This is a genomic window from Gemmatimonadaceae bacterium (assembly GCA_035606695.1).
In the GTDB taxonomy this organism is placed as follows: Bacteria; Gemmatimonadota; Gemmatimonadetes; order Gemmatimonadales; family Gemmatimonadaceae; genus JAQBQB01.
This window is the reverse complement of record DATNEW010000031.1, coordinates 173,014-230,684: the sequence shown is the minus strand read 5'-3', so window position 1 is coordinate 230,684 and position 57,671 is coordinate 173,014. Positions and strand designations below refer to the sequence as shown.

The following is a 57,671-nucleotide window of genomic DNA, read 5'->3' as shown; positions in this document are numbered from 1 at the left end:
GACGACCCCCGATGTGTATCCGCTGTCGCTCAACGCGCTGACGGCCGCGTGCAATCAGTTGTCGAATCGCGACCCCGTCATGTCGCTGACCGAAATAGACGTGCGCAACGCGGTCAATGCGCTGCGGCAGGAGGGTCTGGTTCGGGCCATTCAACCCGCAGGCTCGAAGGTCATGAAGTTTCAGCATCTGCTCACCGACAAGCTGAATCTCGACGATCGCGAACGAGCGGTGCTCGGTGTGCTCATGCTCCGCGGCCCGCAAACGTTGGGCGAGATTCGCACGCGCACGTCGCGCCTCGCGGAATTCCCTGCGCTCTCCGACGTTGAATCGACGCTGACCGAGTTGTCGAAGCGAGACCTTGTCGCGGAGATGGCGCGCCGGCCGGGCCAGAAAGAGACGCGCTTCGTTCAGTTGCTCGGCGGACCGCCCGCGGAATCAGCAGCCGATGCAAGCGAAGACGACCTGCACGCCGAGCACGCCGAACATGCCGAACATGCCGGCGGCGATGAGGCCCGCCGCCCGGATCGCGTGGCCGCGCTCGAGGCGAGCGTGGATGAATTGCGCCGCGAGCTCGACGAGCTGCGTTCGCGCTTCGAGCATTTTCAGAGGCAGTTCGGCTGAGGGCAGCCGGCCGGCCCATTACAGCGCTCGATACAACGCCTCGAGCGTGATGCCGCTGCTGACGCGATACTCGCGGCGGCGCGGTGCCTCATTCGGATCGACACCCAACGCCACGAGGAGCGCATCGACCGCTTCCACGCGAACGTGCGGCACGAAGACGTACTGCTCGCGCATGTCCGCGATGTGGAAGATGACGACGCGAATGGGTCCGTCCTCGGACTCCGCGAAGTTGCGAAGTGTCGACGAAAATGACGTGGGGTCCGCGACGGCGTACGCGGCACCCTGATCCACCCCCACCAGCGTGGTCGACCGCCAGTGCCGCTCGCCGTTCCGATCGAGGATGTCGGTGAGAAGACCGTCCTGCGTGGACGACGTGAGCACGGTCGGAAGGCCGCCGTCGTTGTTCGAGCAGTCGTGATCCCACACCCATTCGAGCCCGCTCATCTCGAGCGTGTTCACGAATCCCCACACGTCGTCGACCGAGCGCCGCGCCGGTACGATATCGCGCACTTCGATGCACAGCACCCCGAAGTCGCGCTCGAACAGCGTCGCGCCATTGTCGGCGGCGAAATGGCGAATGTGATGATTGCGGTCGGTCATCCAGACAAGTATCGGCGACCGCGCCGCAAAGATTAGCGCGGCGCCGAGCCGATCGTTCCCAGGAGTTGCATCGCGGTCCTGTAGAGGCGGCCGCGCACCTCGGCGCGCTCGGCCATGCGCGTCACATAGCGCACCGTGATCTCGACGCCGCCCGGCACCGGCTTGAGATGCACGCCCGGCGTTGCTGTTAGAGAAGTATAATGCGGCGCTCGCCGCGAGCCCTTCCACTCCGCCTCGGCCTGCTGCGCGCTTTGCGACGTTGCAGCCTCGACCTCGGTTTGCAGCGACTCGGCAACCGCATACGGGTCGCGACTCTCCGGGACGACGATCTGGACCTCGTCCCACATCCACTGGCCCGTCGTCGAGAAATTGAAATAGTGGCCTTCGATCGCGAATCCGTTGGCGAAGGTCACGCGGCGTCCCGTCGGATACCCGGATCCGCTCCAGTCGCCAGTCTCGAGCAGCACGGTGTGAAACATCCCGAGCTCCACGACCTCGCCGGTGACGCCGTTGATCTCGACCAGGTCGCCAATCCGGATGCCGTCGCGGCCCATGAGCACGAACCAGCCGACGAAACCGACGATGAAATCCTTGAGCGCCACCGTGAGCCCCGCGCCGGCCAAGCCGAGGAAGGTGCCCAGGTTGTTGGGCGGCCCGAAGATGACGAGGAGGATGAGGAGAATGCCGATGATTTGCAGCGTCACGCGGGCGACCATGTGCAGGGTCTGCGCACGCCGGCGGTCGATGCTGAGCCGTCCCGTAACACGGTCGGTCCATCCCGCAAGCAGCACGACACCAAGGAAAATGGCGATCAGCGCGACGACGCCGCGCAGCATGCGATTGACCACGACGCGCTGCTGTCCATCGACGACCGTCATCCAATTCGTGTACGTGTCGGACAGTTGGTGCTGATTGTCGACGCGCTGGTCGAGCGTCGTCAGCGATTGTTCGGTCAACGCCTGCGCGCGCGTGGCGGCGACGAGCGCGGTCGTCGAGTCGTGGCTCAGCGCGCGCGCGGATGAGTCGCGCAATCGGCTGGCGGCGCGCGCTCTCATGCGATCGTGCCGCGCCCTGAGCGCGGCGGCGAGTGAGTCGGCTTGCTCCTTCGCGTGCGCGAGCGAGGACTTCTTGTCGTCGAGCGCCTGCCATGCGGCAAGGCGATGCACCAGCCCCGGCGAATCGGACGTTGGCGTCACGACGACGCGCAGGCTGTCGCTGCTCTTCGATGCCGCTTCGTGCTGCGCCATCATCGCCTGCATTCGCGCCTGCGGATCGCCGCCGACGCGAATGAGATCCTGCTGCGCGTCGTCGACCTCGTCCTGATCGAGCGTCGCCATGGCTTTCGCCAGCTCGAGGCGATCGGCCAACGGTTGCGCCTGCGCGGCCGATGCCTTCGCCGCCTCGGCCGTGAGACGAGTGACCTCCGCTTTGTCGGCGGCGAGCGCATTCCGCGCTTTCGTGAGCCGAGCGTCGATCTGCCGCGCCTCGGGTGTGTTGGCGCGGGGGCGCGCGGCGGCCTGGCGTACCGCCTGCGCGAACGCGAGGTCGATCTCCTGATCGGCCAGGCGCAGCGCGCTCTGGGCGCTGGATCGCTCTTCGGGCGCCGTCGGCAGGCGCAACAGCTGTTCGACGGTTATTAGAGAAGTCTGATCGACGTCGCCGGACACGGCCGGCGGAACGCGCCGGGCGCCGGGCGTCCCGGCACTCGGGCGCGGCCGCGTGTAGTACACGCCGTAGCCGGCCAGCGCCAGGAGAACGACGAGCAGCACGACCGCGCCGCTCTGCTTCCGATGCGAAAGATCCATAAAGATCCATATCGTCTATCGCGCGAAGCTAAGCCGGGTCCCCGCCGCACGAAAGTGAACCGACCCAAACGTTCTGCACCGTCCCGTTGTCCAATCGTCCATGCGCAATCTCCGCCTCGCTTTCCGGACGCTGTTCAAGACGCCCTTCGTCACGATCGTCGCCGTCCTTTCGCTCGCGTTGGGCATTGGCGCGAACGCGGCCATCTACTCGTTGTTCAACGAGCTCCTGCTGGCCCCGCTCCCGGTGCCGCATCCGGAACGCCTCGTCAATCTGGGTGGCAACGACCCGACGCCGGGCTCGCATCAGTGCGGCCTGGCCGGGAACTGCCAGTGGGTGTTCAGCTACAAGATGTTCCGCGATCTCGAGGCGCAGCCGGGTCCGTTCAGCGGCCTCGCGGGGCACGTCATCACCAGCGGAAACGTCAGCTATCGCGGCAACACCTCGAGCGCATCCGGTGAGCTCGTCTCCGGCTCGTACTTCCCCGTGCTCGGCGTCAGACCCGCGATTGGCCGTCTGTTCAGTGTCGACGACGACAAGACGATCGGCGGCCACCCCATCGTGGTCCTCAGCCACGAGTATTGGTCGACCCAACTTGGCGGCGATCCCGCGGTGGTCGGCCAGATCCTCGACGTCAACGGCCAAAAGCTAACCATCATCGGCGTTGCCGCCGCGGGATTTCAGGGCACCACGCTGGGCAACAAGCCGGACTTCTACGCGCCGCTCACCATGCGCGGCGCATTGAGTCCCGGGTTCAACGCGTTCGACAAACGCCGGCAGTACTGGGTCTATGTCTTCGGCCGCCTCAACCCCGGCGTGACGATCGAACAGGCCGGCGCGCGCGAGAACGTCCTCTATCACAGTATCATCAACAACGTCGAGCTGCCGCTGCAGAAGGGAGTCAGCCAGAAGGTGCTCGACCGATTCAAGGTGAAAAAGCTCGAGCTCAGCGACGGCCGCCGCGGCCTGAGCACGTTGGACGCCCAAACGCGTACGCCGCTGATGCTGCTGTTCGGAATCACGCTGTTCGTGCTCACGATCGCGTGCGCCAACATCGCGAACCTGCTGCTCGCGCGCGCCGCGAGTCGATCGCTGGAGATGGCCGTTCGGCTCTCGTTGGGCGCGACCCGCAGGCAGCTCCTCGCGCAGCTGCTCACCGAATCCGTCGTGCTCGCCGCACTCGGTGGAGTGGCGGGGCTGGCCGTGGCGTGGGGGACGCTGCACGCCATCGTGTTGCTGCTCCCCAACGACGTGTCGTCGGCGCTTTCGTTCACGCTGAGCCCCACCGCGATCGGGTTCGCCGCGTTGCTGGCGATGCTCACCGGATTGCTGTTCGGCCTCTTCCCCGCGCTGCACAGCACGCGGCCCAACCTCGTCTCGGCGCTGCGCGACGGATCGGGCAAGACGTCGGCAACGCGCAGTGCGACGCGGTTCCGGACGTCGCTCGTCACGGCGCAGATCGCGCTGTCGATGGCGCTGCTGGTCTCGGCCGGGCTCTTCATCAAGAGTCTCACGAATGTGAGCCGCGTGAGCCTGGGGCTCGACGTGAACAATCTCGTGACGTTTCGCGTCTCGCCGGTCCTGAACGGCTACTCGGGCGTCCGCTCGCAGCAGGTGTTCGCGCGCATTGAATCCGAGGTGAGCTCCATCCCGGGCGTCCGTGGTATTGTCGCCGCGCGCGTCCAGGTGATCGGCGGCAACAACTGGGACAACGGCATGAACGTTCAGGGCTTCGCGAAGACGCTCGACACCGACGTCGATGCCTACTTCAACGAGGTGAGCCCGGAATTTTTTCACACGATGGGCATTCCGCTCGTCGCGGGACGTGAGTTCACGACGGGCGACGCCGTCGGTGCGCCGCGCGTGGCAATCGTGAACGAGGCGTTCACGAAAAAGTTCAAGCTTGGCAACGACGCGGTCGGCAAGATGGTCGGCGAGGGCGACAGTCTCACGCACGTGATCGTCGGCGTCGTCAAGGATTCGCGCTACAGCGGCGTGAAGCAGGACATGCGTCCGGTGTATTACGTCGCCTACAAGCAGGATACGACCGCCGGGTCGATGAGCTTCTACGTGAGAAGCTCGCTGCCGTCCGCGACGTTGATGCCCGAAATTCGCGCGGCCGTGGCGAAGGTCGACCGCAACCTGCCCGTGACGGGCCTCAAGACGATGCCCCAGCAGATCAAGGACAACGTGTATCTCGATCGGATGATCAGCACGTTGTCGGCGGGCTTCGCGGCGCTCGCGACGCTGCTTGCCGCGATCGGATTGTACGGCGTGCTCGCGTATTCCGTCGTGCAACGCACCAAGGAGATCGGCGTGCGCATGGCGCTCGGCGCGGACTCATCGAAGATCCTGTCGATGGTGCTGCGCAGCGTCGCGATCATGACCGCTGTGGGCGCGACGATCGGTGCCGCGGCCGCATGGGGAATTGGACGAGGCGCGCAGTCGTTGTTGTTCGGCGTGCAGGGCCGCGATCCGTTCGTGATGGTTGGCGCGGCCGTCGTGCTCGCGATTGCCGCGGTGCTCGCCGGAGCGATCCCGGCCGCGCGCGCGGCGCGAGTGGATCCCGTTCAGGCGCTGCGGTACGAGTAGATCAACCTGGATCAGCGCCCCGCCAGAAACGCCGAGATGCGTGAGTTGAGGAAGTCGCGATCCTGCGGGTTGGCGCCGGCGCCCGCGGGATGGCCCCACAGCGACGGAATCGGCACGAGCTTGACCGTCGACATGAACTGCGATTCGTAGCGCGCATCGCCGACCGGGAAATACAAATCGGTCTCGGAGGGCATGTAGAGAAACGGCACCTTGATCGATCTGAGCGCCGCCTCGACACTGCCGTTGAAGCCCGGCGTCATGCCGACGTCGTGCTTCTCCCAGGTGCGGCATTGGAGAATCAGATCGTTGGCGTCCGCGCCGGGAATGAAGTTGCGAAAGCGCGCCATGTATTGCTCGAGCGTCGTGCCGGCCGGCACCGTGGTCTTCCACAATTCTCTGCGCCACCATTCCTGCGAGTAGAGCCACGGTGCCCACACCATGCCGAACGCCTCGAGGCCTTTCTTCGGCTGCTCGGTGTAGTCGCCGTTGTTGAATGTCGGATCGGTCTCGATCGCCGCGATCTGACTTTCCAATCTCATGATGCCGTGCCCGTACGTCTTCGCGGTGCCCGACGTCGCGACGACGCGATCCTCGAACGCGGGGTAGCTCACGGCCCACTGAAACGCCTGCTGCGCGCCCATCGAGAAGCCGATCACCGCGCGCAGATGCGTGACGTGCAGATCCTCGGCGAGTAATCGATGGACCGCCTCGACGTTGTCGCGGATCGTCATCACCGGAAAGCGCGGCCCGTGATACGGCTCGGGCGTGTTGCTTGGACTCGACGAGTGGCCGTTGCCGAAGAGCTCCGTCGCGACCAGAAACATCGTCGCGGTGTCGAGCGCGCGACCCGGCCCGATCAACCACTCGTAGCCGTGATGGTTGGCCATGTAGTGTGACGGCAGCAGCACGACGTTGTCGCGCGCGGCATTCAGATGGCCGTACGTGCCGTAGACGACGATCGCTTTCGGCAGCGTGACGCCGCTTTCGGTATGAAAGTTCGCAATCGCGAATTCGTGATGTTCGGCGCGGTCCGGGCGCTGTTGCGCGGCGGCAGTGGTCGCGCAGAGGGCGAGCACCGCGGCGAGGATGGGGCGTGGCATGCGGGAAACGTGGAGCGGTCGCGCCGTTTTGTCATCCTGAGCGAGCGCGGCTCGCTGTCATCCCGAGCGACCCTGAGCGTAGCGAAGGGGAGTCGAGGGACCCCCGTCCCGACGGAGGAGCTCTCCGTAGTGAAGGGGGTCCCTCGACTCCGGCGCTCCGCGCCTCCGCTCGGGATGACAATAGCGGGGAACGCTCCGCGCCTCCGCTCGGGATGACAATAGCGGGCGCTGTTACGCCCCCGGCGGCACCCGCCCCGGCGTCCACGGCACCCCCGCGCGCTCCGCATCCCGCTCCAGATTCGGCAACTCGACCGCCACCAGCTGCCTGACACGCTGCTCGATCGCCGGGAATCGCTGCCGAACAATTTCCACCTGCGCGGCCTGCGATGCATCGAGCGCTGACAGCGTACTCCCCCATGCGTTGCCGATCGCTCCGCTCAACCGCGCTTGCAACGACGTCTGAGTCGCCTCCTGCCGAATGGCACGCGTCGGATCGCCGGTGAGCGACTCCTCGGCGTCGCGCAACTGTTGTTCCAGCGCGCGCACGCGCCGCGCGAGCGACGTGTCCGCGGACGGCGCTTCGTCAATCGCGCGCTTCAAAAACCCAATGCGCGTCAACGCCTCGCTCAACGATGCCGATGCGCCGAGTACCGAGCGCTCCAACTCGCCAATGCGTCGTTGGTCGGCGAGGGTCGCCATCACACGGCCCGGCACTGAATCCATATCCACGACCTGAAAGCGCACCGGACCGGCAAGCGTCGAGAAATTGCCATCGATGCGACTCATCAACGACACTTGATACGTTCCCGGCGGCGCGAACGGCGCCAGCGGCGGCGACGTGAACGGATAGTCCGGATCGGGCTTGTACGGCGGACCATTCACGGGAGCGGTCGGCTGGAGGCGAAGATCCCACGCCACGCGGTTGATGCCTGCGCTGTTCGATCCGACGAAGCGCCGCACGACCTGACCGCTCGCATCACTGATCGACACGATCACCGCCGGCGCCTCCTCACGATCCTCGGCGCGCAGCGTATCCCACGGCGGATAGAGCACGTCCGCCCCCTTTTTCTCCAGCGCCCGCTCCGCGATCTGTCGCTGCGAACGTCGCCCGGCGAGCGAGTCGCGCATGTAGTACGTGATCACGGCGCCGAACGGCGGATTCTGCGCCATGTACATCCCCGCGCCCTGAAACGATCCACCCGGAAGTCCGAGCGGCGTCGACTCGACATACAGCGGCGCCGGCTTCACGGGGTAGAGTGTGACAGTTTGTTCATGCCAGTTTCGTAATGGCGCGTAGTCGTCCAGCACGTAGAAGCCGCGGCCGAACGTCCCGAGCACCAGATCGTTCTCGCGCCGCTGGATCGTCACGTCGCGCACCTGAATCGTCGGCAGGCCGCCCTTGAGCGGCATCCATCGCTTGCCGCCGTCCACGGTCACGTACAATCCGAACTCCGTGCCCACGAACAGCAGATTCCGGTCGACGTGATCCTCCGCCAGACTCCATGTGCTGCCCCGCTCGGGCAGATTGCTCGTGATGTTCGTGAACGTGCGCCCCAGGTCCGCCGACTTGACCACGTACGGTTTGAAGTCGCCGGATTGATAATTCTGTAATACCACGTAGAACGTGTTCGCGTCGAAATTGCTCGGCACCACTCGCTGCACGACGCTCGTGTCCGGCACGCCGGGGAAATGGTCGATCGCGCGCCACGCCGCGCCGCTGTTCTCGCTGATCGACAGGCGCCCGTCATCGGTGCCCACGAACAGCAAACCGTCCTTGACCGGCGATTCCGCGATCGTGACGATCGTTCCGAACAACGTCGTGCTCACGTTCTTCGACACCGCGTCCACGCCCCACACACGGTCCATCAACTTCAAGCGATTGCGGTCGATGTTGCGCGAGAGATCGGGCGAGACGGCGCGCCACGAATCGCCGCGGTCGTCGCTGCGGTACAGCCGGTTCGACGCGAAATAGATCCGCGTGTGCGAGTGCGGGCTCACGAAGAGCGGCGAATCCCAGTTCCACCGCAGCGCCTCGCCCACGGAGTCGAACGGCTGAATGCCCACGACGTCGCCCGTCCGCAGGTTGAACCGGCTCAGCACGCCGAACTGCGACTCGGCATAGACGGTGTTCGGATCCTCGGGATCGACCACGCTGCCAAACCCGTCGCCGCCGCTCGTGATGAACCAGTCGGCGTTGCGAATGCCGTTGTTCGTGCGCGTGCGACTCGGGCCGCCCACCGAAAAATTATCCTGCGCGCCGCCGAATATTCGATAGAACGGGCGCGAGTTGTCCGTCGCCACGCGATAGTATTGCGTCACCGGCAGATTCGCCGAGAAACGCCACGTGTGCCCGCGGTCGAAGGTCTCGTACACACCGCCGTCGCAACCGACAATCAGATGATCCGTGTCGTCGCGGTCGATCCACACCACGTGGTTGTCGACGTGCTTGAGCTGCTCGCCGACATTGTGGAACGTGCGGCCGCCATCGTCGCTCACCTTGAGATTGACGTCGATCGCGTACACGCGGTCGACGTTGAGCGGATCGGCGAAAACCTCGTTGTAGTAGTTTCCGCCACTCTGATATCCGCTCATCTTCTCCCAGCTCGCGCCAAAGTCGCGCGACCGGAAGAAACCGCCTTTGCCATCGGCTGCTTCGGCGATCGCGTACAGCGCGCCGCCGACCGATGCCGACAGCCCAATGCGTCCGAGATCGACGTCGGGAAATCCCGACTGCGACTTGGTCCATGTGCGTCCAGCGTCCGTCGAGCGATATACCGCCGACCCCGGCCCGCCCGCGATGAAGCCGAACACGCGTCGCTCGCGCTGCCACGTCGTCGCGACGAGCACGTCGGGATCGCGCGGATCGAGCTGGATGTCGTTCGCGCCCGTCCATTCATCCGCCGGAACGCTGAGCTTCGTCCACGTCTTGCCACCGTCGGTCGTCTTGTAGATGCCGCGGTCGCCGCCCTTTCGAAACAAGGGCCCCTGCGCCGCGACGTACACGATGTCGGAGTTGCGCGGATCGACGACGATGCGGCCGATGTGCTCGGACTCCTTGAGCCCCACGTTCTTCCAGCTCCGTCCGCCGTCGATCGACTTGTACACGCCGTCGCCATACGCGACGACGCGCTGCGTGTTGTTCTCGCCTGAACCCACCCACACGACGTTCGGATTGTGTGGATCGATCACGACCACGCCGGTCGTGAACGAACCGTCATGATCGAACGCGGGCGTAAACGACACGCCGGCGTTCGTGCTCTTCCAAACGCCACCGGCCGCCGTGGCCACGAACCATGTCTTCTTGTCGGGCGCGACGGCGATGTCGGCGATGCGGCCCGATGTGAGTGCGGGACCGATCGACCGCAGCTTGAGACCGGACAGCGCGACGGCGAGCCGCGCGGAATCAGGCGACTGCGCGCCAAGTGCGGCCGCGAGTAGAAGGAGGACGAGTGAGCGCATGCGTTCGAAGATAGCCGGTTTCACGCTGGCCGCCTCGCGGTGCATCCCATACTTTATGCGGTCATGCGGCCTCGAATTTCGGGACTCCTCGCCACCGTCGTCGCCCTCCTCGCCCTCCTCGCCCTTCGGCCGTCGCTCGCGACCGGCCAGGCGTCGCCCAACGTGACGATCGCGGTACGCGTGCTCGACTCGAGCAGCGCGCCGGTCCCCGACGCCGACGTCTCCGTCGTGCGCGACGTCTCGACCGCGCTCGCACATGCGACCACCAACGCCGCCGGGCGCACGAGGCTCGTCGTGCCGCGGGGTCCGGGATCGCTGCAGCTCATCGCGCGGCGCATCGGCTACCAGGCCGCCTATCGCTTCTTCGCGCTTCCCGCGGGCGACAGCACGTTCATCGAGCTGCGGCTCATGCGCACGCCGGTGACGCTCGAGACAGTGAAGGTCTCCGCCGCCGAAGATCTCAAACGAAAGAGCTATTATCTCAGCGCCGAGGATATCGAGAACAGCAATCGCACGATGCTGGATGCGAGCGACATCTTCAAGCTGCGTCCGGACATGATGAACAGCCGCGGCGGCGCGAAGGCGTGCGAAGTCCCGTGGACCGATCGTACCGGTTGGATCGAGAACGTGTTCATCAACGGCAAGCGCATCGTGCTCGCGCCCATGGATTCACAATACGTGTATAGCCGCAAGCAGTCGCTCGGCGTCTTCGACAAGCCGATGCCGCGCCCGAACCCGCGCCTGTCACGCGTCGGCGCGCGTCCGCCGACTCCGTCGCAATTCACGCAGTTCTCGCACATGGACACCGTCCTCTCGATCCTCAAGGGGATCAAGCCCGAGCACATCGCCGAAGTGACGTATCACGATTGCTTCGACATGTCGGTGGACAAGAATCACTCCGACCTGGCGATGTTCATCGTGCTGAAGCCAGGCATCGGCTACAAGCCGGGGCTCGGGACCTTCGTCGTGCCCGAGGATACGACGTCCAGGCGCAACGCGAACGCGTTCACGGTCGACAACCTTCCCCGCTACCGGTTTCGGATCGTCGGGATCTACGACGTGGGCACGGGCGATCCGCTGCCGAACGTGGACGTGATCGATTCGGTGAGCGGCAATCGCGTGCAAAGCACGGCGACCGGGACCGTATCGCTCTTCTTCGTTCCCGAGGGAACGAACACCCTGCGCCTACACCGCGCCGGATTTCGGGACACCACCGTCACCGTGACCATCTCGCCGAAAGACACGGTACCGCTGACTTTCGTGATGAGCCGCCAGCCCTAGGCGCCGGCAGCGTATCTTTCAGGGATGCCGGAATTCTGGCCGCCAAATCTCCGGCTGTCGTATGTCGTCGATCTCTCGCCGCGATCGCCGGACGACGGCGTCTACGTCGATGCCGGTGCTGACGTCGCGCACATCGATCCCGCGCTGAGTCGCCTGCTGCGCGGCAGCGACGTCGGAGAGACGCTCGCCGCGATCTGCGCGACGGGCCGCTGTCACGTTCGCGAATCTGCCACTCAGGTCGCGAAGAAGGCCGCGCGTTGGGACGACGCCGGCACGTGGCGACTCGCGTTGCGCGTCACATCGCGCGACGACGGGACGCACGCGCTCTCGGGCTCGCTCGTGCGCGGCGACCAAATGTTGGCGCTCGACGCACCCGCGGTCCTGCATCCGAACGGCCTTCTATATATGAACGGCGCGCTCGCGCGCTACGATCACGGCGGCGTGTCTCACATTGCCGCCACGCTGCGCAACGTGCCGAACGTTCCGCTCGTCGACGGCGAATTGCCCGAAATTCTCGAGCTTCTGTACGCGTTGCCGCACGCACCGTCGATCGCCTTGCCGGAGGACGTGCATCTCGACGAACGACGCGTTGCGCCGCGGCCGTGGCTCTCGATCACGCAGGATCCGTCGCCGTGGAAGATCGCGACCCCGATCCTCGCGCTCGGCTTCCAGTACGGCGACGTGCGCATTCCGGCCGATCACCCGCAGGAAGCGATCTTCGATCGCGCCAGCATGACGCTGCTGCGCCGCGACTACGATGCCGAGCGTGCGGCACGCGAGCGCTTGACGACGGCGTCGGCGCGCGTGCACGCCGACATCGAGCGTGACAACGATCCGCATCGCCTCACGATCGCGCGATCGCGCCTCGCGCCGCTCATCGTGGAGCTCGTGCGCGAAGGCTGGCGCGTCGACGCGAGCGGCGTGCAGTATCGCGCTCCCGGTTTGGCGCGCGCGCAGGTGCGGTCGGGCATCGACTGGTTCGACCTCGACATGGTCGTGGATTACGACGGCGCCACCGCGCCGCTTCCCGCGTTGCTCGACGCAATTCGCAAACGTCAATCGACGGTCACGCTGTCCGACGGCAGCGTTGGCCTCGTTCCCGTCGAGTGGCTGTCGCGTCTCGGTCCGGCGCTCGCCGCCGGTTCGCCACAGGCGGGCGTCACACGCTTTTCGCGCTCGCAGATCGGCTTGCTCGATGCGCTGCTGTCCGCGACACCCGACGTGTCGATCGACGAAACCTTCGAGCGTGCGCGCGAGAAGCTGCATTCGTTCGAGGGGATCGCCCCCGCCGACCCCGCGCCGAGCTTTGTCGGAACGCTGCGCGAGTATCAGCGCGAAGGACTCGGCTGGCTGGACTTCCTGCGCGACTTCGGGCTCGGCGGCTGCCTCGCCGACGACATGGGTTTGGGCAAAACGGTTCAGGTGCTGGCGCTCCTCGATGCTCGGCGCGCCGCGGCGGCGACTAAGCGCCCATCGATCATCGTCGTTCCACGTTCGCTCGTCTTCAACTGGCTGCGCGAAGCCGAGCGATTCACGCCGGCGCTGCGCGTGCTCGACTACAGCGTCGCGCGCCGCCGCCCCGGCGCGATCGACCCCCACACGGACGACGTCGTCATCACGACCTACGGCATGATGCGCAGCGACATCGCCGAGCTCAGCGAGATCGACTTCGAGTATGCCATTCTCGACGAGGCACAGGCGATCAAGAATGCGAACACGGCGTCGGCGAAAGCCGCGCGGCTGTTGCGCGCGCGCCATCGCCTGGCGCTGAGCGGCACGCCGATCGAGAACCATCTCCACGAGCTCTGGAGTCTATTCGAGTTCTTGAATCCCGGCATGCTCGGAGCCTCGTCCACGTTCGGGTTGATGGCCGATCTGGCTACCGACGCGCCTCCCGGCGACCACCAGGAGAGCCGCGAGATCCTCAAGCGTGCGCTGCGCCCGGTGATTCTGCGGCGGACCAAGCAGCAGGTCGCGCCCGAGCTGCCGGAGCGCGTCGAACAGACGCTGTACGTGGACATGGAGCCGGCGCAGCGCGCGTTCTACATGCAGTTGCTCGCCGAAACGCGGCGCACCGTGTTCGACGAGATCGACCGCGTGGGCGTTGGCGGGGCGCGCATGCACATTCTCACCGCGCTGCTGCGGCTGCGCCAAGCGGCGTGTCACCCCGTGCTCGCCGATCACACGCGCCCCAATTTGCCGAGCGCGAAGCTGGACGCGTTGATTCCGACGTTGGCCGAGATCGTGGACGAGGATCACAAGGCCGTGGTGTTCTCGCAGTTCACGAGCTTCCTCTCGCTGGTGCGGCGCCGCCTGGAGGAGGACGGCATTGCGTACGAGTATCTCGACGGTGCCACGCGCGATCGCGAGGCACGCGTCGATCGCTTTCAGTCGGCGGACGGACCGCCGCTCTTTCTCGTGAGTCTCAAGGCGGGCGGCCACGGATTGAATCTCACGGCCGCCGACTATGTGTATCTTCTCGATCCGTGGTGGAACCCCGCCGTCGAAGCGCAGGCGATCGACCGCGCGCATCGCATTGGGCAAACGCGCCGTGTGATCGCGACACGCCTCGTCGCGAAGGGCACGATCGAGGAAAAGGTTCTCGAGCTTCAGGCCTCGAAACGCGCGCTGGCCGACGCCATCCTGGGCAGCGATCAGGGCGCGCTGGCCGGCATTGGCCGCGAAGAATTGGAGATGTTGTTGTCCGCCGGCGAATGAGCGCGCAAGTTCAACGCATGAAGACTCTCGTCATCGACGTCGGCGGCACGCATGTGAAGCTGCTCGCGACCGGCAAGCGTTCGCGGCGGATGTTCGACTCGGGGCCAACGCTCACGCCGGCGCGCATGGTCGAGCAAGTGCTCGCGGCCACCGAGGACTGGGAGTACGATCGCATCTCGATCGGCTTTCCGGCCCCGGTGCGCGACAACCATCCGGTGGACGAGCCATGGAATCTCGGACGCGGCTGGGTGCGATTCGACTATGCGCGCGCATTCAAGAAGCCGGTGCGCATGATCAACGACGCGGCGATGCAAGCGCTCGGCAGCTATCGCGGCGGACACATGCTCTTTCTGGGACTCGGCACCGGCCTGGGCACGACCATGATTCATGGCGGAGTCGTGGTGCCGCTCGAGCTGGCGCACCTGCCGTATCGCCACGGCAAGACCTACGAGGAATATGTCGGCGCTCTCGGGTACAAGCGATTGGGAAAACCGAAGTGGCGCGCGCACGTGCTTGAGATCATCGACCTCTTCGTCGCCGCGCTCGAGGTTGACTACGTCGTGCTCGGCGGCGGGAATGCGCCGCACATGAAGCGGTTGCCGAAGTTCGTGCGGTTGGGGACGAACGACAATGCGTTCAAGGGTGGGTTCAGGTTGTGGGAGAAGGACGACAGCGCGAAGTAGCTGTCATCCCGAGCGGAGCCGCGCAGCGTTCCCCTTATTTCATCCCGAGCGAAGGCGCGTAGCGCCCCCCCTTATGTCATCCCGAGCGAAGGCGCGTAGCGCCGCAGTCGAGGGACCCCCTTCACTACGGAGAACTCCTCCGCCCGGATGGGGGTCCCTCGACTCCCCTTCGCTACGCTCAGGGTCGCTCGGGATGACGCAACAGGCTTTCACACCTCGCCGCCACCCGCAGCAAGTCATCCGTCCGCCCCCGCCGTCCCACCAGCTGAAGTCCCACGGGCAATCCTTTCACCGGCACCGGCACCGAAATCGCCGGATGCCCCGTGATGTTGAAGAGCTGCGTCAATCGCAGCATCGCCGCGCGCACCGGAATTGTTTCGCCGTTGCCCATCATCGCATCGACCTGGCCGTGCGACGGCGGGATGATCGGCAGCGTCGGCAGCGCCAGCGCATCGCAATCGGCGAGCAGATCGTCCACCGCGCGGCGCAGCGTCTCGCGCGTGTCGAACGCCGCGAGGTAATCCACCGCGAGAATCGTTCGGCCACGATGCAGCCGCTCGAGCACCGGCGGCTGATAGTCATTCGCGTGTTCGTCGATATCCGCTCCGTGCCAGTGCGCCGCCTCGGGCATCGAGATGTTGACGTACGCGGGCACGATCGAATCGGCGTGCGCGAGCTCACGCGGCGCCGTCGTGGCGCCCTCGCGGCGCAGGCGTTCGATCGCCGCATCAAACGCGCTGCGTACGTCGCGCTCGAGCAACTTCGTGAAGTATCCGCCGAGCAGGCCAAGGCGCGGCGCGCGGCCGAGGTCGAGCGCGGGCATGGGTTGTTCGGCGAGCACCGACCAGATGAGCGCTGCATCGGCGACGTCGCGCGTGATCGGACCGACGTGATCGAAGGTCGTGCTCAAGGCGACGACGCCGTCAGTCGGTACTTCGCCGAGCGAGGGCTTGAGGCCAACGATTCCGCAGGCAGCCGCGGGAATGCGAATCGAGCCGCCGGTATCCGTGCCGATCGATGCTCGCCCCATGCCGCTGGCGACCGCCGCCGCCGAGCCACCGCTCGAGCCGCCGGCGGATCGCGTGACGTCGAGCGGGTTGTGCACGGCTCCGAACGCCGATTCTTCGCTCGTGGTACCGAACGCGAACTCGTGCAGATTGGTTTTGCCGATGAGTATCGCGCCGGCGTTGCGCAGCCGCTGCACCACTGGCGCGTCATGCTCGGCGACGTGCCCGTCGCGCACGCGCGACCCGGCCGTCGTCGGTTGCCCTTCGATGTCGATGAGATCCTTGATCGAGATCGTCATCCCGGCGAGCGGGCCGCGACTCGTTGCTCGTGCCGCACTGCGAGCGGCTTCGGCATCGACGAGAATGAACGCATTCGTGCGACGCCCGTGTGTTGCGATCGCCGACAGCGCCTCTTCGACGTTTTCAATTGGAGTACCCATCGACATCACATCGTCGTCTGCGAGGCCGACAGACGACGTACCAGCTTGTCGAGGAACTCCAGCCCGTCGTAGTACGATTTGACGCGCAGCTTCTCGTCGCGGCCGTGCGCGTTCGTTTCGCCGGGGAGTGAGAAAAGTCCCGAGACGCCGTATGACGGAATGCCTGCCTCACGCAGCCAATGGCTGTCGGTGGCGCCCGTGGACATCACCGGCACGACCGGAATGCCGCCGAACATTTGATGCGTGATGTCGGTGGCGGCGTTCAGCAGCTGCGGATCGATCGCCAGCGTCGACGTCGGGAAGCGCGGCGCCTCGTTCTTTTGCGTGAGCGTGATCTTGATGCCGGTATCGCCGATCACGCGCGCGAGCGTCGAGCGCACGTTGTCGAGCGTGGTCGTCGGCACCATGCGGCAGTTCACGTTCGCCGTCGCGGACTGCGGCAGCGCGTTGTAGGCGTGGCCGCCGGCCAGTCGCGTCGCGACGCACGTCGTGCGCAGTGTGGAGTTGTACCGCGGATCCTTCGACAGAATCGCCGACGCGCTTGCATCCTTCGGATTCTTCACAATGGCGCGCATGGCCGCGGCGATCGCCGGTTTCTCGACTTTCGCCGTCTGCGCGAAAAAGCCGCGCGTCGTCGGATTCAGCTCGACGGGAAAGCTGTACTTCGCCACGCGACCGAGCGCGTTGGCGAGCTCGTAGATCGCGTTGTCGGGACGCGGCACGCTGGAGTGGCCGCCCGGGTTCGTGGCGGTGAGCGTGAAATCGACATACACCTTTTCGGCCGCCTGAATCGAATTGAAGAGCGGCTTCACGTCCATGCCTTTGCCGTCGAGCGTTCCGCCGCCGCCTTCGTTGATCGCGAACGCGGCGTCGATGAGATCCTTGTGCTGGTCGACGAGCCAATGCGCGCCGTTCGCGCTGCCGCCTTCCTCGTCGGCGGTGAGCGCGAGAATGACGTCGCGCTGCGGGACGAAGCCTTCCTGCTTCCACGACAGCATGTTGGCGACGAAGATCGACGCCATCGCCTTGTCGTCGCTCACGCCGCGGCCAAGGAAGAAGCCGTTCTCCTCGACGGGCGTGAACGGATCGCGCGGCCAATCGCTGCGCAGCGCCGCCACGACGTCGAGGTGCGCGAGCTCGAGAATCGGTTTGCCTGCTGTCGCTCCGCCGCGGCCGTGGTATCGCACGACGAGGTTGCCCTTCGTCGGCTTGCCGGGCGGTATGAGCACTTTCACATCGGAGTCGGGAAAGCCCGCCGCGCGAAAGCGCGCCGCCATCGCCTCGACCGCCTTGGTCACGGAGCCGACGGAATCGACGGTGTTGATCGAGACGAGCTCGAAGTACACGTCGTGGGCCAGGCGCTGGCGCGGCGTGAGCGTGGACGATTGCGCGGACGCGGCTGAAGCGGCTGACGCGACCGCAATCAACGCGGCGATCGAGAGTCGGAGATGGCGCGGAGTGGGCACGGATCTCATCGAGCGAGAAAAAGTGAGTCGGGAGGAAGCACACTGATGCTAATGCCGGTGCGGCGGTGTTGTCATCCTTCGCCTCTCATGGGAACCTTCCTTCTTGCCGAACCGCTGCACGGACGCTAGCGTCTGCGGCGACGAATTTGTCCAGGAGATCACGGTGGGCTACTACTACGCAGACGCGGACAGCAAGCCGGTCGGACCACTCAGCGCCGACCAGGTCATGGCACTGTATCGCGACGGCAAATTGAACGGGAGCTCACCGCTCTTCGCCGAGGGCTCGACCACCTGGAGTACGGTGGATACGCTGCTTCGCGCACCGCAACCGATGCAGCCCATCCCGAATGCCTACACGGCGCCGACGACGCGCGCGTGCCGGTCGTGCGGCATTCCGCTCGCGCCCGAATCGAAGTGGTGCGGCGCGTGTCATGCCTCGGCGATTCCTGGCGTGTTCGGCACTCTCGCTTCGCCGGGGCGACGCCTGGGCGCGTACCTGCTCGATTGGATTCTTCCGTTCACGAGCATCGGCGCCCTCGTCACTGTCGTCGCATGGTCGGGCGGTGGCATGGCCGCGGTCATCGCTGCCGCCGCGCTCACCCTGGCCTACATCGTCTGGTCGGGCGTGCTCTTCTCGCGCGGAACCACGCCAGCCAAAAACCTGCTCGGCATGGACGTCATCAACGAGGACGGCCACGTCGCCGGATTCGGCCGCATGTTCGTGCGCGAGTGGATCGGGAAGCTCATCATCTCGCACATGGTCTTCTGCCTCGGCCTGCTGTGGATCTTCGTCGACAAGGACCGCCAGTGCTGGCATGACAAGCTGGTCAGCACCTATGTCGTGAAGCGCCCCGAAACGGTGTGACGGAGCAGGATCGGCTGAACGACGCGAACTCCGGCGCCGCACCCTGGCGGCTGTGGGGTTCGTACCTCGCGGAGCGCGCCTGGGGCACGGTGCGCGAGGATTACAGCGCGAACGGCGACGCGTGGGAATACTTCAAGCACGAGGACGCCCCACGCCGTGCGTATCGCTGGAATGAAGACGGCCTGCTCGGCATCTGCGACGAGACGCAGCGCCTCTGCTTCGCGCTCGCGCTCTGGAACGGGCATGACGAAATGCTCAAGGAGCGGCTCTTCGGCCTCTCCGGCCCCGAGGGCAACCACGGCGAGGACGCCAAGGAGTATTGGTTCTACCTCGACAACGTGCCGTCGCACGCCTACATGCGGGCGCTATATAAGTATCCTCATGCCGCGTATCCGTACGAGGAGTTGCGTGCCGAGAACGCGCGGCGCGGCCGCGAGGCGGGCGAATACGAGCTGCTCGATACCGGCGTGTTCGCGGACGATCGGTACTTCGACGTCGGCATCGAGTACGCGAAGGCGAGTCCCACCGACATTCTGATTCGCATCACCGTCGCCAATCGTGGCCCCGATGCGGCGACGCTCGATCTGTTGCCGACGCTCTGGTTCCGCAACACGTGGTCGTGGGGCATCAGCGGATACCGCCCGTCGCTCTCCGCGCTCGATGATTCGCGAGTTCTCGTCGAGCATGAATCGCTGGGCCGGTATCATCTGGCGTGCGACGGCCAGCCCGAGCTGTTGTTCACGGAGAACGACACGAACATCGCTCGGCTGTACGACGGAAAGAACGCGACGCCGTACGTGAAGGATGCGTTTCACGATTACATCGTGCATGGCAAGACGGACGCGGTGAATCCGGCGCGCACGGGAACGAAGGCGGCGGCGCACTATCGCCTGACGATTCCCGCCGGCGAGGAACACGTGGTGCGCTTGCGTCTCTCGGCCGATCGCGCCGACGCCACGCGGTTCGATCATTTCGAAGACTTTGACAAGGTGTTCGCGGACCGGGTTGCCGAGGCAAATGCGTTTTACGCGGATCTCGCGCCGCCAGAGGTCTCGGTCGACGAGCGCCGCGTGCAACGGCAGGCGTTCGCGGGTCTGTTGTGGAGCAAGCAGTTCTATCACTACGACGTGCGGCAGTGGCTGCATGGCGATCCGGCATTCCCGCCCCCGCCGCAGGAGCGCTGTTGGGGCCGCAATCACGCGTGGGAGCATCTCAACAATCACGACGTGATCTCGATGCCGGATACGTGGGAGTATCCGTGGTACGCGGCGTGGGATCTCGCGTTTCACGCCATTCCGTGGGCGATGATCGATCCGCAGTTCGCGAAGGATCAGTTGATCCTGCTGCTGCGTGAGTGGTACATGCACCCGAACGGGCAACTGCCGGCATACGAGTGGCAGTTTGGCGACGTGAATCCGCCGGTGCACGCGTGGGCGGCGATGCGCGTCTATCAGATCGAACGGCGCGCGACCGGCAGGGGCGACGTCAAGTTTCTCGAGCGCATCTTTCACAAACTGCTCATCAACTTCACGTGGTGGGTGAATCGCAAGGATGCCGAGGGGCGCAACGTGTTCCAGGGCGGCTTCCTCGGGCTCGACAATATCGGCGTCTTCAATCGCAGCGAGCAGCTGCCCAACGGCGCTCGGCTCGACCAGAGCGACGGCACGAGCTGGATGGCGATGTTCTGCCTCAACATGCTGGCGATCGCGCTCGAGCTGGCGCGGCAGGACAACGCGTACGAAGACGTCGCGACGAAGTTCCTGGAGCACTTCTTCTACATCGCGCACGCGGTGAACAACCGCACCACGCCGAACGGTGAGCCTGACGATCTGTGGGACGAGCAGGATGAGTTCTACTACGATCTGTTGCGTCTCGCCGACGGCGAGGCGGCGTTCGTGCGCGTGCGTTCGATGGTCGGCCTCATTCCGCTGCTTGCGGTCGAGACGCTCGACGCTGAGCTGCTGGAGAAGCTGCCTGATTTCCGCGAGCGCCTCGAGTGGTTCATGCGCTATCGCGCCGACATGGTGGGCGACGCCGCGGGCGTCACGCAAACTGGCGAAGCCGATCGGCGATTGTTCGCGATCGTGAACGAGTCGCGTCTGCGCGCGATTCTCAGGCGCGTGCTCGATGAGACGGAATTCCTGTCGCCGCACGGCTTGAGATCAGTCTCGCGCTGGCATGCCGAACATCCGTTCGAGCTGCGGGTGAATGGCTGGAACTTCGGCCGCGTGGACTACGAGCCGGCCGAGTCGCGGAGCGGACTGTTCGGCGGCAACTCGAATTGGCGTGGGCCGTTGTGGATGCCGCTCAACTATCTCATCATCGAGGCATTACAGAAGTTTGATTGGTATTTCGGGCCGACGTTCCGCGTGGAGTATCCGACGGGGTCGGGGCAGATGCTGACGTTGTGGGAGGTGTCTGTCGAGCTCTCGCGGCGGCTGATCGGATTATTCGTGCGGCATCAAGGGCGGCGGCCGATTTATGGTGAGTCGGCGGCACAGTTCGAGCGTGAGCATTGGCGGGATCTCGTGATGTTTCACGAGTACTTCGACGGCGATACGGGGGCGGGGCTCGGGGCGTCGCATCAGACGGGGTGGACGGCGTTGGTGGCGAAGCTCATTCAGCAGAGTGGGGTCCCCGCCGTGACGTGAGGGAATGGGCTACATTAGCAGTCTTTAATGAGACTGGCGGAATATCCCATTTACGAGCCTTCAAACGGCCCTTAGGCTGTGGGCGTTGGTTTTCCTCCACACGCCGAGCCATGACGATCACCTGCCGAGCCGCATGCATTAGTGCTCTTTCTCTCCTCGGAGGCAGACCGCTGGCGGCTGAGCCGCTGCCCCGGCTGCGATCGCGGGCGCAACTGGTGCCGTATATCGAGGAAATCAGGCAGCTCGAGTTCATCCGACGGGATCGGGTCGCGAATGGCCACCTCGAATCTGACCTCGTGGCCGCGCATGTCGAGAAAGACAGCGTGGAGTTGGTCTTCGAGTTCCTCGATGATCCCGTGTGTGCGACCACGCAGCGCCGAGGATGCGGGGCGCCGTATTTCCCGGTCAGCGGAGGCAGGCTCGGCATCCCGAGTGCCGACGCGGTGTACATGGTGTACTTCGCCGCCAACACGCTCGCGGCCAAAGCGAACCGCAACCAACAGAACCGATTCAACCAACAGTTGGTCGACGATGTAACCTCAATGGGCGGAGGCTTGCCGTCGGAAGCGACAATCATCGCCGGTATCAGCGATTTCATCGTGCAACGCGCCAAGGACGAGTTGGTCATCTCGTTTTTCGCCGACTTGCGAGAACGCCTCAAGAACGATGCCGTGCTCAGATTACTCTTCGCGTCCACGTACACGGCGATGGCGAATCTCGACGCGGTCGCCGCGAGTCAACTTGTTCCGACGTTGCGCGCGGCGTTCCGCGCAGATGTGCAGGCGCTTCCCGTCAACGCGCTCGACCCCGATCTGGTCGGAGACATCGTCGCCGAGTTGAAGGACCCGGTGGCATCAGCGGCTTGGCCCACGGCGAAGCCGTGGGTGCACGACGCGCACAGCATCGCCATGCGCTTGCATGGACTGACTGATGGTGAGCCGACGCTGGCGGCGCTGGCGCACTTAGCAGAGTTGCAAACAACTGACATCGTCGACGACCGGCTTCGCGCCGCCCTCGTTACGGGTGGAATCATGGCACGTGAGTATCGGAACGGAGGCGCCGAGTTGCTTCAGGCCGTGCGAACCGACCCCTACGAGCGCCAGCTCGCCGTTGGTGTGCTTCTGCGTGAGCTCATCGATTCTCAAGCGTTGCCACAATCCGTCGTCACCGACGGTCTCGTGAAGAATTATGTGGCGAGAATCGCGCCGCTTGGTATGGCGCTGGCCGACGTGGATACCGCTGTGCGCAACGGTGTCGAGCGACTGAAGGCGGCCGGCTCCGGCGACGCGGCGCTCGGCGTCGCCGCGCAAATCACGGCGGCCGCGGTGCAGTTCGTCGGAGCCGTTGCGCCGCTCGTCGGCGACGCAAACGCGCAGCATCAAGTGCAGGGCGTTCTCGATCTGCTCTCCGATCTCTCGCACGCCGAGGCCGCGATCGCGGCTCAGGAGTACGTCACGGCGGCCCAGACGCTCGTGAGCGCGCTGGCGCGACAACTGTCGACTCCGGTGTTTTCGCCGCAACGCGTGCGGATCCTCAGCTTTGCGTCGGCGCTCGCGTCGGCCAAGACGCCGGCAGACGTGTCGTCGGCATTGAACGCCGCGGCAGTGCCAGTTACCTCGTTCCGTACCAAGCGGGCACGAACTGGGACAGACGCGTCGTTCGCATTCGGCATCAACAGTTATGTCGGCGCGGTCGCCGGCGTTGAGAACGCGTTTGGGCCAGGATCGAATCAGGGAGCCGCCGGCTACGCCGGCGCCGTCGTTCCTGTCGGCTTCGAGTTAAGTTGGCCGTTCGGCCGCTCGAATGGATCGTTGTCGCTATTCGTCCCGTTGATCGATCTCGGCACCGTCGCGAGCTATCGCTTCGGCAAGGACGCCGCGAGCGCCGATGCCGTGCCCCACGTGACGTTCGCGCAGATTGTTGCGCCGGGGGCGTACGCCGTGTTTGGAATCACTCAGCGCTATCCGATTAGCGTGGGACTCGGTGCACAGTACGTCGGAGGGTTGCGCAAGAACGAGCTCACGGGCGCGCGCATGAACGTAGCGCGCGGCGGCGCCTTTGTCGCGGTCGATGTCCCCTTGTTTAGGTTTTAGGCGTTTGACTGGAACGATTTCAGCGCATCGCTAAAGTATTTGCGCACCCTGCCGATACTCATCGTACCTGAACTTCCCTTTCGAGATCGGCCGTCCCCCCTCCCCCTCCCACCACCCCCGGCCGATCCCTCACGCTTCAACTCCATCTGGGGTGGCACATGAGCATCAGCAGCATCACGTCGCGGCCGGTCGGCTTCGTCGCGCCGGTCAGCACGGGCGCCGTCGGCGGTTCACGCGATAGCGCCAGCGACTCGAGCACGTCACGCGTCGGCGCCAAGGACAGTTTCCGCGGCGACTTCGCGTCGCTCCTCGAGGCGGTCAAGTCCGGCGACATGACGTCCGCGCAGTCGGCCTTGAGCACGCTCCAGTCCGACCTCGGCGGCTCCGCGTCCTACAGCGCACCGTCATCGTCCTCCTCCTCAACCTCGCCGCAGCAGACCGATCTCGATTCGTTGTTCCAGGCCGTGCAGTCCGGCGACACCTCGGGCGCGCAGGCGGCGCTCACGAAGTTGCAGGCGGATGCACAGGATCAGACGACGCAGAGCTCCTCGAGCGCGACCAGCGGCACGCAGAAGGCGCCGGGGCATCACCACCACCATCACCACGGCGGCGGTGGTGGTATGAAGTCGGCGCTCGAGACGGCGTTTGCATCGCTCTCATCGTCGACGACGACCACGGACCCGAACGATCCGACCTCGACGTCGTCCACCGACGCGGCGGCGACGGTCTCGCTGTAATCACGTCAGTCGTAAGACGATCACCGTGAGGTGACGAGCGCGAGACGGTGACGGCGGTGATAGCTTCCACCGTCACCATGGCCAATCTCGGTCAGTTCGCGCTCGTCACGCTCACCGCCATTCTGTTCATCGTCGATCCCATCGCCGTGATCCCCACCTACCTGGTGATCACGCGAGACCAGACGACGGGGCAGCGCGCGATCACGGCGCGCCGCGCCTGCATTGCCGCCGGCCTCATTCTCATCGCCTTCGCGCTCGGCGGCACGCTCATCTTTCGCATCTTCGGCATCACGATCGAGGCGTTCCGCATCGCGGGCGGCTTGATCCTCTGGGTCGTGGCGATGGACATGCTGCACGGCGAGCGGCGCACGCAGGAGAGCCGACCGGAGATTGCCGAAGGCGCGGTGAAGGAAGACGTCGCGGTGACGCCGCTCGCGATGCCGATGCTCGCCGGCCCCGGCGCGATCTCGACCATCATCGTGCTCGCCGGTCAGGCGCAGGCCGTCGGCGAAAAGATCGTCGTGCTCGCGGCGATCGTCGCGACGATGGCGATCTCACTCGTCGTCCTGCGCGTCGGCGAACGCGTCGTGCTGCGCATGGGGCAGACGGGCATTCGTGTCATGACACGCATCATGGGACTCCTGCTCGCGGCCATCGCCGTGCAGTTCGTGCTCACCGGAGTGCGGGACGCCCTGAAGATTCATTAGTTATCATCCCGAGCGCCCCACTGTCATCCCGAGCGCCCCACTGTCATCCCGAGCGCAGCGAGGGATCTTTCATCCCGATAGAGGGCCCCCTATCAGGAGGAAAGATCCCTCGTCGCTTACGCTCCTCGGGATGACGGCCTCGCTTACGCTCCTCGGGATGACAATCTCGCTACGCTCCTCGCGATGACGACGCCTCAGCCGCCGAGACGCGGCTTCGTCGTCCGCGGCACGTCCTCGCACTTGGGCCACAAACGCGGGCCACCGAACCCACGTCCGCCACGCCCACCCGCCGCCGGCGCATTGTTGCCGCCGCCGACGCGCGCGATCGAATCCAACACCACCTGCATCGCGGCGCGCGCCGAATCCGGATTGATCGGCGTCACGTGCGACGCGTCCTCCGACGCGAGGTACGCGAGCATCGCCGTCAACGTCGCGTTTGATTTGAGATCGTCAAATACAACTTTATCATACGTGTCGCGCTCGGTATGCCAGGTGACGTTGTTGTAATCCCAGCTCAGCGCCCCCAAGCCGAACGTCGGCGCCCCATAGCACGTGAACGAGTAATCGTCGCTGCCGCCGCCGGCCGGGCCACCCGGCGCGACCGGCGCGCCCGTGAAGCCAACCTGCTGCTGAAATACGTTCGGCAGCTTGCTCAACCACTGCGTGAGATGCTCCGCCCCGCTCGGCAACCCGCCCGCGCCGACACGAATCACGCGCCCCGTGCCGTTGTCCTGGTTGAAGACGCCCTGCAGATGCTTCACGACGTCCGGATGATCCTTTGCATACGCGGCCGAGCCAACCTCACCTTCCTCTTCACCGGTCCAGTGGCCGGCGATGATCGTGCGCTGCGGATGCGGCAGCACTTGTTTGAGAATTCTCATGGCCTCGAGCATCGTGATCGTGCCCGTGCCGTTGTCCGTGGCGCCCGACGAGCCGTCCCACGAGTCGAAGTGCGACGAGAGCAGCACATACTCGTTCGCCCTGGAGCTGCCGGGAATAGTCGCGATGGCGTTGTACACCGGCTGCTCGCCGAGCAGGCGACCCTCGAGATTGAGACGCAGCGTCGGATGCTGATTGTTTTCGGTCAGACGATACACGAGCCCATAATCCTCGCAGCTCAGCGCGATCGTCGGCACGTGCGTGCTGTACGTCTCGAAGACTTCCATCGTGCCGATCTCGTCCTTCGGCCGCGACGTGATCAGGCCCGCGACACCTGCCTGGTCCAGGCGCTGGCTCAACGAGCCGCCGCCGAGTGAAACGAAGTAGCCGGTGCCGCGGGTGCTTCCGCGTCCGCCGAAGCCCGCCGCGAGCTCGCGCTGCACGCTGTCCTTGCGCGCGATCTCCTGCGGATAGCTGTACGCCGTCCATTCGCGATTCGGGCGACAGGTCTCATGCGGCGCCGACACCATCACGAGCTTGCCCTTGGCGTTCGGCAGCCACTTCACGAACGCGTTGCTGTCCGCGAACTGCGGCAGCACGATCGGCTGCGCATCGACATTCTTGCCACCGGTGCCGGGGCTGTAGCCGACCATCTGTCCCTCGAGCGTCCGCACGCGCGGCGTGAGCAGATCGATGTGTGACGGTCCGCGCACCCAGCCGCGCCACGTGCCGTAGTTCTCGAGCTTCGCGCTGATGCCCCAGCCCGCGTACGTCTTGACCAACCAGTCCTGCGCGGCCTTGGTGTTCGGCGCGCCCATGAGGCGAGGTCCGAGCGAATCGAACAACACCTGGGACAACTGCTTCACATGCGAGTTGTCCATGCCCATCGTCCAGATCTGCTTGATGATCGGATCGTCGGTTGGAAACGACAGCGCCGGCGGATCGGGATATGCGGGTTGTTGCGGCGCACCGCCGCCGAACCCGCCGCGTTGAGCATGTGCTGATGACACCGCGACGAGCGTAGCGAGCGTCGAGAGCGTCGCCGCCGCGAACGAAATTCGTGAAATACGCATGATCAGCTCCGGTCGTAGAAAGCGGGCGGCTCGAATCCGAGCGAGCGCAGATACACGTACCCCTGCCCGCGATGATGCACTTCATTGTCGATGGCGTAGAAGATCATCGCGAACCCCGACATCTTCCACTGCCCGAATGCGGTGTCCTCTTCCTGAAAGCGCTTTTCGGGGATCGTCTTCCATACGCGGTCGAGCTCCGCGGTGTTGGCGTCCCACAGCCGAAGAATCTCGCCCTTGGTCGTCAGCTCGAGCTTCTCGTTCACCCATTGACCGGTGGCGACGCCCTGCGCGATCGGCACGGCCATCGTGAGCAGCTCTGTCGCGAGCTTCGCGAACGGCCGCATGCCGCCGATCGCGTAATCGAACAACTCGCGCTCCGGAAACACCTCGATGAGCCGTCGCGTCACTCGGCGATGTCCCTGCCAGTGATCGAGCAACTGCTCGGGCGTGATGACGGGATGTGAGCTCATGGTGCTTTCACCTTGAATGCGAGATACGTGATGTGTTCGCCCGGCGCGAGTATCATCTGATGCGGCGCGCCGGCGGGAATGACGACGACGTCGCCGACGTGAAGCGCCGCGCGCGTCGATCCGTTCGCTTTGCCGCCGCGCCATTCGCCCGGCGTCGCTTCCTTCGCACCGCTGAGCGTGCCGCCCGAGACGAGGGTCGCGCTGCCGCTCTCGACGACGAAGACGTCGGTCCAATCCCGATGCGCTTCCAGACCGCCGGTCGAGTCGCGATGCGTGAGCGCGTACGTCATGTTCGGGCCCAGCCCAAGCTGCGCGGTGCGCGATGCGCCAGGCGTGAGCGAATCGCCCAACACCGCGAGTCGTGCGGCGGGCGTGATCGTGGCGGCGGGTGCGGCGTGTTGCGCGGCCACAGCGTGAAGCGGAATGGCGGTGAGCAGCGCGAGGATGAGCGCGTTCTGCACGAGAGACATCCAGAAGAAGTGAGTGGGAGACTGAGAACGACTTCCGCGAGATGATGATACGCGAACGCTAGCGGCAACCGCGCGACGATACCACCGGCAGCCCCACGGGAACGACGATGTTCGCGATCAGCCGGCGACGATCGCCCGTCGTCCGCGCTGCTCCCCTCACATCGCCATGCGGTATCCCGCCTTTTGAACCGTGAGAATGAACTCCGGATTCGCGGGATCGCTCTCGAGCTTGCGGCGCAACTGCGCGATATGGGTATCCACCGTGCGGCTCGAGACGAAGCCGCTATAGCCCCATACTTCGCGGAGGAGATCGCTGCGCTTGACCACCGCTCCGCCGCGCCCGATGAGCGCGTCGAGCAGATCGAACTCCTTGGGCGAGAGTGACACGAGCCGTCCATGGCGCTTGACCTGGCGCGCATCGCGGTCGATCTCGAGGGGTCCGAGCCGTACGATCGCACGTTGTGGCGCGACGATCTCGAGCGGCGCGGCGGCGACACGGCCGCGGCGCAGGATCAACTCGACGCGCGCCAGCAGCTCCAACATCCCGAACGGCTTCGTGACGTAATCCTCGGCGCCCAGCCGCAGCCCGACCACTTTCTCCGCCTCGGCATCGCGCGCCGAGAGGATGAGGATGCCGGAGGTGACGCCTTCGCGCGGCAGTTGGCGCATGACGTGATGGCCATCCATGTCGGGCAGCCCGAGGTCGAGAATGATGACGTCGGGATTCCAGCCCTTCGCCTCGGCGACGCCGAGCGCCCCGGTCTCGGCGGTTCGCACCGCGTGGCCCTCGAGCTCCAGGTTGTCGCGGAGCCCGTTGGCGATGTCTTCGTTGTCTTCGATGACGAGAATGTTGCCCATGCTGGAGCGTACGTTAACGACCGGGTCGGAGTCGCGGAAGCGAGGCCATGATGGCGTGGTGATATTCTAGAACTTTAAATACATAACAATTAACCACGACCAGATCTGACCACGTCTGACCAGATCTGGAAACCGTTGAAGCACGACCGGGCCGGTCAGGCGCCGTCCTCTCGGACTACGAGAGCAGATTTGGTCAGATTTGGTCAGATCCGGTCGTTGTTCTCCGTCGCAGATAGTTGCATCGCCGCGCGCCGCGCGCCCAATCTTAGAGCATGTTCCTCCCCACCCCGCGCCGCGACGCGGTTCGCGTCAGACTCATCGCCGCCGGTGGCGCATTGGCCGCGTCGCTGCTGGTCGCCGCCGCCGCGCTTGCCCTCCTGCTCGGCTCGCGCCGCCGAACGGTGCACGACGTCGATCGGGCCGCCGGTGATCTCGCAACCTCGAGCGCGCGACTCATCCTCCAGCAAACCGCGAACTTCGGCCTCGACGCGACGAACATGTTGTTGTTTGCCGCCGAGCGTGGCGGCGCACCGGCGCCGATCGCACCCGACAGTTTGCTCGCGAGACTCGCGTGGTCCGAGCGCATGCCACTGAGCGGATCCGAATCCAGCGACACGCTGCGGCTGGCGTTCGAGGGCAACCCGTCATCGCCCGCCGAGTCGTGGAAGTGGGCCGGCGTTCAGAGCAACGCGCTCCGCGAAGCACTGCACGACGCCGTCACCAAGGTCGTCGCGAAATCCACGGGGCATCAGACGCTGCTCGGCACGGCGTATCCCTGGCACGGCGACGACATGTCCGCGTGGATCATCGTCGGACGCGACGCAACCGGACGTCCCACATTCGTCGAGGGCGTCTCGTTCTCACGCACCCAATTCATGACCGCGTTCGTTCCCCTCGTGCTCGCGACGGTACCCGTGCTGCCCGCGTCGGTCGGCGGGACACGGCGGGATTTAGGAAATACTCAACAAGCGCTCGCGCTGCAGCGGCGTTATGTCAGCGCACGCGTCGAGGACGCGAACACGGACCGCGTCGAGTTCGACAGCGGTGTGCTCGCGCACGAAGGCGCGCACGGCACGTACGAGCTGGCGTCGGGGCCGATGCACGGCGTTCGCGTCCGCATCGGATTGGCCGATACGATCACCGACACGCTCATCGAGCGCCTGCCAACTGGTGTACCAGAGTGGACGTTGTGGGTGCTGATGACCATCGCGGTCGGCCTCGCCATCGTCGCCGGCATCGTCACTCAGCGCGCCTTCGCCGGCATGGCGCGCCGGCAAACATTTCTTGCCGCCGTGTCGCACGAGCTGCGTACGCCGCTCACGCAGGTGCGCCTGTCCGTCGAAACGCTGCGCCGCCTGCCCGCCGATGGCGACGAACGGCGCGAGCGCACCATCGAAGCACTCGGCCGCGGCACCGAGCAGCTCACGCGCACCGTTGAGAATTTGCTCACGCTCGCCAAGGCCGAGCTTCCGACGTGGAAGGTGCGGCCGCGCGTCACGGAGCTCGATGCGCTCGTACGGGCCACTGCCGAATCGATGGCGCCGATCGCGGCGACACGACACGTCTCGTTCGACGTCGTCGCATCATCCACCGTGTGGGCACTCGTCGACCCCGACGCATTTCGCCAGGTGATCCTCAACCTGCTCGACAACGCGCTGAAATACGGGCCGCGCGACTCAACGGTGCAAATTCGCCTTCGCCACTACGGCGATACCGCGGAGCTGAGCGTCGCCGATCATGGTCCCGGCATTCCCGCCGATCAACGCGAGCGCGTCTGGGCCGCCTACGAGCGCCTCAACAGCACCGGCACCGCGCGCCGCGATGGACTCGGACTCGGCCTCTCCGTGGTGCGCGACATCATCGTGCGCCACGATGGCTGGGTGCGCGTCGATGAGCACATCGGCGGCGGATCGGTCTTCGTCGTCGGCGTTCCGCTCGCCAGCGCGAGCGAGGCCACGCCGAACACCGCCGAGCATCCGGTGGCCGTGTAGCGCGTCAGTATCCGGCGGCCGTGTTGACGATGTTTTGCACGGGCTCGCCGCGGCGAAACCGCTCGAGATTCTCGGCGAACAGGTCGACCACGTCGTCCCAATGTGTCGCACGAAAGCCCGACGAATGCGGCGTGATCACGACGTTCGGCAAATCCCAGAGCGCACTCCCTGCATCGAGCGGCTCGCGCTCGAATACGTCGAGCACCGCGCCGCCGAGCGCACCGGAGCGCAGCGCGTCGATCATGGCTAGCTCGTCGACGACCTGACCGCGCGCGACGTTCACGATCACCGCGCCCCGCTCGAGCATCGCGATCTCCCGAACGCCGACGATGCGCTTCGTCGCCTCGACACCCGGCGCGGACAGCACCAGCACGTCGCAGCCGGCCAGCGAGTCGTGGAGCGCGCTCGGCGGAAGCACGCGATTCACGAACTCCGGCCGCGGGCGGTCGACGTTTCGCCGAATGCCGGTGACGCGCATGCCGAAGGCGTGCGCGCGCTTGGCGATCTCCATGCCGATGGTGCCGAGTCCAACGACCGTCATGCGCTTGCCGTGGAGGAGCCACGGCCAGTCGTGGATCAAATCGTTTTGAATCCAGCGATGCTCGCGCTGCGCCTCGAGCGTGCGATTGAGCTTGCGCGCGATTACCAGGAGGCCGCCCATCGCATTCTCGGCCATGGCGATCGCCTGGACGCCGCGGGAATTCGAGACGACGATGCCGCGATCGTTGAGCGCGGGCAACGGCAGCAGCCCTTCGACGGCGGCCGCGGAGGAGTGGACCCAACGGAGCTTGGGCGCGGCCGCGACCCACTCCGCGGTGAGAAACGGCGTGAACGCGGCATCGGCGGCGCGAATGGCGTCCGGAATCTCGTCGCGCGTATTAACGTTTATGAATTCAAAATCCGGAAAACGACGACGCAACGCGTCAACCTGGGCGTCCGGAATACACCACGCTTTGACGGGCCACTGGATGTAGATCAGGACGCGCAGGACCGGGCTCTCCGACGTCGGTACGGGTTGGCGACGATTGTACATCGCGATAAATCGCAAATTGGTCGATGCCCGGACGTCGGCGCCAGTCCTTCACGTCGATGCGTTATCGCATGTTACCCGTGTGTCCCAGCGAGTAGCGTCCCGGCTGCGGCCACACGCAAAGCCCGTGTGGCTCGCGCCCGACAGGAATGCGATGGGTCAGCTGCCCCGTCGCCGTATCGAACACGTAGACCTGCTTGTCATAGCGGCCGCTCACCCACAGCTCCTTGCCGTCCGCGGTGACGTTGCCCATGTCCGGACTGCCGCCGCCGGGAATCTCCCATGTCGCGACGACCTTGCGCGCGAACGGATCGACGACGCTGATCGATCCCTTGCCATGCGGTCCCGCCTTCAGCGTGTTCCATCCACGATTCGTCATGTAGAGCAGCTTGCCGTCGCGGCTCGGGTAGATGCCGTGCGTTCCGACGCCGGTCGGAATGAAACCGATCTGCGTGAATGTCGTTGGATCGACGAGCCGCACGCCGTTCGCCTTCATGTCGGCGACGAAGAACACGCTGCCGTCGGGCGACGAACGCACGTCTTGCGGCATGGCGCCCAGTCCCGCGCCGCTCGTCGTGTCGAGCGCGAGCAGTTTGACGGGTTGCTTCGTCGTCACGTCGAGCTTGAGCAGCGAGCCGTTGAACTCGCACGTCGCGATGGCGTAGCGGCCGTCGGCGGTAAACTCCATGTGGTCGATGCCGCGACAGCCCGTGTTCACCGATTGTACGAGCTGCATCGACTCCGGATCGCGGAAGTCGAGCCGCTCGCGCCGTTCGGCGACGACGATGGCGAATTTGCCGTCGGGCGTGAAGTACATGTTGTAGGGATCATCGACGTGGATGGGCTTGCCATCGGCGCCGGTGAGCGGGTCGATCGGAATGAGCGTGCTCGATTGGTTGGCCAACACCCACAGGCGCGACAGATCGTACGCCGGCACGACATGTTGCGGGATCTGTCCGACTTTGAACGTGCGCACGACGGTGTACGTCGTCGGGTCGATCACGCTCACCGAACCCGAGCGGGAGTTCGGCACGTAGACGAGCGGCTTCGACTTCGCGGCGATCGCCGACAGTCCGTTCGTTCCGGTGGCGGCGTAGATGTTCACCGCACCCTTGGGGTCGGTGACCTCGCCGGCGGCGCTGTAGACGGCGTAGTGTTGCTTTCCGTCGGCGGCGCGGAGCCTCCGGCCGGAGTGGCTGCACGCCGCGACGCCAAGCGTCACACCGACAATCGTCCAGAAATCGCGCCGCATACGACCAAGCCTGAGCCTGGTTAATGTTGAATGACGCCGAGTGGCCGTCTCGGGAAATCCTTCGAGCAACGCGCGGGCCTTCGCGCCGTTGTCTTGCCGCTAAGGAAAATGAATGAATTCACATCGAGCTACGTCATGACCCTTCGTCCCGCTCGCGAATCCGTCGTCGATCGGTTCCTGCGCTACGTGCGCATCGACACGCAATCGGCCGAAGACGCGACGACGACGCCGAGCACGGCGACGCAGTGGGATCTGTCGCGGCTGCTCGTCACCGAACTGCAGCAGCTCGGCGCGCAGGACGCGCGCATCGACGAGTACTGCATGGTGTACGCGAAGATTGCCGGTAACGCGCCGAATTCCAAGGACATTCCCGTCATCGGCTTGCTCGCGCACGTCGATACCTCGCCGGCGACGTCGGGCGCGAATGTGAAGCCCATCATTCACAAGAACTATCAAGGCGGCGACATCGTGTTGCCGGGCGATCCCTCGCAGGTGATCACCGTCGCGCAGCATCCCCTGCTGAAGACGATGATCGGCGACGACATTATCACCACGGACGGCACGACGCTCCTCGGCTCCGATGACAAGGCCGGCGTAGCGACGATCATGACGTTGGTCGATACGCTGCAGCAGAATCCGGACATCATCCACGGCCCGCTGGCGATCGGATTCACCGCCGACGAAGAGATCGGCACGGGCATCGAGAAGTTCGAGGTCGAAGGCTTTGGCGCCCGCTTCGCCTACACGGTGGATGGCGGCCCGCTCGGCGAGATCAGCGAGGAGACGTGGAGCGCGCGGCTCGCGACGGTGGCGTTTCATGGGCGGAACACGCATCCGGGGACGGCGAAAGGCGTGATGGTCAACTCGATCTACGCGATGGCGTATTTCCTCACGCGCATGCCGCACGACATGCTGCCCGAGAGTACCGAGGGTCGCATCGGGTTCGTGCACCCCTACATTGGAGCGGCCGATGTTGCCGAATCCAGCATTAAAGTATTGTTACGCGATTTCGACCTGGCGGGACTCCAGGCCAAGGAGGCGATGATTCGCACGCTCGCCGCCGACACCGAGAAGGAATTCCCGGGCGTCACCGTGTCGGTGAGCGTGAAAGAGAACTATCGCAACATGAAGGAAGTGCTGGCGAAGCATCCTGAATTGACGGAATACGCGATGGAGGCGGCGCGGCGCGCGGGACTCGAGCCCTTCGTGGAGCCCATTCGCGGCGGCACGGACGGGTCGAAGCTCACGTTCCGCGGGCTGCCCTGCCCGAACATCTTCACCGGCGGGCACGAGTTTCACGGCAAGCTCGAGTTCAACTCGCGGCGCGGCCTCGAGAAGACGACCGAGACGTTGGTGCATCTCGTCCAGATCTTCGCGGAGCGCGCCTAGGGCGCCGAGCCGCCCAGGTGCGGAATGGGCCGGAGCGCTGCATCATTGAGGACCCCTGGTTCCGCTCAGACTTTAGCATACTATCATGAATCGCCTGTCACAGATTTGCGTCCGCGCGATCGTCGCGCTCAGCGTTGCCTGGCCCGCGCTCAGCGCCCAGCAGCCATTCTCTGTCGTCGAAGCCGGCATTCCGGAAATGCGCCGCGCGCTCGAGCAGAAGCGCGTGACCTCGCACGAGCTGGTGCGGCAATATCTCGAGCGCATCGGCATGTACGAGGACAAGCTGCACGCCGCGATCACGGTGAATCCGCGCGCGTTCGCGATCGCCGACTCGCTCGACCGGTTGCGCGCGCAGGGTCGGATTCTTGGACCGCTGCACGGGATTCCCGTCGCGCTCAAGGACAACATCCATACGACGGACATGCCGACGACCGGTGGCGCGCTGGCGTTTGCCGATCTCGTGCCGCCATATGACGCGACGCTGACGAAGAATCTCGAGGCCGCGGGCGCGATCATTCTCGCGAAGACGCAGCTCACCGAGCTGGCGAACTGGGTCGCGACGGGCATGCCCGGCAACTACAACGGGCTGAATGGGTACGGCTACAACCCGTGGGATCCGCGGCGCGATCCGCGCGAGAATTTCTTCGACAATCGGCCGGTGCTCACCACGGGCGGCTCGAGCTCCGGCGCCGGCACGAACGTGAGCTTCTGGGCGGCGAACGTCGGCACGGAAACGAGCGGCTCCATCTTGAGCCCGTCGAATCAGAACATGCTCGTGGGCATCAAGCCCACCGTCGGCCGCGTGAGCCGATATGGGGTCATTCCGATCACCGCGGATCAGGATACCCCGGGCCCGATGGCGCGGACCGTGACGGACGCCGCGATCATGTTCGGCGCGCTCGAAGGCGCGCAGCCCGATCCAAACGATCCGGCGACGCGGCGCTGTCCGCCGCCGGCCGGGCGCGATTATACCAGATTTCTAAACCCCGCTGGACTGAAAGGCGCCCGCATCGGGATTCCGCGCGCGTTTTTCTACGAGCCGCTTCCCGGCGGCAGAAACGGGCGCGGCGGGTTGTCACCCGCGCAGAAGCAGGTCATGGACGACGTCATCGCGACGATCAAGCAACAGGGCGCGATCGTCGTCGATCCCGCCGACATTCCGAGCATCACGACCACGGATTCGGCGGACAACTTCCTGAATTGGAATCCGTGCAGCGGGCTCGATAACGCGAAGGGCATGGACGCGAATTGCTCGGTGGTGCTCAAGTACGGGATGAAGCGTGATTTCAATGCGTGGCTGCATTCGCTCGGCAGTGCCGCGCCGGTGAAGACGCTCACCGCGCTGCGCGAGTGGAACATCGCGCATCAGCGCGCGAATGCCATTCGGTACGGGCAGGCGCTGCTCGACATCTCGGACGAGATGGACACGCTGGCGGATCGCCCGAAGTACGAGGCCGATCGCCGCAAGGACATTCTGCTCGCGGGCACGAACGGGATCGACGCCGCGATGAAGAACAATCGCCTCGATGCCCTGCTCTTTCCAAGTGTGAGCAGCGCGGGCATCGCGGCCAAGCCCGGCTATCCGAGCGTAACGGTGCCGTACGCATTGCTCGCGGTGAACATGCCGACCGGCGCGAACGCGTATCCGACGGGCTTCGAGCCGCGTCCGGCGCCGTTCAACGTGACGTTCACCGGCATGGCGTGCAGTGAGCCGAAGCTGATCGAGTTGGCGTATGCGTTCGAACAGGCGACCAAAAAGCGTCACGCGCCGCCGCTGTTTCCGTAGTTTGTCGTTTGGTCGAGAGGGTACCGCGGCCGGACGCCGTTATCGAACGGCGCGACCAAACCGCACCCTTGTCATCCCGAGCCGGAGCGTAGCGAAGGCGAGGGATCCAACGTCCCGGTCGCGTGGCCGGCCAATCCGCCGGGACGCCAGATTCCTCGCTGCGCTCTGAATGACACGTGCTCAGGAGGACACCACGGCCGGCCCGGAGCGCCTGGGCGCGAGACGCGGGGAGCGAGACGCCGGCGATCATCCCGGGCCCCGAGCGCCCAACTCCGCCCAAGGGCGGTCAACGAAAACCGCCCCGGTAGTGTCCAACTCGCATCGCCACGACCCGGGGACTCGGCATGACCGCGATCGACGCATTCCGTCAGGACTTGCGATACACGCTGCGCGGCCTGCGCGCCAAGCCTGGCTTCACCACCGCCGTCGTCGTCACGCTCGCCTTAGGAATCGGCGCGAACGCCGCGATGTTCGGCATCGTCGACCGCATGCTCTTTCGCCCGCCACCGATGCTGCGCGATCCTGCTACCGCGCACCGCGTCTACGTCTACCAAACGTTCCGCGGCAAGGAGCAGGCGCAGGGCAGCTATCAGTACGCGCGCTATCGCGACCTCGCTGCCGAATCACACTCCTTCGAGTACATGGCCGGCCACGCCCGCCGCGATCTCGCCGTCGGCATCGGCGAGTCGGCGCGCGAGATGTCCGTCGGCGCCGTGAGCGCCAACTTCTTCAAGTTCTTCGACGCACCACCCGTCATCGGCCGCTACTTCACTCCCGCCGAGGATTCTGAACCGAACGGCCAGCTCGTCGCCGTGCTCAGCCACACGTTCTGGAGCGAGCGCTATGGCGAACGCCCGGACGTCCTCGGCAGCCGCATTCAAATCGGCACCGGCATCTACACCGTGATCGGCGTCGCCCCGGCCGGATTCGTCGGATTGTGGCCGGATCAGCCACCAGTCGCGTACGTCCCCATCACGTCGTTTGCGGGCCTCCAAATCGCGCAGAACAACTTCCTTCGCAAAGGCACGGTGTGGTGGAAGACGTACAGCTGGGGATGGATGTCCGTCATCGCGCGGCGCAAGCCCGGTGTGTCGATCGCGTCGGCGAACACAGATCTCTCGAACGCCATGCGCAAGAGTTATCAGAATCAGCTCATCGAGCAAACGAAGAGCTCGCCGATCAACCTCACGAAGCCGCACGCCGCCGCCGCGTCGATCATCACCGAGCGCGGACCGAATACGTCGAGCGTGGCGAAAGTCGCGACGTGGGTGGGCGGCGTATCGATCATCGTGCTGCTCATCGCCTGCGCGAACGTGGCGAACCTGCTGCTCGCGCGCGCACTGCGCCGTCGCCGCGAAGTCGCCGTTCGCCTCGCCCTCGGCGTCAGCCGCGCACGGCTCTTGTCGCAACTGCTCACGGAGAGTCTGGTGCTGGCGATCGGCGGCGCGCTTGCCGGGTTGCTCGTTGCGCAATGGGGGGGTGCGGCGCTTCGCGCGGCGTTTTTCACGAAGGCCGAGCCGGTCGTGTATTACCGCGATCCGCGCACGGTGCTCTTCGCGGGCGGCGCGGCCGTGATCGTCGGCATTCTCGCCGGCCTCGCGCCGATCTTCCAGACGTCGAGCGCCTCGCGGAGTCTCGTCGACGACCTCAAGGCCGGCGCGCGCGAAGGAATGCACGGCCGCTCGCGCGTGCGTGTCGCGCTGCTCGTGGTGCAGGGCGCGCTGTCGGTGGTGTTGCTCGTCGGTGCGGGATTGTTCGTCCGCAGCGTCAGCAACGTTCGCTCGGCGCGGCTCGGCTACGACGTCGATCCGGTGATGCTCGTCGATCTCAACATGCGCGGCGTGAAGCTCGACAGCGTGCATACCAAGGAGCTGCAGGATCGCATTCTCGCCACCGCGACGACGATTCCAGGCGTCACGCACGCATCGACCATCGCGTCGATTCCATTCTGGAGCACCTGGAGCGTCGGCCTGTATGTGCAGGGCATCGATACGGTGTGGCGTTATGGCCAATTCAATCTCAACGCGGTATCGCCCGACTTCTTCGCGACATTCGGAACTCGCATCCTTCGCGGCCGCGGCTTCACCGCGCAAGACAGACTCGGAACGCCTCGCGTCGCGGTGATCAGCGAAGGCATGGCGAAAGCGCTGTGGCGCGGCCGCGATGCGCTGGGGCAGTGCATGCGCGTGAACGCGGATACCATGCCGTGCACGACGGTGGTCGGCATCAGCGAGGACATCCGCCAAAAAAACATCTCCGGCGATTCCGCGACGTACATCTATTATCTGCCGGCCGAGCAGTTCGGCGGTCAGAACAGCTTCATGGTGCGCGTCGCGGGCGATGCGGCGAAGATGGGCCAGACCGTGCGCAGCCGTCTGCAGCGCGAGATGCCGGGCGCATCGTATGTCACCACGACGCCGCTGCGCGAGATCATCGGATCACAAACGAAGTCGTGGGAGATGGGTGCAACGATGTTCGTCGCGTTCGGCGGCCTCGCGCTCGCGCTCGCGGCGATCGGGTTGTACAGCGTGATCGCCTACAACGTCACGCAACGTACGCACGAGATGGGCGTCCGCGTCGCGCTCGGCGCACAGATGCGCGACGTGGTGCAGCTCGTCATCACCGATGGTCTGCGGCTCGGTGTGATCGGACTCGGGCTCGGCGCGGTCTGCGCGTTGATCGCGAGCCGATGGGTGAAACCATTGCTCTTCGACGAATCGCCGCACGATCCGTGGGTGTACGCGTTCGTGACGCTGGTGTTGCTGGCGATCACGCTCGTGGCGAGCTGGGTTCCGGCGCGGCGAGCGGCCAAGGTCGATCCGCAGGTGGCGCTGCGGACCGAATAGCGAGGCGCTACAGGAGTCGCGGCAGCGCGCCGGTCTTTATCAAACGCTCAAACCGCGCCGCGACGTCGACGTCGAGCGGCTTGGCTCCCGGCGGCGACCACCTGAAATGATCGCGGATGAGCTCGGGCCGCTCGGCCAACGGCGTCCAGCGCTCGATGAGCCGCGCGTCCGAGTCGACGATCCAGTACTCGCCGACGCCGGAGTTCAAATAAAAGTCGCGCTTCCTCACGCGATCGTCGCGTGCGGTGCACGGCGAGAGTATTTCGACGGCGAGCAGCAGCGACTTGACGTCGGGCCAGCGAAGTCGTTTGCCGGCGATCCGGGTGCCCGCGGGAACGATGAAGACGTCCGGCTGGAGCAGCGATTCCGGATGCAGACGAATGTCGGCCGGCGAGGTGAACGCGATCCCGATTGGCTCGCGTTCCAGATATGCGTGCAACATCGCGAATACTTCACCGACGATGAACTGATGCGACGGCTCGGGCGCGGGCGTCACGAGCAGCTCTCCATCGAGCAACTCGTAGCGCGGCCACGCGCACTCGTCGTCGATGAGCGCGGACACGTCGTCAGCGGTCCAACGGCGCTGCAGGGCTGGCATACCCATAGGTTGCTCGGCGGTCGGTGAATTTCGCAAGGGCCGCAACGGGACATGCCATGCGGTGTGTCGCCGGGGCGACCCGGCCGTCATCGTGCGATTTCGGGCCGTAGCTGTATCTTGCCTAGGTCTCGAACTCCAAAATCATGCGCATCTTTTCGACGCTCTCGCAGCTCACGCTCGCTTGCGCGACACTGGCACCAATCGCGCGCGCGCAAAATCCCGTCGACCCTCGTATGTACTCGTCACTCACGTGGCGCAACCTCGGTCCGTTCCGCGCGGGCCGGGTGGCGGCGGTGGCGGGCGCGATCGGTCAGCCCGGTGTGTTCTACATCGGCACGCCCGGCGGCGGCATCTGGAAGACCACCAGCGCGGGTGCGACGTGGTTTCCACTCACCGACGGTATGAAAGACATCTCATCGGTCGGCTCGGTGGACGTCGCGCCGTCCGATCCGAACGTCGTCTACGCCGGCATGGGTGACATCATCACCGGTGGATCGGTGAACGAAGGCGACGGCGTCTACAAATCCACGGACGCGGGGCGCACGTGGCGGCACCTCGGCCTCGAGGCGACGAAACAGATTCCGTCGATGTCGGTGCATCCGCGCAACGCCAACGAGGTGTTGATCGCGGCACAAGGCAACGTGCACGAGAAGAGTCACGATCGCGGCGTGTATCGCACGACGGACGGCGGCGCGACGTGGACGCAGACGCTCTTCGTCGATGACAGCACGGGCGCGCAACGCATCTCGCGCGCGTACGACACGCCGAACGTGGTGTTCGTGACGACCGTGGCGCACTACACACCGCCGCCGGCGAACAACGGCTTTGGCGGTGGCGGCGGCTTCGGCCGGGGCAATCAACGCACCGGACCGACGAGCACGAAGATCTTCAAGTCGGTGGACGGCGGCGCAACGTGGAAGGAGATCACCGGCGGTGGACTGCCGAATCGTCTCACCGGCAAGATGTGGATTTCCGTCGCGAACAACAGCGGCGGCCAGCGTGTGTACACGATCGGGGACGAAGGGCTCTATCGCTCCGACGACGGCGGCACGACGTGGCGGCAGATGGCTTCCGACGATCCGCGCATTCGCAACGGCCAGGGCGGCTACAACTGCGGCGTGTACGTCGATCCGCAGAATCCCGATCTCGTGTACACCTTGAACACGTCGAGCTACGTGTCGCACGATGGCGGCCGCACGTTCACCGGCTTCAAGGGCGCGCCGGGCGGCGACGATCCGCAGCAGATGTGGATCGATCCGACGAACGGCCAGCGTATTCTCTTCGGCTACGATCAGGGCGCGATCGTCTCGCTCGACGGCGGCGGCACGTGGAGCTCGTGGTACAATCAGTCGACCGAACAGATCTATCATCTCGCGACCGACAACAGCTTCCCCTATTACGTTTATGGGAGCCAGCAGGACGCGGGCGCCATTCGCACCCGGTCGCGCGGCAACCTGGGCGCGATCACGCCGCTCGATTGGAATCCGGTGCCCGGGTGGGAGTGGGGCACGGTGATGCCCGACCCGCTCGACCCGAATACGGTCTTCGCGAGCGGCAGCGGGATCGTGAAGATCTCCTATCCGAGCGAGCAGTGGATCAACATCAGCCCGCAAGTCGATCCATCGCATCGCCTGCGCGCGACGAGCGATCAGCCGATCCGTTTCGCGCCGTGGAACAAGCACATGCTCGTCGCGGGATTCCAGTCGGTGTGGACGACGATCGACGGCGGCGCGCACTGGACGGAGATCAGTCCCGATCTCGCCGTGCGAAGCGATGCACCGCCGACGCCGGGCGCCGGCCCGGGCCTTCAGCCGACGGGCGGCATTCAGTCGATGTCGCTGTCGTCTGTGAGTGCGGGCTTGATCTGGGTCGGTACCAACACCGGGTTGATCAAGGTCACGCGCGACGGCGGCAAGAAATGGGACGATGTATCGATCCCGAACATTCCCTTCGCGCCGCGCGCTGAAATCTTCGCGGTGGAAGCGTCGAACTTCGACGCGGCGACGGCGTATGCGATCGTCGATCTCGCGCGCGTCGGTGATTTCACCCCGTACATCTACCGCACGCACGATTACGGCAAGACGTGGACGAAGATCACGAACGGCCTGCCGGTGAATCAGCCAGGCGGAAGCTTCGCGCGTTTCGTGCGCAACGATACGCAGCGCAAGGGACTGCTCTTCGCCGGCACCGAGAGCGGGATGTACGTCTCATTCGACGACGGGGAGCACTGGCAGTCGCTGCAGAACAATCTGCCGACGACGTCGTATCGGGACGCGGTGATCAAGGACAACGATCTCGTCGTCACGACGTACGGCCGCGGCTTCTGGGTGCTCGACGACATCACGCCGCTCAGGCAGATGAGCGCGGCCGTCGCCAGCGAGGCGGCGCATCTCTTCAAGCCGGGCGAGGCCGTGCGCGTGCGCCGCAACGTCGGCGCCGATACGCCGTTCCCGCCCGAGGTGCCGCACGCGTTGAATCCGCCGGATGGCGCGATCATCGACTACTGGCTCGCGCGCGCGCCGTCGTCCGACGTCACACTCGACGTGCTCGACGCGTCGGGCGCTCTCGTGCGCCACATGACGAGCGCGCCGGGTACGCCGGTGGCCGAAGCGGCGCGTCCACCGCATCCCAATTTCTGGGTCGCGCCGCCGTTTGCGCTCTCGAAGAACGCGGGCGGCAATCGGACGAATTGGGATCTGCGGTACGATTCACCGAATACGTTCACACATTCGTTCGAGATCAACGCGAACCCGGGTCAAACGCCGGCGTCGCCGGAAGGCCCGCTCGCGCTGCCGGGGACGTACACGCTCAAGCTCACGGCGGACGGCCATACCTATACCCAAACTCTAACAATCCGGAACGATCCGCGGTCTCCGGCGACCGCGGTCGCGCTGCGCGCACAGCACGCGCTCGAGATGAAGGTCTGGCAGGGCGTGCAGGCGTCGTATGAAGGCCATCGCCTGGCGACGGCGCTGCGTGAATCGCTCACCGCGGAGAACAATCCGGGGAATGCGCTGCTCCTGGCGCAGCTCGATACCGTGCGCGGTCTCGACGCGGGCCGCGGTCGTGGCCGCGGCGGCGGCGGCAATGCCACGCCGAGCTTCCGCGGGCTGAACGGCGCGTTCGTGCAGCAGCTCAACGCGCAGGACAATGCCGATCAGGCGCCGACGGTTGCGGCGCTCGCGGCGTATCGCGCGACGTGCAAGGAGCTCGCGACCGTCGCGGCGGCGTGGTCTCGTGTCACCACCGCGGTCAAGACCCGCGGTGGAACGGTGAAGCTGCCGGACGGAACGATCAAGTTGCCGAGTTGCGAGTGATCTCCTGCTTTCGCGCGGCGCGACAATATCGTCGCGCCGCGCGAAAGCGGGACTCTATCGAGGATGCTTGTTGCGCTCATGCTGAACCAAAGCACCGACCGCTGCGCCCGCCAACGCATGGTGGCCGAGTACGTGGCCGGCCGCGGCGCCGACGAGCGCGCCCTTGAACTTGCTGTGATGATCCTGCGTCGTATCCGCGCTCACGTCGGTCGTCGCCGGTGCGCTCACGCTCGACGCGGGCGGAGCAAGGTCGCCGCCCGCCGAATTCGCGGTCGTGTTGGCGTTGCTGCTGTGTCCGCACGCCGCCGCGCAAATCATCGCGACGGTCGACAGGCTCATTGCGAACGTCTCGAGTCGATGCTGCATTTCGGCTCCATGGGTTGGCTGGTTTTCAGTCCGGCCTACATGGGCAGCGTGCGTGCCAATCGGAAACAGTCGGCTCGCAATCAGCATTAAGAGATCCGTCATATCATTGGTCATGCGCAAACGCTTTCGCAAACCTCTCATCGTCCTCATCGCCAGCGCCGCGCTCGGCGCCGCGTGCACGCCGAACGCACCGTCTTCACGACGCACGAACTACACGCCGCAAGCACGCGCGATCACCGTCACGACCGTTCCACTCCTCGTCAAGGAACAGTCAGGCGTGCTGCCCTTCCTCAAGGAAGACTTCGCCAAGGGAGGCGTGCTCGACGGCAAGGAAGTGTACGCGTTCAGCCCGAGCACGATCACCGTGATCGAGGGCGACACGATTGACTTCACCTTCATCAACGCCGAAGACGACGTGCACTCCTTCATCCTTCCCGATTTCGCGGTTTCGCTGCCGGGACAGAAAACGACCACAGCCACGTACGTCGCGCGCCGCGCCGGCATCTACACGTTCCAATGCGCGGTGCAAAGCCACCTGCCGATGATGTGGGGACAACTCGTCGTGTTGGCGCCGTCCGCGGTCACGCCCGCGGGGCCGACTGCTACGGCAGCTCCGAGCCGCTGACGACGCGCCATGTATCGCGCGCGATGAGCAATTCCTCATCCGTCGGAATCACCCAGACCTGAACGCGCGAGCCCTCGGCATCGATGCGCCCTTCCAGGCCGCCGCGCATCGCGGCGTTTCGCGCGGCGTCGACCTCGACACCCAGCCAACTCAGCCCGTCAGAGATGCGTCCGCGCACCTCCGGCGCGTTCTCGCCGATCCCGCCCGCGAACACGATCGCGTCCGCTCCATTCATCGTCGCGAGGTACGCACCGATGTACTTTCGGACGCGATAGCAAAAAAGGTCGATCGCCAATCGCGCGCGGCGATCGGCATGCTCGCCTTCTTCCGCGAGCAGCTCTCGCATGTCGGCGGTCAGCCCCGAAACGCCGAGCAGCCCGGACTGCTTGTTGAGCATGTTGTCGACGTCGCGGAACGTCATGCCTTCCTTCGCCGCGACGAAGTCGAGAATCGCCGGGTCGAGATCGCCGGAGCGCGTTCCCATCACCAGCCCCTCGAGCGGCGTGAAGCCCATGCTCGTATCCACCGACTCGCCGGCCGAGATCGCGCACGCTGACGCACCGTTCCCCAGGTGCAGCGTGATGATCTTCGTCTGCTCGCGCGTCTTGCCGGTGAGCTGGCGGTACCGATAGGCGACATAGCGATGCGACGTCCCATGGAATCCGTATCGCCGGACGCGATAACGGCGGTAGTACTGATACGGAATGGCGTAGAGATACGCCGTCTCGGGCAAACTGTGATGAAACGCCGTATCGAATACCGCGACCTGCGGAATGCCCGGCCCGACGACCGCTCGTGCCGCCGTGATGCCGCGCAGGTTATGAGGATTGTGTAATGGCGCGAGATCGATCAGGTCCTCGAGCGCGCGCCACACGTCGTCCGTCACCAGCGTCGACTGCGAGAACCGCTCGCCGCCGTGCACGACGCGATGCCCGACGGCCTGGATCTCCGCGACGCTCGCGATCGGCACCCCCGACGTGTCGCTCGTGAGCCAGGAGATCACGTGCTCCACGGCATTCGCGTGATCGCGAATCGACGCCGTGGTCTTGACGGCGCGCTGTCCTTCCGCCTCGAGCGTGAGAATCGCCTCGCCGCCGATGCGTTCGATCTGTCCGCGCGCCAATCGACGGTCCTTCTGCGCCGCGATGGCGTCGGCGTCGGTGTCGATGAGCTGGAACTTGAGCGACGACGAGCCGACGTTCAGTACGAGGATGTGCATAGAGCGTATCGCGTCGACCGGGATCCGTCGCTGCGCTCAGGATGACAATTATGTGGATGTCGTCGCTTGCCGCCCCGTCAACTCGTCGACGAAGATGCGAAACACGCGCGTCCGGTGCGGCGCCGGATCTCCCGCCGTCAACGCTTCCGCATCCACCGCGCGCAGCACTTCCACCGCGTGATCGTACGCCTCACGATCGCGATCGCTGCCCGCCGGCTCGAGGAAGTACAGCGCCCCGCGCACGGTCACGCTGCGCCAATCGTACTGCCCCTCCACTTCATCGACCTCGAACGCCACCCACGGGTGATGTTGCATCGTGGTGAGCTTCGTGCCCGGCGACGTGCGCGCGTAGATGTAACGCTCGTCGTACGCGTACGAAATCGGTTCGATGTCCACGCGATCGTGAAAGGTGAACGCCAGCCGCCCCACGTGATTGCGCCCGAGCAGCGCGATCGCATCGTGAGCCGGCAACTCGCCGAACCTGGGTCGTGAGGTGAGCGCCATACCGAGCTCCCGATTCAAGTCGCGTTCACGTGATCGGCGCCGCGGACGCGGGCACCGTGAACGCGAACAAACTGCCTGCATCACGCGCGCTTTCAAGGCGAATATGTCCGCCGTGCGCCTCGACGATTCCCTTCGCGATCGAGAGGCCGAGTCCTGAGCCGCGCGCGCGCGCGCCGTCGGACGACTGCCAATAGCGATCGAAGATGCGTGTCTGATTCTCGGAACTGATCCCCCGCCCCGAATCCTTCACGGCAAACTCCACCGCCCCATCACGCCGCGCCGCCGAGAGCACGATACGCCCCCCGCTCGGCGTGAACTTGATGGCGTTGCGGACGAGGTTGCCGAGTACTTGAACGATACGACCGCCATCGCCGGCGACGAGCGGAAGTCCCGTCGGCAAATCGACGTCGAGCGCGATGCCGTTTTCGTGCGCCTCGAGCTCGAACATGTGCCGCGCCTGCAGCACGAGCTGCGAGGGCTCCAGCGGCCGAATCTCGAGCGAGAGCCCGCCACGCTCGATGCTCGCCACGTCGAGCAAATCCTGAATCAAACGATTCATCCATTCCGTCGATTCGCGAATGGTGTGGAGCATCGCGACCCGCTCGGCCGGCGCGTTCGGCGGATTCTCCTCGAGCACGCGCGCGCACATCGCGATCGCGCTGAGCGGATTGCGCAGATCATGCGAGACGATGCCCAGCACTTCGTCGCGCGCGTGATTCGCGCGCTGCACGACGCCGTACAGTCGCACGTTCTCGAGTGTCGTCGCGGCGAGTGCGGCGAACTTGTCGGCGAGTGATCTCGCTTCGGCATCATAGGCGCGTTCGTCCGTCCGCAGCAGCGTCACGGCGCCGAACGTCTCGCCCGCCGCGAACAGCGGTAGGATCATGATCGATCGCGCGGCGAGCGCCTGCCAGTGCGGCACGGCGTCGAGGTCGGCGTTCGCCTCGTACCAATCGTCATCGATGTGCTCCGCCACTTCAGGGCGATTGCGCCGAATGGCGTCGATGATCGGGGACGGGGAATCGTACGTGAGCGGGTGGGCCGCGAGCGCTTCGAGCGCCGGCGTCAATTCCGCGCGCTGGCGCGTGCTCGCCGTGCGGCGCATGGCATCGCCCGTTTCCGGAACGAGATCGACGATGCACGCGTCCGCGAGGCGCGGCACGGGCAGGTCGGCGATCGTCCGCACCGTCGTCGCGAGGTCGAGCGTCTGCACGAGCTCACGCGCGGCGTCGGCGAGAAACCGCTCGTCCTCTTCCTTGCGCTTCTGATCGGTGATGTCGCGCATCACGACGGTGAACAGAATCCCGTCGGGTGCCACGAGCTTGGAGATCGACGCCTCGGCCGGAAATTCGGTGCCGTTGCTCCGCAAGCCGAAGATGGCGCGGCGTTCGCCCATGCGGCGCGCGGTCTCCGGCGCGCGCGCGAATCGCTCCATGTGCGCGTCGTGGCCCGCGCGATAGCGCGCGGGTATGAGAATATTCAAATGCCGGCCGAGCGCATCCTTTTCGGCGTAGCCGAAGATCTCCTCGGCGCCGCGATTGAAGTGGATGATGCGCAGCGCTTGATCGACGGTGACGATGGCGTCCGCGGCGATGGCCAGAATGCCCGAGAACTTGGCCTCCGACGCGCGAAGCTCATCCTCGATCCCATGCTGAGAGCGCAGGCGCCAGCGCAGATAGGCGGACTGCGCGACGATGAGCGCCGCCGCGGCGAGCGCGATCAGGATCGAGGCGAGCAGGCCTACACCTCCGCGAGCAACCCCAGCTTGAGCGCGAGCTGCACGTAGTCCGAGCGGTGGGACAGCCCAAGCTTTTCCTGAATGCGCTGCTTGTAGGTGTCCACTGTCTTCGGGCTGATGAACAGCTTCTCGCCGATCTCGGGCGCCGAATAGCCTTGCGCCACGAGCCGGAGCACATCGCGCTCACGCTGCGTGAGTTTCTCGAAGCGCTCGCGCTCCGTCGCCGCGGGGTCTTTCTTCGTGAGATTCTTCGCCAGGACGCGCGCCGCCGCTGGTCGAACGTAGACGTCGCCATGCGCGACCGCACGAACCGCGTCGACGAGCTCGCGATCGGCGGCACTCTTCACCAGAAAGCCCGCCGCACCGGCTTCCATGAGCGGAACGAGATAGTCTTCCTCCGCTTGCATCGTGAGGATGAGCACGCGCGCCGCGAGCCCTTTGGCAACGATCTCCTTCGTCGCCGCCGTGCCGTCGAGCTCGGGCATCCCCAAGTCCATCACGACGACGTCAGGATTGAAGCGTTCGGCGAGCGATACCGCTTCGCGGCCGTTCTTCGCTTCGCCGATCACGTCGATGTCGCGCGCGGCGCCAAGCACGGCCTTGAGCCCGGCGCGCACGACGGCGTGGTCATCCGCCAGAACCACACGAATCACGTCGCCTGTCATACGTCCTCCTAATGTAGCGCGTCGGGGGCCGGCCGTAGCGGCACGTTCGCGCTCACGGTCGTGCCGCTGCCCGGCGCGGTCTTGATCTCGAGCCAGCCGTCGACGAGTCCGACGCGCTCGCGCATCGACGTCAGTCCCATGCCCTGCCGGCGCCGGTCGGCGTCGTTCAGGTCGAATCCAATGCCATCGTCGCTCACCTCGAGCGTCGCGACCGAGCCATCCGCGTCGACGGAGATGCGAATGTGGCTCGGCTTCGCGTGGCGCGCCGCGTTGCGCACCGCCTCCTGCGCCACGCGGTACAACACCGCCTCGGCATGCCGCGGCAGTCGCGATTGAAGCCGCGTAGCGTTCACGTCGAAGTCGATGCCGTTTCCGTTCGATGCATCGCGTGCGAGCTTCAGCAGCGCCGCGCCAAGACCGAGATCGTCCAGCACCGCGGGATGCATGGTGTGCGAGAGCAACCGCACTTCCTCGAGGATGGATTGCGTCGCATTCTGCGCGGCGAGCAGGCGACTGCGCAGCGCGGGATCATGCTCGTCGCGCACGGCGACGGACAGCTCCAACACCAGCGCCGCGATGCGCTGCGCGGTCGAATCGTGCAGCTCGCGAGCGATCGACGCGCGTTCGCGATCGCCCGCCGCGATCACTTCGCTCGCCAGCGTGCGGAGCCGCGCGCGATCGGACGCGAGCCCGTCGAGCAGAATGTTGAACATCGAGCCCACGCGCAGCACTTCGCTGTCGGCGACGCTCGACTTGGCGACGCGCGCGCCGAAATCGCCGTGCCACACGCGCGACGCGACTGTTTCCAGATCTCTAATTGGCCGAAGCGCCACGACGACGAGCGCAAAGTGCGCCGCCCCGACGGCGATCAGCACGAGCGCCACGCGAGTGGAGAGCGCGCCGCCCGCGGCCATCCATGCGACAGTGAGCACCGACAGCACGAGCAGGTTGGCGCCGACGAGCTTCGCGACGAGCGGCACGCGGAGCGCCGCGAGCCGAATGCTCGGCTTCGCGGCGCTGCGCGGCTGCCCCCGAAAGAGCGGCACCGTGCGGGGAAGCGTGCGCGCGATCGTGCGCGTGCGTGGCAGCGGGCGAGGCAGCGGGCGTGGCAGCGGGCGTGGCGCGGAGTCTGGGTTCACGGAGACGGTGACGGCCATGACGACGAATAAGTAGCAGTTAGGTACTTAACGAATTCTGTACCACCAGGGCCGTCACCATCCCGAACATACCATGCTCCGATTCGGCATGCGGGAGGATGTGGCAGTGGAACGCCCAGGTGCCCGGATTGTTGCAGTTGACGACGACGTCCCACCGTTCGCCCGGCGCCACGTTGAGCGTGTCGCACTTCCACGGGCTCGCGAGCGGCCAGCCGTCCTTCGAGATGACCGTCATGTGCATGCCGTGCAGGTGCATGGGGTGAATCATCATCCCTTCGTTCATGAAGCGGATGCGAATCTTCTCACCGAGCTTGGCAACGAGCGGATCCGTGGCGGGAAAGCTCTTGCCGTTGAACGTGTAGCCGTGCGCGCCGTCGTTCAGGATGAACACGAAGTCGTGATCCACTTTCTCGATGGGCAGCGGATTCTTCGGTTCCACGATGAACGCACCGAGCAGTCCAAGTCCGACTTGCTTGGCGGAGTCGTGATGCGAGTGATACATGTGCGAGCCCGCGTTGGGCACGACGAACTCGTACGTGAAGCTCTGCCCAGGCTTGACCGGCGGCTGCGTGATGAACGGCACGCCGTCCATGGCGTTCGGCAGCTCGAGTCCGTGAAAGTGCACGGCCGTCGACTCGGGCAGCTCGTTGTGTAGAATGACGCGCACGCGTTCGCCTTCCTTGACGCGAATCTGTGGTCCGGGCACTTGATCGTTGTAGGCCCATGCCTCGACCAGGTGGCCGGGCTCCGTTTCCCACTGGATTTTCTTCGCGGTGAGCTCGAACACTTTCACGCCCTTGTCGAGCGTCGGGGCGAGAGGCTGGTTGCCCTTGCCGGCCGTCTTCGCCGGAAACGCCTTGATGCCTTTCTCGTGCATGGCGTCCATGGCGTCGGCCGTCGACATGGCCGTGGCGCCCGACATCGTGTCGTGCGGCCCCATAGTGCCGCCGGTCTGACCGTTGGGCGCTTGCGTCGCGGACTTCGCGGCCGCGTCCTGCTTGCAGGCCGTGACGATCCCCGCGGCGAACGCGGCAGTCGCGCCTTTGCGCAGAAACGAGCGGCGATCGGTGGACTTATTGAGTAGGTCGGACATGGTCGGTTCGTGTGCGGTTTGGTTTGACAGGGAAGAGTTTACGGCGCGTCAGGGGCGGGCTGTGTCGGGGGTTGGTGGAAAAGCGGTCGGGGAATCCCTCACATCGTCGTCCTGAGGAGCGCAGCGTGAGTTGTCATCCTGAGGAGCGAAGCGACGAAGGACCCCTTTCCACCGAGGAGAGAGGTCCTTCGCTTCGCTCAGGATGACAACGGTGTGCGACCGCTTACCGCTCGTTCAGCGCGGCGATCGCTTTTGCCCCCACGTTCAGCTCGAAGTTCACCTTCACCTCATCCCCCGTCTTGAGCCGCCCGAAGATCGCCGTCGGCGGCTGAATGCCGTAGTCCGTCATCTTGATCGGCACCACACCCTTCGCCTTGAGCGTGCCGTCCGCGAGCCGCACCGCCTCGATGGTCATCGAGATCTTGTTCTCCTTCCCCGCGATCGTCAGCGTGCCTTCGGTCTTGAGGGTGATCTCGTCCTTGTCGCCCGGCACCGCCTCGAGCGTCGCCAGGATGTAGCTGATGTCCGGCGCCTGGTCGGCCTTGAGCGCTTTATAAACATTGCCGTCCATGCCGCCGTGATTGCAGTGGAGCGCCTTCACGGGAATCCTGACTTCCACCTTCTTCACCGCCTTTGGCGCGGTGACGGTCATCGAGGCGGCCGCCGCGACGTCCATGTCGATCGCCGCGTCGATCTTGTCGGCTTTGCAGCTCCAGTCGTGCAAGTTCGACGTGCCGTCGATCCACAGCTTGCTGTCGGCGGACACGTTCACGCGAGCGGTATTTTGAGCGCCGGCGGCTGCGGCAACGAGCAGGAGCGCGGCGGTAGAGGCAGTGACGGCGGCGAAACGAATGGCGGTCCTCATACGATCTCCCTCGATCTCTCGATGCCGCGGTCGCGCCGGTCGGTCACGCTGCGTCATCGAACTGCATTGAAGATCGGATTTCGATCGTGGCGGATATGTCGGTGATGCGCTGATTCTGTGTCCGCCTTCGCCGCCTCTACCGCCGGGGAATCCCCGACGCGCTCCTTCGCGCGCGCTACTCGACGATGAGATGCCCCTTCATGCCAAGCGCGGCGTGTGGATCGCACTGGAAGTAGTACGACCCCTTGTCGAGGTGCACGAGCACGTCATACGTCTGCCCCGGGAGCTGCAGGAAATCACTGGGCGACGCCGGGAAGCCCGACTTTCCCGCGTTCGAGTCGGCCAGGAAGTGCACGTTGTGCACGCCAACCTTGAGCGTGTAGCGAACGACGTCGCCGCGCTTGACATGAACTTCGGCCGGCTTGAAGTAATTGCCGTTGGCGTCGCTCGAGAGCTCGACGACGACCACCTTGCCGCCGGGATCGGGCGTTTGCGGACCGCTGGGCGCCGCGGCCGCCGCGGGCGGGGCGCTCGATGACGCCGCGGTGGGCTTCGATTCGCCGCCGCAGGCGGCAAGCACGGCGAGCGTAGCCGCCGACAGGATGATGAACGGGGAACGAGAGGCAGACATGGTCGGATGTCCTGTGAATTGGAGTGTTAGAATGTTCAGAAGTCGCGGCGGCGGAAGCGTCGTGCGCCGGCCGCGATGGGAACCGCGGTCCAGACGAGCAGCATCGTGAGCGCGAGCAATGCGCCGCCGGTGCCGCCGAAGAACCGCTCGAACACGGCGCCCGTGTATCCCATGAGCGCCGCGACGTCGAGTGTGAGAAGAAGCAGCACGCGCCCAAGATCGATGGGATTCGCGAGCGTGAGCGCGAGCAGCGCTCGCTCCACCGGATAGTCCGAGAAGAGCGCGACGCCCAGCAGCACCATCCCGTCGTACAGCACGCCGACGAGCAGCCACACGCCGAGCGCGATGCCGACGCCGCGCAATCGATCCTCGGTGCGGAGGGCGATCCAGAACGCGACCGCGGTGAACACGAACGTGAGCAATGCACCCACGACCAGCAGCATGGCGAGGGCACCGCGCACGTCCGGCTCGGCGCCGCCGCGCGTCAGGAACGGCACGCCGACGCCGGCGAGAAAGGCCACGGCCATCGGCAGCGACAGGCCGAGATACAAGCCGGTGAACAGCGACGAACGGTGGATCGGCTGCGCGAGCAGCAGCTCGGTGAACTCGCGCGCGTTGTAGACATAGATGGTCGCCAGCACGAGCGACGCGAGCGGAATGACCATGAGCACCGCGGTTCCCAGACTGAGCACCGCGCGCGCGTCGCCGCCGGAGAATCGCAGCAAGCCTTCGGTCAGACAGAGGAAGAACGCGGCGTAGAGAGCGATCCATCGGCTGCGCAGCACGTCCGCCGTCTGAATGCGGATCAACTTGGCGACGGTCGCGGTCATGCGACCTCCCGGATCATGAGCGCGGCAATCGCCCGCTCGAGCGTTGCCTGGCGCGTGAGCGCCGTGAGGTCGGCGACAGGGCCGACGTACCGCACCACGCCGTCGAGCAGAAACGCGACGTCGTCGCACAGCTCCTCGAGCTCGCTCATGATGTGCGACGTCACGATCACCGTCGCCCCCTCGGCGCGGCGCGCAAGGAGCTTGTCCTTGAGTAACGCGCTCGAGAGCGGATCGAGACCGGCGGTCGGCTCGTCGAGGACGAGCAGCGACGGGCGAAACAACAGCGCGAGGCACGCGTTCACTTTCTGCCGTGTGCCGCCCGAGAGCGTACGCAACGGCTTGTCGAGCTGCTCGGCGAGATTGAAGCTCGAAAGAAGCTCCTCGTCGATGGCCGGCGCGGTGCGCCGAAGGTCGCGGATGAGCGCCAGCACTTCGCGGGCACTCAGATTCTCCGGGAAACGCGCGATCTGCGGCATGTAGCCGATGGCCGCGCGGTATGATTCGCCCGCGACGATCGATACGCCGTTCATCTGGATGTCGCCCGACGTTGGGTGCGCGAGTCCCAACAAAAGTTTGATGAGCGTTGTCTTACCAGAGCCGTTCGGACCGACGATACCCAACACACGGCCGCGTGTGACGCGCAGGTTCACTCCGCGCAGCACGTCGAGCCGCCCAAAGCGTTTGGTGATGCCGGAGAACTCGATCACGGAATGGGCCTCATGGCGGGAGTGGAGTCGACCAGTGCGTTCGGCGTGAGTGAGGGAAGTGCACGCTCGGCGTTCTCGAGCAGCTCGACGAACGCCGAACGCATGAGGATGAGCGCGGGCGACTGATGCTCGACGATCACCGAGAACAGCCGAACGGGGCGATGCGGAACGTCGCCGACGCCATTGCGATCGAGATCGTAGCCGCGGTAGCCGTCCCAGTAGTTGCCGGTGAAGGTCGTCGACGGCTCGCGGCTGTTCGTGGAGACGTCGAAGCTGTTGCCGATGAAATTGTTGCTGCGGAAGCGGCCGTCGAGCGTGCTGGCGTCGAGGCGCACCGCCCAGCCGTTGCGGCGAAAGTCGTTGTGGATCGCCTGAAGGCGATTGGCGCCGTCGGCGAACAGGCCAACCGTGTTGTGCGCGAAGACGTTTCGCTCGAGCGTCGCGTCGCTGATCTCCTTGAGGAGGAGTCCGTACGCGGCGGCGCCCCAGTTGTCCTCGAACCGGTTGCCGGTCATGCGCACGCGCTTCGTGTACATCACGGCGACGCCCGAGCCGTTGTGCCGAAACGTGTTGTCCACGTAGCGGCAGTCGTCGGAATACATGAAATGCAGGCCGTACCGCAGATTGCGTTCGCTGAGGTTGCCGCGGATGTCGCTGTCGTGCACGAACTCGAAGTAGATCCCGTCGCGCTGGCCCGAGATCTCGTTGCGCTCGATCGTGATGCGGCGCGACGTCCAGAGGTGAATACCGTTTCCCGACTCCGTTTCCCGCGTGCCGTTCGCGTGAATGACGTTGTCGGCGACGCGGCAGTCGGTCGTGTTGGCGAGATAGATCCCAAAGAATGCGTTCTCGAGGCGATTGTGTTCGATGACGCACCCGTGCGTCTCGCTCACTCGCAGCGCCGCGCGATCCTCGACGAAGCTCGTGCCGACGTTGCGCAGCACGAGCCCGCGCACGGTGACGGCGGGGCCGGTGACGAGCACCAGGCCGTGTTTCCCTTCCCCGTCGAGCACCGGCCAACCGTCGCCGACGAGTGCGATGGGCTTGTCGATGACGACGAGCGGCTCGCGATAGAGTCCGGCGTGCACGAGGACGGTATCGCCGTCGTGGGCCGCGGCGATCGCGCTCGCGATGGTGCGATGCGCGTACGTCGCGCCGACGTCAACGGTCCGCTGCGCTTCGGCGGGCCCCATCGCGACGAAGCTGAGCACCAGTGCGCGGCGAAGCATCAGAGCAGCTCCGCCCAGCGTTTGATGGCGCCGGCGTCGATCACACCGACGGCGGCCGCGTCGCGCGCCGTCGCGACCGCCGCCCACCCGCGACCCATCGGCGCGCGCTGCGGTCCGAGATCGATGAAGCGCGCCTGTGACGCGTCGAGCAGGCGGCCCGGATTACGAAAATCTGAAACCCACACTGACTCCGGTTGCTCGTTCGCCTTTGCGGCGTGCAGATAGGCGAGCAGGCATTCGATCGAATCGAACTTGACCGCTTTGCCATGCTTGGTCACGACTTCCGCCGCAAACCGCTGCTCGGCGATCTGCATCTTGCAGAACGCGCACGCGTCGACGCCGTAGAGGATGGCGTCGGGCCCGCCGGCCGCGCAGGCCGCGACGAGCACCAGCACGGCCGCGCGCGCGAGACGGCTTCGCGTCGCGCGCTTCACGCGCGGGCCTCGCGAAGCGCGGCTCGCGTCGCCGCCGCGGGATTCAGGCGGGTCGGGCCGTGATGCAAGACGAGCGACACGACGCCGAGGAGAAAGGCGGCACCGATGAGCGCCGTGCCGGTGGAGGGCCACGAGCTCGCCGTGAAATTCAGCAGTTGCTTGGTTCCAATGAGCGGCGGCTGGTAGCTCATGCCCGGGATCTTGATGATGGCGTGCACCATGTCGAGGTCGTGGCCGTAGGAGTACTCCCAGTGCCAGAAATCCCACATGCCCACGAGCCCAAGCGCGGCGAAGGACGCGAGCCACGCCCAGACGACGGCCCGCTTGCCGGTGATGACGGCGACCAGGCTGAACGCCGACAATCCGGCGATGAGCCACGGGATGATTCGCAGCTCGGGAATCGCGGCCGGCTCGATCGTCTTCATGCCGATGTAGTGATTCAACTCGTTGATGTTCCCGAGATCCTGCTCCGCCGCGCCGCGCACGGTTTGCGCGTGAATCTCCATGCCCAGTCCTTCCGGGTACTGCGGCGCGACGAGTTGAACGCGCCAAAGGGGCAGTGCGAGCGCGGCAAGCAACAGGCCCGACGCGAGCGCGAGGAGCAGTCTCGATATATTAGACATCTTCAAATCCCTGTGATTGTTCCTCGCTTCGGCGCTTCGCGCCTCCGCTCGGAATTCCGCATTTAATGCTTTTGGGCTTCGACGAGCTGCGCCTGCGTCTTCTTGCTGACGTTCGCCATGAGCTTCACCGGCGAACCGGCGGGCGACACGCGGACGTAGCCCTGCATCTCCTGATGCAGCGCCGAGCAGAAGTCGGTGCAGTAGAACGGGTAGACGCCCGGTGTCTTGGGAATCCACTGCAGCGTGCGCGTCTCACCAGGATTGAGAATCAGCTCGGAGTTGTTTTGCCCGAGCACCGCGAATCCGTGCTCGATGTCCCAGTCCTGTTCAATGTTGGTGACGTGGAAGTAGACCGTATCGCCCACCTGCACGCCTTCGAGATTGTCCGGCGCGAAGTGGCTGCGGATGGCGATCATCTTGACGTCCACGCGCTTGCCCGTCCGCGTGATGCCGCCCTCGGACTCGGCCTTCGTCGCGAATGGGTGGGCGTTCTCGGCGAGCTTGAAGAACTTGATCTGCTTGTCCTTGATCAGACTTGCGGGCAGCGCTTGCGCGTAGTGCGGTTCGCCGATCGTCGGGAAATCGAGCAGCAGCTTCATCTTGTCGCCGCTGATGTCGATCAGCTGAGCCGACTGCGCCATCTCGGGGCCGGTCGGGAGATAGCGGTCCTTCGTGATCTTGTTCAGCGCCAGGACGTACTTGCCCCACGGCTGCTTCGAGTCGCCTCCCGGAATCGACAGGTGGCCGATCGAGTAATAGGTCGGAATGCGATCGACGACTTCCCACGTGCCGAGCTTCCACTTCACGACTTCAGACGAGATGAACATCGACGTGTACGCGTAGCCCTTCCCGTCGAACTCGGTATGCAGGGGGCCTAGCCCCGGCTTCTGCACTTCGCCGGCGATGACCGCGTCGTACTTCAGCACCGGAATGCCGTCCACTTCCTTGTCGAACGCCTTGTCGGCGATCGCCTTCTGCAGCTTCGTGAATGAGTGGACTGGAATGACCGTGGCGAGCTTGCCGCCGGCCACGATGTATTCGCCGGTGGGGTCGATGTCCACGCCGTGCGGCGACTTGGGCGTCGGCAGGTAGTACGCGATGCCCGGGCATTGCGACGGATTGATGAGCTTGACGCTCGTCTTCTTTTCCGACTTGGCTGCCCGCGACGCCTGGTCCACCCAGTTGTGGACATACTCGGTGGTTTGCGTCGTGAACTTGTTTTGCGCCACGCATTCCTCGGCGCGCTTGTAGTTGATCGCCGCGACGTAGTCCTTGTCGTTCTGGGACGCGTTTTCCTCGAGCTTGGTGCTCGCCTGCTCCGTGTTGTACGAGGTGAAGAAGAACCACCCATCGGACGGGCCCTTGCCGGCGTGGCCGAGATCGTAGTTGTAGCCGGGCATCAGGATCTGGAACGCGATGTCCATCTTCCCCGGCTGATCGGCCGTCATGAAGGTGATCGTGCCCTTGAAGTTTTGCTTGTACGTATCGATCGCGACGTCGGTGTTCGGGATCGGCACGCTGAACCGCGTCGCCGACACGACGTACTTGGAGTTCGGCGTCGTGAACGGGGACGCGTGGCCGCCGGCCGAGTTGGGGATCTGGAGGATCTCGTCGGTCTCGAAGCGCGTCAGGTCGATACGCGCGACGCGCGGCGTGTTGTTCGCGTTGATGAAGAGCCAGCGGCCGTCCGGCACGCCGTTCGTCTGCGACAGTTCCGGATGATGCGAATCGTCCCACGGCACGAAGCCGTACGTCGTCTGAAGCAGCGGCTTGGTCTCTTCGTTGTAGCCGTAGCCGTCTTCGGGAAATTGTGAGAAAACTGGAATGAGCTTGAGCAGCCGGCCGGACGGCAGGCCGTACACGGACACCTGGCCGCTGTATCCACCGGACAGAAACGCGTAGAATTCGTCGTAGCTGCCCGGCGGCACGTAGACCTTTGACGCGGCGTCCGACGCCGCGAGGCTGGCGGTTTTCGCGCGCGGCGTACACGCGTAGATCACGCCGGCGACCGCAACCGCGGCCAGCAACAACGAGCGTTGAGTAGAGAGTCTCATGGGATTGCGCACCCGAGTGTGAGAAATGCGGACAAAGCCGTGCTGATAAGGTTCGTCGAGCGACGATCCCGCTCTATCGGGCGATGTCGGGAAGTGTTGTAGGTGATTTGCTGACGAACTGCCTGTTGTAGTCGCGCACCGCGCGACT

Annotated in this window: 46 protein-coding genes (2 of these 46 only partly in view); 17 read left to right on the top strand and 29 right to left on the bottom strand. The window is 65.3% G+C overall.

Going from position 1 to position 57,671, the window contains the following annotated elements:
* Positions 1-622: the 3' portion of a YceH family protein gene (locus VN706_17140; protein ID HXT17368.1), read on the top strand. The gene continues 56 nt to the left of window position 1, outside the view; only the last 622 of its 678 coding nucleotides appear in the window; its start codon lies beyond the left edge, outside the window; it ends in the stop codon at positions 620-622.
* Positions 623-640: 18 nt separating this feature from the next.
* Here the strand turns inward: VN706_17140 and VN706_17135 are convergent, their stop codons facing one another.
* Positions 641-1,222 carry a hypothetical protein gene (locus VN706_17135; protein ID HXT17367.1) on the bottom strand — a complete coding sequence of 194 codons (582 nt, stop codon included), beginning with the start codon at positions 1,220-1,222 and terminating at the stop codon, positions 641-643.
* Between the two features lie 32 nt (positions 1,223-1,254).
* Complete coding sequence (locus tag VN706_17130; protein ID HXT17366.1) at positions 1,255-3,027, bottom strand: mechanosensitive ion channel domain-containing protein; 1,773 nt, start codon at positions 3,025-3,027, stop codon at positions 1,255-1,257.
* 100 nt (positions 3,028-3,127) lie between these two features.
* On the opposite strand from VN706_17130, the gene VN706_17125 reads away from it, so the two are divergent.
* Positions 3,128-5,617 (top strand): ABC transporter permease, encoded by a 2,490-nt coding sequence (locus tag VN706_17125; protein HXT17365.1) that lies wholly within the window; start codon positions 3,128-3,130, stop codon positions 5,615-5,617.
* An 11-nt stretch (positions 5,618-5,628) separates the two neighbouring features.
* On the opposite strand, the gene VN706_17120 is transcribed toward VN706_17125, so the two are convergent.
* A complete protein-coding gene (locus tag VN706_17120) occupies positions 5,629-6,717 on the bottom strand; it encodes an alpha/beta fold hydrolase (protein HXT17364.1) in 1,089 nt (362 codons plus the stop codon).
* Between the two features lie 231 nt (positions 6,718-6,948).
* Entirely contained in the window at positions 6,949-10,176 is a 3,228-nt protein-coding gene (locus VN706_17115) for a hypothetical protein (protein ID HXT17363.1), read from the bottom strand.
* 39 nt (positions 10,177-10,215) lie between these two features.
* Between VN706_17115 and VN706_17110 the strand changes: the two genes are divergently transcribed.
* The 3 genes from VN706_17110 to VN706_17100 are packed head-to-tail and all read left to right on the top strand — an operon-like array spanning position 10,216 to position 14,858.
* Positions 10,216-11,457, top strand: coding sequence for a carboxypeptidase regulatory-like domain-containing protein (locus VN706_17110; GenBank protein HXT17362.1), 1,242 nt, complete (start codon positions 10,216-10,218; stop codon positions 11,455-11,457).
* 24 nt (positions 11,458-11,481) lie between these two features.
* A complete protein-coding gene (locus tag VN706_17105) occupies positions 11,482-14,175 on the top strand; it encodes a DEAD/DEAH box helicase (protein HXT17361.1) in 2,694 nt (897 codons plus the stop codon).
* A 17-nt stretch (positions 14,176-14,192) separates the two neighbouring features.
* Complete coding sequence (locus VN706_17100; GenBank protein HXT17360.1) at positions 14,193-14,858, top strand: hypothetical protein; 666 nt, start codon at positions 14,193-14,195, stop codon at positions 14,856-14,858.
* Positions 14,859-15,036: 178 nt separating this feature from the next.
* Here VN706_17100 and VN706_17095 read toward each other — a convergent pair whose 3' ends face one another.
* The gene (locus VN706_17095) at positions 15,037-16,305 is read right to left on the bottom strand and encodes an amidase (GenBank protein ID HXT17359.1); all 1,269 of its coding nucleotides are present in this window, start codon (positions 16,303-16,305) and stop codon (positions 15,037-15,039) included.
* A gap of 5 nt (positions 16,306-16,310) precedes the next feature.
* Complete coding sequence (locus VN706_17090; protein HXT17358.1) at positions 16,311-17,771, bottom strand: M20/M25/M40 family metallo-hydrolase; 1,461 nt, start codon at positions 17,769-17,771, stop codon at positions 16,311-16,313.
* Positions 17,772-17,934: 163 nt separating this feature from the next.
* Between VN706_17090 and VN706_17085 the strand changes: the two genes are divergently transcribed.
* The 5 genes from VN706_17085 to VN706_17065 all read left to right on the top strand — a co-directional run bounded on the left by VN706_17085 (position 17,935) and on the right by VN706_17065 (position 24,824).
* Positions 17,935-18,636: an RDD family protein gene (locus VN706_17085; GenBank protein HXT17357.1), complete on the top strand. Its 702-nt coding sequence runs from the start codon at positions 17,935-17,937 to the stop codon at positions 18,634-18,636.
* On the top strand, positions 18,633-21,287 hold the full coding sequence (locus tag VN706_17080; GenBank protein HXT17356.1) for a hypothetical protein: 2,655 nt from the start codon (positions 18,633-18,635) through the stop codon (positions 21,285-21,287). Before VN706_17085 ends, VN706_17080 begins: the two co-directional genes overlap by 4 nt.
* 296 nt (positions 21,288-21,583) lie before the next feature.
* Positions 21,584-23,380, top strand: a complete 1,797-nt coding sequence (locus VN706_17075; protein HXT17355.1) for a hypothetical protein — start codon at positions 21,584-21,586, stop codon at positions 23,378-23,380.
* Between the two features lie 158 nt (positions 23,381-23,538).
* Positions 23,539-24,117 (top strand): hypothetical protein, encoded by a 579-nt coding sequence (locus tag VN706_17070; protein ID HXT17354.1) that lies wholly within the window; start codon positions 23,539-23,541, stop codon positions 24,115-24,117.
* 56 nt (positions 24,118-24,173) lie between these two features.
* Entirely contained in the window at positions 24,174-24,824 is a 651-nt protein-coding gene (locus VN706_17065) for an NAAT family transporter (GenBank protein ID HXT17353.1), read from the top strand.
* A gap of 194 nt (positions 24,825-25,018) precedes the next feature.
* Here the strand turns inward: VN706_17065 and VN706_17060 are convergent, their stop codons facing one another.
* The 4 genes from VN706_17060 to VN706_17045 all read right to left on the bottom strand — a co-directional run bounded on the left by VN706_17060 (position 25,019) and on the right by VN706_17045 (position 28,574).
* Positions 25,019-26,776 carry a M28 family peptidase gene (locus VN706_17060; GenBank protein ID HXT17352.1) on the bottom strand — a complete coding sequence of 586 codons (1,758 nt, stop codon included), beginning with the start codon at positions 26,774-26,776 and terminating at the stop codon, positions 25,019-25,021.
* Positions 26,777-26,778: 2 nt separating this feature from the next.
* Complete coding sequence (locus VN706_17055; protein ID HXT17351.1) at positions 26,779-27,246, bottom strand: DinB family protein; 468 nt, start codon at positions 27,244-27,246, stop codon at positions 26,779-26,781.
* Entirely contained in the window at positions 27,243-27,716 is a 474-nt protein-coding gene (locus tag VN706_17050) for a hypothetical protein (GenBank protein ID HXT17350.1), read from the bottom strand. Before VN706_17050 ends, VN706_17055 begins: the two co-directional genes overlap by 4 nt.
* A gap of 156 nt (positions 27,717-27,872) precedes the next feature.
* Complete coding sequence (locus VN706_17045; protein ID HXT17349.1) at positions 27,873-28,574, bottom strand: response regulator transcription factor; 702 nt, start codon at positions 28,572-28,574, stop codon at positions 27,873-27,875.
* A gap of 272 nt (positions 28,575-28,846) precedes the next feature.
* On the opposite strand from VN706_17045, the gene VN706_17040 reads away from it, so the two are divergent.
* Positions 28,847-30,565 carry a HAMP domain-containing sensor histidine kinase gene (locus tag VN706_17040; GenBank protein ID HXT17348.1) on the top strand — a complete coding sequence of 573 codons (1,719 nt, stop codon included), beginning with the start codon at positions 28,847-28,849 and terminating at the stop codon, positions 30,563-30,565.
* Positions 30,566-30,569: 4 nt separating this feature from the next.
* On the opposite strand, the gene VN706_17035 is transcribed toward VN706_17040, so the two are convergent.
* Together VN706_17035 and VN706_17030 are read right to left on the bottom strand one after the other, a co-directional pair.
* The gene (locus VN706_17035; GenBank protein ID HXT17347.1) at positions 30,570-31,598 is read right to left on the bottom strand and encodes a D-2-hydroxyacid dehydrogenase; all 1,029 of its coding nucleotides are present in this window, start codon (positions 31,596-31,598) and stop codon (positions 30,570-30,572) included.
* Between the two features lie 61 nt (positions 31,599-31,659).
* Entirely contained in the window at positions 31,660-32,847 is a 1,188-nt protein-coding gene (locus VN706_17030) for a hypothetical protein (protein ID HXT17346.1), read from the bottom strand.
* 135 nt (positions 32,848-32,982) lie between these two features.
* On the opposite strand from VN706_17030, the gene pepT reads away from it, so the two are divergent.
* From pepT to VN706_17015, 3 genes are all read left to right on the top strand, one after another.
* Entirely contained in the window at positions 32,983-34,236 is a 1,254-nt protein-coding gene (gene pepT / locus VN706_17025) for a peptidase T (protein HXT17345.1), read from the top strand.
* A gap of 85 nt (positions 34,237-34,321) precedes the next feature.
* Positions 34,322-36,022: an amidase family protein gene (locus tag VN706_17020; GenBank protein HXT17344.1), complete on the top strand. Its 1,701-nt coding sequence runs from the start codon at positions 34,322-34,324 to the stop codon at positions 36,020-36,022.
* Between the two features lie 344 nt (positions 36,023-36,366).
* Positions 36,367-38,868: an ABC transporter permease gene (locus tag VN706_17015; GenBank protein ID HXT17343.1), complete on the top strand. Its 2,502-nt coding sequence runs from the start codon at positions 36,367-36,369 to the stop codon at positions 38,866-38,868.
* 7 nt (positions 38,869-38,875) lie between these two features.
* On the opposite strand, the gene VN706_17010 is transcribed toward VN706_17015, so the two are convergent.
* The gene (locus tag VN706_17010; protein HXT17342.1) at positions 38,876-39,472 is read right to left on the bottom strand and encodes a Uma2 family endonuclease; all 597 of its coding nucleotides are present in this window, start codon (positions 39,470-39,472) and stop codon (positions 38,876-38,878) included.
* A 137-nt stretch (positions 39,473-39,609) separates the two neighbouring features.
* Between VN706_17010 and VN706_17005 the strand changes: the two genes are divergently transcribed.
* Positions 39,610-42,783, top strand: a complete 3,174-nt coding sequence (locus VN706_17005) for a hypothetical protein (protein HXT17341.1) — start codon at positions 39,610-39,612, stop codon at positions 42,781-42,783.
* Positions 42,784-42,837: 54 nt separating this feature from the next.
* Here the strand turns inward: VN706_17005 and VN706_17000 are convergent, their stop codons facing one another.
* Positions 42,838-43,149: a hypothetical protein gene (locus VN706_17000; GenBank protein HXT17340.1), complete on the bottom strand. Its 312-nt coding sequence runs from the start codon at positions 43,147-43,149 to the stop codon at positions 42,838-42,840.
* A 112-nt stretch (positions 43,150-43,261) separates the two neighbouring features.
* Here VN706_17000 and VN706_16995 point away from each other — a divergent pair, with 112 nt between their 5' ends.
* Positions 43,262-43,774, top strand: coding sequence for a cupredoxin domain-containing protein (locus VN706_16995; GenBank protein HXT17339.1), 513 nt, complete (start codon positions 43,262-43,264; stop codon positions 43,772-43,774).
* Here VN706_16995 and VN706_16990 read toward each other — a convergent pair.
* From VN706_16990 to VN706_16980, 3 genes are read right to left on the bottom strand one after another with little or no spacing between them, the layout of a single operon-like run.
* Complete coding sequence (locus VN706_16990) at positions 43,752-44,993, bottom strand: acetate kinase (protein HXT17338.1); 1,242 nt, start codon at positions 44,991-44,993, stop codon at positions 43,752-43,754. The two genes, VN706_16995 and VN706_16990, sit on opposite strands and share 23 nt — an antisense overlap.
* Positions 44,994-45,041: 48 nt before the next feature.
* On the bottom strand, positions 45,042-45,497 hold the full coding sequence (locus VN706_16985) for a pyridoxamine 5'-phosphate oxidase family protein (protein HXT17337.1): 456 nt from the start codon (positions 45,495-45,497) through the stop codon (positions 45,042-45,044).
* Between the two features lie 25 nt (positions 45,498-45,522).
* Entirely contained in the window at positions 45,523-47,076 is a 1,554-nt protein-coding gene (locus VN706_16980) for an ATP-binding protein (protein HXT17336.1), read from the bottom strand.
* Between VN706_16980 and VN706_16975 the strand changes: the two genes are divergently transcribed.
* Positions 46,981-47,283 (top strand): hypothetical protein, encoded by a 303-nt coding sequence (locus tag VN706_16975; GenBank protein ID HXT17335.1) that lies wholly within the window; start codon positions 46,981-46,983, stop codon positions 47,281-47,283. The genes VN706_16980 and VN706_16975 overlap by 96 nt on opposite strands.
* On the opposite strand, the gene VN706_16970 is transcribed toward VN706_16975, so the two are convergent.
* From VN706_16970 to VN706_16915, 12 genes are all read right to left on the bottom strand, one after another.
* Positions 47,238-47,900 carry a response regulator transcription factor gene (locus VN706_16970; GenBank protein HXT17334.1) on the bottom strand — a complete coding sequence of 221 codons (663 nt, stop codon included), beginning with the start codon at positions 47,898-47,900 and terminating at the stop codon, positions 47,238-47,240. The two genes, VN706_16975 and VN706_16970, sit on opposite strands and share 46 nt — an antisense overlap.
* A gap of 8 nt (positions 47,901-47,908) precedes the next feature.
* Positions 47,909-49,057, bottom strand: a complete 1,149-nt coding sequence (locus VN706_16965) for a sensor histidine kinase (GenBank protein ID HXT17333.1) — start codon at positions 49,055-49,057, stop codon at positions 47,909-47,911.
* A 19-nt stretch (positions 49,058-49,076) separates the two neighbouring features.
* On the bottom strand, positions 49,077-50,150 hold the full coding sequence (locus VN706_16960) for a multicopper oxidase domain-containing protein (GenBank protein HXT17332.1): 1,074 nt from the start codon (positions 50,148-50,150) through the stop codon (positions 49,077-49,079).
* A 223-nt stretch (positions 50,151-50,373) separates the two neighbouring features.
* Positions 50,374-51,015, bottom strand: a complete 642-nt coding sequence (locus tag VN706_16955; protein ID HXT17331.1) for a YceI family protein — start codon at positions 51,013-51,015, stop codon at positions 50,374-50,376.
* Positions 51,016-51,190: 175 nt separating this feature from the next.
* Positions 51,191-51,646: a plastocyanin/azurin family copper-binding protein gene (locus tag VN706_16950; GenBank protein ID HXT17330.1), complete on the bottom strand. Its 456-nt coding sequence runs from the start codon at positions 51,644-51,646 to the stop codon at positions 51,191-51,193.
* Positions 51,647-51,681: 35 nt separating this feature from the next.
* On the bottom strand, positions 51,682-52,476 hold the full coding sequence (locus VN706_16945; GenBank protein HXT17329.1) for an ABC transporter permease subunit: 795 nt from the start codon (positions 52,474-52,476) through the stop codon (positions 51,682-51,684).
* The gene (locus VN706_16940) at positions 52,473-53,183 is read right to left on the bottom strand and encodes an ABC transporter ATP-binding protein (GenBank protein ID HXT17328.1); all 711 of its coding nucleotides are present in this window, start codon (positions 53,181-53,183) and stop codon (positions 52,473-52,475) included. Before VN706_16940 ends, VN706_16945 begins: the two co-directional genes overlap by 4 nt.
* Complete coding sequence (locus VN706_16935; protein HXT17327.1) at positions 53,180-54,412, bottom strand: nitrous oxide reductase family maturation protein NosD; 1,233 nt, start codon at positions 54,410-54,412, stop codon at positions 53,180-53,182. Before VN706_16935 ends, VN706_16940 begins: the two co-directional genes overlap by 4 nt.
* Positions 54,412-54,846 carry a nitrous oxide reductase accessory protein NosL gene (locus tag VN706_16930; protein HXT17326.1) on the bottom strand — a complete coding sequence of 145 codons (435 nt, stop codon included), beginning with the start codon at positions 54,844-54,846 and terminating at the stop codon, positions 54,412-54,414. The genes VN706_16935 and VN706_16930 overlap by 1 nt, the downstream gene beginning before the upstream one ends.
* Complete coding sequence (locus VN706_16925) at positions 54,843-55,469, bottom strand: hypothetical protein (GenBank protein HXT17325.1); 627 nt, start codon at positions 55,467-55,469, stop codon at positions 54,843-54,845. The genes VN706_16930 and VN706_16925 overlap by 4 nt, the downstream gene beginning before the upstream one ends.
* Before the next feature lie 62 nt (positions 55,470-55,531).
* Positions 55,532-57,523: a Sec-dependent nitrous-oxide reductase gene (nosZ, locus tag VN706_16920; GenBank protein HXT17324.1), complete on the bottom strand. Its 1,992-nt coding sequence runs from the start codon at positions 57,521-57,523 to the stop codon at positions 55,532-55,534.
* A gap of 73 nt (positions 57,524-57,596) precedes the next feature.
* Positions 57,597-57,671 carry the end of a hypothetical protein gene (locus VN706_16915; GenBank protein ID HXT17323.1) on the bottom strand. The gene runs 438 nt beyond the window's last position, so 75 of the gene's 513 nt are visible here — the last part of the coding sequence; its start codon lies off the right edge, out of view; its stop codon occupies positions 57,597-57,599.

Bases quoted from the DNA above. Each gene is read 5' to 3' on its own strand.
- VN706_17135 (HXT17367.1), bottom strand. From the start codon at position 1,222: ATGACCGACCGCAATCATCACATTCGCCATTTCGCCGCCGACAATGGC.
- VN706_17130 (HXT17366.1), bottom strand. From the start codon at position 3,027: ATGGATCTTTCGCATCGGAAGCAGAGCGGCGCGGTCGTGCTGCTCGTC.
- VN706_17125 (HXT17365.1), top strand. From the start codon at position 3,128: ATGCGCAATCTCCGCCTCGCTTTCCGGACGCTGTTCAAGACGCCCTTC.
- VN706_17120 (HXT17364.1), bottom strand. From the start codon at position 6,717: ATGCCACGCCCCATCCTCGCCGCGGTGCTCGCCCTCTGCGCGACCACT.
- VN706_17115 (HXT17363.1), bottom strand. From the start codon at position 10,176: ATGCGCTCACTCGTCCTCCTTCTACTCGCGGCCGCACTTGGCGCGCAG.
- VN706_17105 (HXT17361.1), top strand. From the start codon at position 11,482: ATGCCGGAATTCTGGCCGCCAAATCTCCGGCTGTCGTATGTCGTCGAT.
- VN706_17100 (HXT17360.1), top strand. From the start codon at position 14,193: ATGAAGACTCTCGTCATCGACGTCGGCGGCACGCATGTGAAGCTGCTC.
- VN706_17095 (HXT17359.1), bottom strand. From the start codon at position 16,305: ATGGGTACTCCAATTGAAAACGTCGAAGAGGCGCTGTCGGCGATCGCA.
- VN706_17070 (HXT17354.1), top strand. From the start codon at position 23,539: ATGAGCATCAGCAGCATCACGTCGCGGCCGGTCGGCTTCGTCGCGCCG.
- VN706_17060 (HXT17352.1), bottom strand. From the start codon at position 26,776: ATGCGTATTTCACGAATTTCGTTCGCGGCGGCGACGCTCTCGACGCTC.
- VN706_17055 (HXT17351.1), bottom strand. From the start codon at position 27,246: ATGAGCTCACATCCCGTCATCACGCCCGAGCAGTTGCTCGATCACTGG.
- VN706_17050 (HXT17350.1), bottom strand. From the start codon at position 27,716: ATGTCTCTCGTGCAGAACGCGCTCATCCTCGCGCTGCTCACCGCCATT.
- VN706_17045 (HXT17349.1), bottom strand. From the start codon at position 28,574: ATGGGCAACATTCTCGTCATCGAAGACAACGAAGACATCGCCAACGGG.
- VN706_17040 (HXT17348.1), top strand. From the start codon at position 28,847: ATGTTCCTCCCCACCCCGCGCCGCGACGCGGTTCGCGTCAGACTCATC.
- VN706_17035 (HXT17347.1), bottom strand. From the start codon at position 31,598: ATGTACAATCGTCGCCAACCCGTACCGACGTCGGAGAGCCCGGTCCTG.
- VN706_17030 (HXT17346.1), bottom strand. From the start codon at position 32,847: ATGCGGCGCGATTTCTGGACGATTGTCGGTGTGACGCTTGGCGTCGCG.
- pepT (HXT17345.1), top strand. From the start codon at position 32,983: ATGACCCTTCGTCCCGCTCGCGAATCCGTCGTCGATCGGTTCCTGCGC.
- VN706_17020 (HXT17344.1), top strand. From the start codon at position 34,322: ATGAATCGCCTGTCACAGATTTGCGTCCGCGCGATCGTCGCGCTCAGC.
- VN706_17015 (HXT17343.1), top strand. From the start codon at position 36,367: ATGACCGCGATCGACGCATTCCGTCAGGACTTGCGATACACGCTGCGC.
- VN706_17010 (HXT17342.1), bottom strand. From the start codon at position 39,472: ATGGGTATGCCAGCCCTGCAGCGCCGTTGGACCGCTGACGACGTGTCC.
- VN706_17005 (HXT17341.1), top strand. From the start codon at position 39,610: ATGCGCATCTTTTCGACGCTCTCGCAGCTCACGCTCGCTTGCGCGACA.
- VN706_17000 (HXT17340.1), bottom strand. From the start codon at position 43,149: ATGCAGCATCGACTCGAGACGTTCGCAATGAGCCTGTCGACCGTCGCG.
- VN706_16995 (HXT17339.1), top strand. From the start codon at position 43,262: ATGCGCAAACGCTTTCGCAAACCTCTCATCGTCCTCATCGCCAGCGCC.
- VN706_16990 (HXT17338.1), bottom strand. From the start codon at position 44,993: ATGCACATCCTCGTACTGAACGTCGGCTCGTCGTCGCTCAAGTTCCAG.
- VN706_16985 (HXT17337.1), bottom strand. From the start codon at position 45,497: ATGGCGCTCACCTCACGACCCAGGTTCGGCGAGTTGCCGGCTCACGAT.
- VN706_16975 (HXT17335.1), top strand. From the start codon at position 46,981: ATGCCGGCCGAGCGCATCCTTTTCGGCGTAGCCGAAGATCTCCTCGGC.
- VN706_16970 (HXT17334.1), bottom strand. From the start codon at position 47,900: ATGACAGGCGACGTGATTCGTGTGGTTCTGGCGGATGACCACGCCGTC.
- VN706_16965 (HXT17333.1), bottom strand. From the start codon at position 49,057: ATGGCCGTCACCGTCTCCGTGAACCCAGACTCCGCGCCACGCCCGCTG.
- VN706_16960 (HXT17332.1), bottom strand. From the start codon at position 50,150: ATGTCCGACCTACTCAATAAGTCCACCGATCGCCGCTCGTTTCTGCGC.
- VN706_16955 (HXT17331.1), bottom strand. From the start codon at position 51,015: ATGAGGACCGCCATTCGTTTCGCCGCCGTCACTGCCTCTACCGCCGCG.
- VN706_16950 (HXT17330.1), bottom strand. From the start codon at position 51,646: ATGTCTGCCTCTCGTTCCCCGTTCATCATCCTGTCGGCGGCTACGCTC.
- VN706_16945 (HXT17329.1), bottom strand. From the start codon at position 52,476: ATGACCGCGACCGTCGCCAAGTTGATCCGCATTCAGACGGCGGACGTG.
- VN706_16935 (HXT17327.1), bottom strand. From the start codon at position 54,412: ATGCTTCGCCGCGCACTGGTGCTCAGCTTCGTCGCGATGGGGCCCGCC.
- VN706_16925 (HXT17325.1), bottom strand. From the start codon at position 55,469: ATGTCTAATATATCGAGACTGCTCCTCGCGCTCGCGTCGGGCCTGTTG.
- nosZ (HXT17324.1), bottom strand. From the start codon at position 57,523: ATGAGACTCTCTACTCAACGCTCGTTGTTGCTGGCCGCGGTTGCGGTC.